This is a genomic window from Deinococcus marmoris, assembly GCF_001949125.1.
GTDB classification, from domain to species: domain Bacteria; phylum Deinococcota; class Deinococci; order Deinococcales; family Deinococcaceae; genus Deinococcus; species Deinococcus marmoris_A.
In genome coordinates, this window is the sequence record NZ_MSTI01000126.1 from 1 (window position 1) to 57,065 (window position 57,065).

Annotated in this window: 51 protein-coding genes (1 of these 51 running past the window's edge); 25 read left to right on the top strand and 26 right to left on the bottom strand. The window is 65.1% G+C overall.

The annotated features are described in order from the left end of the window. The coding region (locus tag BOO71_RS18125; protein ID WP_075834726.1) for an outer membrane protein assembly factor BamB family protein at nt 1-1,325 on the bottom strand (1,325 nt) is incomplete at its 3' end. A gap of 97 nt (nt 1,326-1,422) precedes the next feature. On the opposite strand from BOO71_RS18125, the gene BOO71_RS18130 reads away from it, so the two are divergent. The 3 genes from BOO71_RS18130 (at nt 1,423) to BOO71_RS18140 (ending at nt 4,571) form a co-directional block, all read left to right on the top strand. Next, a complete protein-coding gene (locus tag BOO71_RS18130; protein ID WP_226342573.1) occupies nt 1,423-1,929 on the top strand; it encodes a hypothetical protein in 507 nt (168 codons plus the stop codon). 97 nt (nt 1,930-2,026) lie between these two features. Then, the gene (locus BOO71_RS18135; RefSeq protein ID WP_075834730.1) at nt 2,027-2,953 is read left to right on the top strand and encodes a PEGA domain-containing protein; all 927 of its coding nucleotides are present in this window, start codon (nt 2,027-2,029) and stop codon (nt 2,951-2,953) included. A 181-nt stretch (nt 2,954-3,134) separates the two neighbouring features. Further along, a complete protein-coding gene (locus BOO71_RS18140; protein ID WP_075834733.1) occupies nt 3,135-4,571 on the top strand; it encodes a mercuric reductase in 1,437 nt (478 codons plus the stop codon). Nucleotides 4,572-4,579: 8 nt separating this feature from the next. On the opposite strand, the gene BOO71_RS18145 is transcribed toward BOO71_RS18140, so the two are convergent. From BOO71_RS18145 to deoC, 6 genes are all read right to left on the bottom strand, one after another. Then, entirely contained in the window at nt 4,580-5,944 is a 1,365-nt protein-coding gene (locus BOO71_RS18145) for an MBL fold metallo-hydrolase (protein ID WP_075834735.1), read from the bottom strand. Between the two features lie 81 nt (nt 5,945-6,025). Further along, the gene (locus BOO71_RS18150) at nt 6,026-8,116 is read right to left on the bottom strand and encodes a peptidoglycan D,D-transpeptidase FtsI family protein (RefSeq protein ID WP_075834737.1); all 2,091 of its coding nucleotides are present in this window, start codon (nt 8,114-8,116) and stop codon (nt 6,026-6,028) included. 64 nt (nt 8,117-8,180) lie between these two features. Continuing rightward, entirely contained in the window at nt 8,181-8,795 is a 615-nt protein-coding gene (locus tag BOO71_RS18155) for a Rod shape-determining protein MreD (RefSeq protein ID WP_254843210.1), read from the bottom strand. Between the two features lie 31 nt (nt 8,796-8,826). Continuing rightward, a complete protein-coding gene (gene mreC / locus BOO71_RS18160; RefSeq protein WP_075834739.1) occupies nt 8,827-9,609 on the bottom strand; it encodes a rod shape-determining protein MreC in 783 nt (260 codons plus the stop codon). Continuing rightward, complete coding sequence (locus BOO71_RS18165; protein ID WP_075834741.1) at nt 9,606-10,214, bottom strand: Maf family nucleotide pyrophosphatase; 609 nt, start codon at nt 10,212-10,214, stop codon at nt 9,606-9,608. Before BOO71_RS18165 ends, mreC begins: the two co-directional genes overlap by 4 nt. Further along, nucleotides 10,214-10,876: a deoxyribose-phosphate aldolase gene (gene deoC, locus BOO71_RS18170; protein ID WP_075834743.1), complete on the bottom strand. Its 663-nt coding sequence runs from the start codon at nt 10,874-10,876 to the stop codon at nt 10,214-10,216. Before deoC ends, BOO71_RS18165 begins: the two co-directional genes overlap by 1 nt. A gap of 175 nt (nt 10,877-11,051) precedes the next feature. On the opposite strand from deoC, the gene BOO71_RS18175 reads away from it, so the two are divergent. Genes BOO71_RS18175 through BOO71_RS18185 form a run of 3 tightly spaced genes read left to right on the top strand, consistent with a single transcriptional unit; the run spans nt 11,052 to nt 13,296 of the window. Beyond that, nucleotides 11,052-11,558 (top strand): peroxiredoxin, encoded by a 507-nt coding sequence (locus BOO71_RS18175; RefSeq protein ID WP_075834745.1) that lies wholly within the window; start codon nt 11,052-11,054, stop codon nt 11,556-11,558. After that, nucleotides 11,551-12,249: a ribose 5-phosphate isomerase A gene (gene rpiA, locus BOO71_RS18180; protein ID WP_075834747.1), complete on the top strand. Its 699-nt coding sequence runs from the start codon at nt 11,551-11,553 to the stop codon at nt 12,247-12,249. Before BOO71_RS18175 ends, rpiA begins: the two co-directional genes overlap by 8 nt. Nucleotides 12,250-12,258: 9 nt before the next feature. Continuing rightward, nucleotides 12,259-13,296, top strand: a complete 1,038-nt coding sequence (locus BOO71_RS18185) for a PIG-L deacetylase family protein (protein ID WP_075834748.1) — start codon at nt 12,259-12,261, stop codon at nt 13,294-13,296. On the opposite strand, the gene BOO71_RS18190 is transcribed toward BOO71_RS18185, so the two are convergent. After that, the gene (locus tag BOO71_RS18190; protein ID WP_075834750.1) at nt 13,293-15,353 is read right to left on the bottom strand and encodes a thioredoxin domain-containing protein; all 2,061 of its coding nucleotides are present in this window, start codon (nt 15,351-15,353) and stop codon (nt 13,293-13,295) included. The two genes, BOO71_RS18185 and BOO71_RS18190, sit on opposite strands and share 4 nt — an antisense overlap. Nucleotides 15,354-15,466: 113 nt before the next feature. Here BOO71_RS18190 and BOO71_RS18195 point away from each other — a divergent pair, with 113 nt between their 5' ends. Then, entirely contained in the window at nt 15,467-16,375 is a 909-nt protein-coding gene (locus tag BOO71_RS18195) for a transglutaminase-like domain-containing protein (RefSeq protein ID WP_075834752.1), read from the top strand. A 160-nt stretch (nt 16,376-16,535) separates the two neighbouring features. On the opposite strand, the gene BOO71_RS18200 is transcribed toward BOO71_RS18195, so the two are convergent. After that, nucleotides 16,536-16,835, bottom strand: a complete 300-nt coding sequence (locus BOO71_RS18200; protein ID WP_075834753.1) for a hypothetical protein — start codon at nt 16,833-16,835, stop codon at nt 16,536-16,538. A gap of 150 nt (nt 16,836-16,985) precedes the next feature. On the opposite strand from BOO71_RS18200, the gene BOO71_RS18205 reads away from it, so the two are divergent. Further along, on the top strand, nt 16,986-17,933 hold the full coding sequence (locus BOO71_RS18205) for a LysR family transcriptional regulator (protein WP_075834755.1): 948 nt from the start codon (nt 16,986-16,988) through the stop codon (nt 17,931-17,933). Nucleotides 17,934-17,977: 44 nt separating this feature from the next. Beyond that, nucleotides 17,978-19,582 carry a gamma-glutamyltransferase family protein gene (locus BOO71_RS18210; protein WP_075834756.1) on the top strand — a complete coding sequence of 535 codons (1,605 nt, stop codon included), beginning with the start codon at nt 17,978-17,980 and terminating at the stop codon, nt 19,580-19,582. A 63-nt stretch (nt 19,583-19,645) separates the two neighbouring features. Here the strand turns inward: BOO71_RS18210 and BOO71_RS18215 are convergent, their stop codons facing one another. The 4 genes from BOO71_RS18215 to BOO71_RS18230 all read right to left on the bottom strand — a co-directional run bounded on the left by BOO71_RS18215 (nt 19,646) and on the right by BOO71_RS18230 (nt 26,128). Beyond that, nucleotides 19,646-20,749, bottom strand: a complete 1,104-nt coding sequence (locus BOO71_RS18215; RefSeq protein WP_075834758.1) for a hypothetical protein — start codon at nt 20,747-20,749, stop codon at nt 19,646-19,648. 137 nt (nt 20,750-20,886) lie between these two features. Continuing rightward, complete coding sequence (locus tag BOO71_RS18220; protein ID WP_075834760.1) at nt 20,887-22,170, bottom strand: hypothetical protein; 1,284 nt, start codon at nt 22,168-22,170, stop codon at nt 20,887-20,889. 175 nt (nt 22,171-22,345) lie between these two features. After that, nucleotides 22,346-23,404, bottom strand: a complete 1,059-nt coding sequence (locus BOO71_RS18225) for a WD40 repeat domain-containing protein (RefSeq protein WP_075834762.1) — start codon at nt 23,402-23,404, stop codon at nt 22,346-22,348. A gap of 174 nt (nt 23,405-23,578) precedes the next feature. Further along, a complete protein-coding gene (locus BOO71_RS18230; protein ID WP_075834764.1) occupies nt 23,579-26,128 on the bottom strand; it encodes an Ig-like domain-containing protein in 2,550 nt (849 codons plus the stop codon). A gap of 438 nt (nt 26,129-26,566) precedes the next feature. Between BOO71_RS18230 and BOO71_RS18235 the strand changes: the two genes are divergently transcribed. After that, nucleotides 26,567-26,977 (top strand): 2Fe-2S iron-sulfur cluster-binding protein, encoded by a 411-nt coding sequence (locus tag BOO71_RS18235; RefSeq protein WP_075834834.1) that lies wholly within the window; start codon nt 26,567-26,569, stop codon nt 26,975-26,977. Here the strand turns inward: BOO71_RS18235 and BOO71_RS18240 are convergent. Continuing rightward, a complete protein-coding gene (locus BOO71_RS18240; protein ID WP_075834765.1) occupies nt 26,974-28,506 on the bottom strand; it encodes an FAD-dependent monooxygenase in 1,533 nt (510 codons plus the stop codon). The two genes, BOO71_RS18235 and BOO71_RS18240, sit on opposite strands and share 4 nt — an antisense overlap. A gap of 73 nt (nt 28,507-28,579) precedes the next feature. After that, entirely contained in the window at nt 28,580-29,800 is a 1,221-nt protein-coding gene (locus BOO71_RS18245; protein WP_075834767.1) for a hypothetical protein, read from the bottom strand. A gap of 861 nt (nt 29,801-30,661) precedes the next feature. On the opposite strand from BOO71_RS18245, the gene BOO71_RS18250 reads away from it, so the two are divergent. Continuing rightward, nucleotides 30,662-30,850 carry a hypothetical protein gene (locus BOO71_RS18250; RefSeq protein WP_075834768.1) on the top strand — a complete coding sequence of 63 codons (189 nt, stop codon included), beginning with the start codon at nt 30,662-30,664 and terminating at the stop codon, nt 30,848-30,850. Beyond that, on the top strand, nt 30,847-31,515 hold the full coding sequence (locus tag BOO71_RS18255; RefSeq protein WP_075834770.1) for an HD-GYP domain-containing protein: 669 nt from the start codon (nt 30,847-30,849) through the stop codon (nt 31,513-31,515). The genes BOO71_RS18250 and BOO71_RS18255 overlap by 4 nt, the downstream gene beginning before the upstream one ends. A 296-nt stretch (nt 31,516-31,811) precedes the next feature. Here BOO71_RS18255 and BOO71_RS18260 read toward each other — a convergent pair whose 3' ends face one another. The 4 genes from BOO71_RS18260 to BOO71_RS18275 form a co-directional block, all read right to left on the bottom strand. After that, entirely contained in the window at nt 31,812-36,473 is a 4,662-nt protein-coding gene (locus BOO71_RS18260; protein ID WP_075834772.1) for a DNA-directed RNA polymerase subunit beta', read from the bottom strand. 107 nt (nt 36,474-36,580) lie between these two features. Next, on the bottom strand, nt 36,581-40,033 hold the full coding sequence (gene rpoB / locus BOO71_RS18265; protein WP_075834773.1) for a DNA-directed RNA polymerase subunit beta: 3,453 nt from the start codon (nt 40,031-40,033) through the stop codon (nt 36,581-36,583). Nucleotides 40,034-40,566: 533 nt separating this feature from the next. Further along, the gene (locus BOO71_RS18270) at nt 40,567-41,085 is read right to left on the bottom strand and encodes a DUF305 domain-containing protein (protein ID WP_217694908.1); all 519 of its coding nucleotides are present in this window, start codon (nt 41,083-41,085) and stop codon (nt 40,567-40,569) included. 72 nt (nt 41,086-41,157) lie between these two features. After that, nucleotides 41,158-41,610 carry a four-helix bundle copper-binding protein gene (locus BOO71_RS18275; protein WP_254843211.1) on the bottom strand — a complete coding sequence of 151 codons (453 nt, stop codon included), beginning with the start codon at nt 41,608-41,610 and terminating at the stop codon, nt 41,158-41,160. Between the two features lie 204 nt (nt 41,611-41,814). Between BOO71_RS18275 and msrB the strand changes: the two genes are divergently transcribed. Beyond that, the gene (gene msrB, locus BOO71_RS18280; protein ID WP_075834775.1) at nt 41,815-42,279 is read left to right on the top strand and encodes a peptide-methionine (R)-S-oxide reductase MsrB; all 465 of its coding nucleotides are present in this window, start codon (nt 41,815-41,817) and stop codon (nt 42,277-42,279) included. A 108-nt stretch (nt 42,280-42,387) separates the two neighbouring features. On the opposite strand, the gene BOO71_RS18285 is transcribed toward msrB, so the two are convergent. The 6 genes from BOO71_RS18285 to BOO71_RS18315 form a co-directional block, all read right to left on the bottom strand. After that, a complete protein-coding gene (locus tag BOO71_RS18285) occupies nt 42,388-43,584 on the bottom strand; it encodes a hypothetical protein (protein ID WP_139323022.1) in 1,197 nt (398 codons plus the stop codon). A gap of 68 nt (nt 43,585-43,652) precedes the next feature. After that, nucleotides 43,653-44,426, bottom strand: coding sequence for a CAP domain-containing protein (locus tag BOO71_RS26465; protein ID WP_083653612.1), 774 nt, complete (start codon nt 44,424-44,426; stop codon nt 43,653-43,655). A 42-nt stretch (nt 44,427-44,468) separates the two neighbouring features. Continuing rightward, nucleotides 44,469-45,125 carry a hypothetical protein gene (locus BOO71_RS18300; protein ID WP_075834777.1) on the bottom strand — a complete coding sequence of 219 codons (657 nt, stop codon included), beginning with the start codon at nt 45,123-45,125 and terminating at the stop codon, nt 44,469-44,471. Nucleotides 45,126-45,132: 7 nt separating this feature from the next. Next, nucleotides 45,133-45,336: a tautomerase family protein gene (locus tag BOO71_RS18305; protein WP_075834779.1), complete on the bottom strand. Its 204-nt coding sequence runs from the start codon at nt 45,334-45,336 to the stop codon at nt 45,133-45,135. A gap of 102 nt (nt 45,337-45,438) precedes the next feature. Beyond that, entirely contained in the window at nt 45,439-46,902 is a 1,464-nt protein-coding gene (locus BOO71_RS18310; RefSeq protein WP_075834781.1) for an ATP-binding protein, read from the bottom strand. A 79-nt stretch (nt 46,903-46,981) separates the two neighbouring features. Continuing rightward, the gene (locus tag BOO71_RS18315; RefSeq protein ID WP_075834783.1) at nt 46,982-47,476 is read right to left on the bottom strand and encodes a hypothetical protein; all 495 of its coding nucleotides are present in this window, start codon (nt 47,474-47,476) and stop codon (nt 46,982-46,984) included. A 127-nt stretch (nt 47,477-47,603) separates the two neighbouring features. Between BOO71_RS18315 and BOO71_RS18320 the strand changes: the two genes are divergently transcribed. From BOO71_RS18320 to BOO71_RS18330, 3 genes are all read left to right on the top strand, one after another. Then, nucleotides 47,604-47,816, top strand: a complete 213-nt coding sequence (locus tag BOO71_RS18320) for a hypothetical protein (RefSeq protein WP_075834784.1) — start codon at nt 47,604-47,606, stop codon at nt 47,814-47,816. A 121-nt stretch (nt 47,817-47,937) separates the two neighbouring features. Beyond that, complete coding sequence (gene guaB, locus BOO71_RS18325; RefSeq protein ID WP_075834786.1) at nt 47,938-49,467, top strand: IMP dehydrogenase; 1,530 nt, start codon at nt 47,938-47,940, stop codon at nt 49,465-49,467. Further along, nucleotides 49,454-50,002 (top strand): HIT family protein, encoded by a 549-nt coding sequence (locus BOO71_RS18330; RefSeq protein WP_075834788.1) that lies wholly within the window; start codon nt 49,454-49,456, stop codon nt 50,000-50,002. The genes guaB and BOO71_RS18330 overlap by 14 nt, the downstream gene beginning before the upstream one ends. 47 nt (nt 50,003-50,049) lie before the next feature. Here BOO71_RS18330 and BOO71_RS18335 read toward each other — a convergent pair whose 3' ends face one another. Further along, nucleotides 50,050-50,481, bottom strand: a complete 432-nt coding sequence (locus BOO71_RS18335) for a hypothetical protein (RefSeq protein WP_075834791.1) — start codon at nt 50,479-50,481, stop codon at nt 50,050-50,052. Nucleotides 50,482-50,634: 153 nt separating this feature from the next. Between BOO71_RS18335 and BOO71_RS18340 the strand changes: the two genes are divergently transcribed. The 9 genes from BOO71_RS18340 to purL form a co-directional block, all read left to right on the top strand. Continuing rightward, a complete protein-coding gene (locus tag BOO71_RS18340) occupies nt 50,635-52,056 on the top strand; it encodes a DR2241 family protein (protein WP_303046740.1) in 1,422 nt (473 codons plus the stop codon). Between the two features lie 285 nt (nt 52,057-52,341). Next, nucleotides 52,342-53,091, top strand: a complete 750-nt coding sequence (gene purC / locus BOO71_RS18345; RefSeq protein ID WP_075834795.1) for a phosphoribosylaminoimidazolesuccinocarboxamide synthase — start codon at nt 52,342-52,344, stop codon at nt 53,089-53,091. Nucleotides 53,092-53,166: 75 nt separating this feature from the next. Continuing rightward, the gene (purS, locus tag BOO71_RS18350) at nt 53,167-53,433 is read left to right on the top strand and encodes a phosphoribosylformylglycinamidine synthase subunit PurS (protein WP_075834797.1); all 267 of its coding nucleotides are present in this window, start codon (nt 53,167-53,169) and stop codon (nt 53,431-53,433) included. Further along, nucleotides 53,430-53,801 carry a cupin domain-containing protein gene (locus BOO71_RS18355; RefSeq protein WP_075834799.1) on the top strand — a complete coding sequence of 124 codons (372 nt, stop codon included), beginning with the start codon at nt 53,430-53,432 and terminating at the stop codon, nt 53,799-53,801. The genes purS and BOO71_RS18355 overlap by 4 nt, the downstream gene beginning before the upstream one ends. A gap of 10 nt (nt 53,802-53,811) precedes the next feature. Then, a complete protein-coding gene (purQ, locus tag BOO71_RS18360; protein ID WP_075834800.1) occupies nt 53,812-54,480 on the top strand; it encodes a phosphoribosylformylglycinamidine synthase subunit PurQ in 669 nt (222 codons plus the stop codon). Then, a complete protein-coding gene (locus BOO71_RS18365; protein WP_075834802.1) occupies nt 54,477-54,947 on the top strand; it encodes a DinB family protein in 471 nt (156 codons plus the stop codon). Before purQ ends, BOO71_RS18365 begins: the two co-directional genes overlap by 4 nt. Before the next feature lie 41 nt (nt 54,948-54,988). Beyond that, the gene (locus BOO71_RS18370) at nt 54,989-55,369 is read left to right on the top strand and encodes a hypothetical protein (protein WP_075834804.1); all 381 of its coding nucleotides are present in this window, start codon (nt 54,989-54,991) and stop codon (nt 55,367-55,369) included. Next, nucleotides 55,366-56,112: a type II toxin-antitoxin system VapC family toxin gene (locus tag BOO71_RS18375; protein ID WP_075834805.1), complete on the top strand. Its 747-nt coding sequence runs from the start codon at nt 55,366-55,368 to the stop codon at nt 56,110-56,112. Before BOO71_RS18370 ends, BOO71_RS18375 begins: the two co-directional genes overlap by 4 nt. Before the next feature lie 20 nt (nt 56,113-56,132). Beyond that, nucleotides 56,133-57,065: the 5' portion of a phosphoribosylformylglycinamidine synthase subunit PurL gene (gene purL / locus BOO71_RS18380; protein WP_075834807.1), read on the top strand. It continues 1,308 nt past the right edge of the window; 933 of the gene's 2,241 nt are visible here — the first part of the coding sequence; the start codon lies at nt 56,133-56,135; its stop codon lies off the right edge, out of view.

Below are 57,065 nucleotides of genomic sequence, written 5' to 3' on the forward strand. Positions count from 1 at the left end.
GTGGGTGTGGGAGCGGGAGGGGCGGCGGCCACAGGTGCAAGCGGCGTCAGGGCGGTCAGGGCGGCGCTCGCAGCCCCCTTGCGGGCCTGGGCGGCGGCAGCCAGTTCCACGGCGCTGGGCGCGCGGCCCACGGCGCTGGGCAGGGCGTGGAAGGTGGTCCACGGCCCCACCGCCAGCGGACGCACGCCCCGCACGGCGTTCAGACCGCCGCCCTCGGTGACGAAGTACAGCGTGCCCGCATCGCTGACGGTCACGCCCAGATCCATCTTCTTGCCGGTCCGCAGTTGCCACAGCGCCTGCCCTCCTGCGCTGATGGCGTGAATGGTGCCGCTCAGGTCCGGGACCACCACCGTGCCGTCGCTGAGTTCGGCGGCGGGGGCGGCCACAGGCGAACCGGTGGCGTAGGTCCAGGCGTCCTGACCGTCGGTGCCCACCGCGTAGACCTTGCCGTCGTAACTGCCCACCACCACCAGCCCGGTGCTGGTCACGATGGGACTGGCGTTCACGAACAGCCCAGTCTGGCGGGTCCAGCGCAATTGGCCTGCCGGGTCCAGCGCGTACAGCTTGCGGTCACTGGAGCCGAAATAGATGTTGCCCGCCGCGTCGATGGCCGGGCTGCTGAACACCAGCGATCCGGCGCGGAAACTCCATTTCAGTTTGCCGCCAGGGGTCAGCGCCAGAAGCTGGCTGCCCTGGGTGCCCAGATAGATGGTTCCGTCGGCAGCGATGGCCGGGCTGCTGAACACGGGCGCACCGGCCTTGAAGGTCCACAGGGTCTTGCCCTCCGCACTCAGGGCGTGGACCGTGCCGCCCGCCGTGGCAGCGATCACGCTGCCGTCGGCACGCAGGGCGGGCGTGGCAAAGATGTCGCCGTCCAGCCGGACCTTCCACAGCAGTTTGCCTGCCGGGTCCAGCACATACAGGGAATCGTCGTAACTGGCCGCGATCACGTTTCCCTGCGGGGTGATGACCGGGTAGGCGCGGCCCAGATCGCCCGCCGCGTAATTCCACAGCTCTGTGCCCCCGGCGTCGGTGCGGTGGATGCGCGCGTCGCTGCCGATAAAGACCAGATCGCCGCCCCCCGCCACCGAAACCCCCGAGATCACGCGCAACTCTTTGGTCCAGTCGACTTTGGGAGGTTTGAACTGTGGCACGGACAAGCCGGGTGCGGGCGTGACCTGTGTATTTGAGGTCTGTGTATTTGAGGTCGAGCTTGAGGTCTGGGCCTGGGCAGGAGAAAGCACGGCGGCAGCGCACAGCACGGCCAGCAAACGGGCGCTCAGGACGGCGGACTTCCGGGCAGGGTGGTCAAGAAAGTTCCTCATCTAAAGGTAAGCTCCTTTACATTGCCTTTACGCAATGGTGAATAGGTGGGGAGGGGCGTGGACGCCTGCCAGGGTACGGCCTAAGATGATTGACGTTATGAAGAAAATTCTCATGCTGACCGCGTTCGCGTTGACTGGCCTGGCCGCCGCGCAGGACACCACCCCCGCCCCCGCAACCATGGAGACCATGCCGATGATGGGACCGGCTTCCATGAGCGCGTCCGAGAACTACGCCAAGGCGCAGGAATTCGCCGTGCAGGCCGACGTGGCCTACCCGGTTTCGTTCTACGACCGCACGCTGTGGAAGGCCGCCGTGGACCACTCGTACTACGCCGCCAGCATGGAAGCCACCAACCGCGACTACAACGCGTACCTCGCGCAGCTCTACACCAAGACCCAGTGGTGGATCAACGCCTACAACGCCTGGGACCGTCTGGGCGACCTGAACGACACCGAGAAGCAGTGGGCGTCCCTGAGCGCCGCCAAGCTGGCCTACCTGGCCTTGCAGCGCGGCGACACCGACATGACCCGCATGTACGTGGAAAAGGGCATGGCCTGGGCCGACAGCGCCAGCCTTCAGTCCATCATGAAGCGCCTGCCTTAATTTTAGAGGCAACGAGACTGACCCCAGGCGCACCCGGGGTCAGTTTTTTGGTGTCCTGCTGCCGAATTGTCGGGCAGCAATCTTCTATTCTGTCGCCATGAATCGCCGCGTCGTTCGTCTGTTCTCGGTGGGGGCGCTCCTGACTGGTCTGCTGAGCGCCTGCGTGCCTGCCCCCCTGCGCGCACAGCCCAATGCCCAGGTCCAGGTTCAAACCGCCCTGACCCCCGCGCCCGTACAGGCGGTGACTGGTGAGGGTGGCCTGTACCGCTCGCCCGGTCCATCGGCCCTGCAACTGCGCACGGATCGCCCCGCCTTCGTGACGGCGGTGCTGGTGCCACAGTCCGGCGGCGCGCAGGTCTTTCCGGTAGGCGCGGTTGCGGCAGACACGTCTGTCGCGGTGACGTTGCCGGGCACGCGGGGCTTCACGCAGGTCTTCACCGTGACCAGCCTGCAACCGCTGAACCTGGGTGCGGCGGCGGGCGCGCGTTCGCTGGACGAGGTGGCGCGCGTGGTGCAGCAGGCGGCGGCTCCCCTGCCCACCGGAAGTTACACGGTGGCCACCACGGTCTACCGCGTGGTCAGCTTTGGCAGCGTGGCGGTCAATGCCTCTCCGTCCGGCTCGGAGGTGCGGGTGGATGGCCGCCGGGTGGGCAATACGCCCCTGACCCTGCGTGACGTGCCCGAGGGCCGGGTGACGGTGGAAGTATCGCGCGACGGGTACGACAGCGTGTCCCAGAGCGTAACGGTCCGGCCAGACGCCACCACGCAGGTGAGCGCCAGCCTGAACCGCGAAACCGGCGGCCTGCGGGTGGACAGCGACGTCCCCGCCCGCGTGCTGATCGAGGGTCAGGGGGCAGGCGGCACGCCCCTGCGCGTCCGGGTGCGCCCCGGCGTGATCAATGTCAACGTGGTGCCGCTGGACCCCGCCGCCCGCACCGAGACCCTGCTGGTGCGCGTCAATGCCCACGAGGACACCAGTATCGTTTGCCGCGCCGCACCAGAATTCACCTGTAGCGTCCGCTGAGCGCAGGAAAATCGAACTGGCACAGAGACGCAAGTGCCCTGCGCCTTTGCCACGTCAGCCCGTGAGGGGGGAAACATTCCAGACGCACCCCTTCCCGTGCAGGTACTTTGAACGCTTTCAGGCCCGCTGACGTAAGCTCACTGGCCCGGCCTCACCTCGCAACGGCCCACAAGGAGCTTCCATGACCCACAGCAACAAGTCTTCCGATCCTTCCTCCCCAGCCACCACGGCGCTGGTCATCGGCGCGGGGCAGGCGGGCGGACCGCTGGCCGGGGCGCTGGCAAAGGCGGGCTGGCAGGTCACGCTGATCGAGCGCGAGCATGTGGGCGGCACATGCATCAACGAGGGCTGCACCCCCACCAAGGCCATGATCGCCAGCGCCCGCGCCGCGCATGTGGCCCGCACCTCCGGGGCGCTGGGCGTGAGTGCCGGGCCGGTGCAAGTGGACCTGAACGGGATTGTGGACCGCGTGCAGGGCATCGTGAAGGACTTCCGCGAGGGCAGCCGCTCCGGCGTGCTGAAAGCCGGGGTAGAACTGCTGGACGGTCAGGCGCGGTTTACGGGCGTGCGGCAGGTGGAGGTCACCCTGAACGGCGGCGGCACCCGGCAGCTCAGCGCCGACTACGTGTTCATCAACGCCGGGGCCAGTCCGCGCTGGCCGGAGTTGCCGGGCGTGCGCGACGTAGGCGCGATGACCTCGCGCGACATCCTGCTGCTGCGCGAGCTGCCCGCCCACCTGCTGATCCTGGGCGGCGGCTACATCAGCCTGGAATTCGCGCAACTGTACGCCCGCCTGGGCAGCCGCGTGACCGTGGTGGAAACTGGCGAACGCCTGCTGCCCCGCGAGGACGAGGACGTGGCCGCCGCGCTGCAAACGGTGCTGGAAGACGAGGGCGTGACCTTTTTGCTGGGCGCAGAGGCCATCCAGACCCACAAAAAGGACGGCGAGATCAAGCTGGACATTCGTCAGGGCAACGAGCCGCAAACCCTGACTGGCTCACATCTGCTGGTGGCCGTGGGCCGCACGCCCAACACGGGCGGATTGAACGTGGAGGCGACGGGCGCGAAGCTGGGCAAGCACGGCGAGATTGTGGTGGATCAGCACCTGCGGGCCGCCGAGAACGTGTACGCGCTGGGCGACATCAAGGGTGGCCCCGCCTTCACCCACATTTCCTACGACGACTTCCGCATCGTGCGCGACGCGCTGCTGCACGGCAAGGAGCGTGACTTCCACGAGCGGCCCGTGCCGTACACCCTCTTCACCGATCCGCAACTGGGGCGCGTGGGTCTGGACCGTCAGGGCGCGCGGAAGCTGGGCCGCCCCACCCGCATCTACACCCTGCCCATGTCCAGCGTGGCCCGCGCCATCGAGACCGGCGAGACGGCGGGCCTGATGCGCTGCGTGGTGGACGACGCCACCGATCTGCTGCTGGGGGCCACCGTGCTGGGTTCCGAGGGCGGCGAGGTCATGAGCGCCCTGCAACTGGCCATGATAGGCGGCCTGAGCAGCGCGGACCTCCGCAACGCCACGCTGTCTCACCCGACGCTGTGCGAGTCCATCAACAACCTGTTCATGGGCAAGCCGGAAACGCTGTCGGGTAAGGAAGAAAACGGCTAAACGCGGGGCTATCCTGCCGCCCACGCCTCGTAGCCCCCGGCCAGTTCAGACACCCTGAAGCCCTCGGCGCGTAGCAGGCTGGCGGCGGCGGCGCTGCGCGCTCCACTCTGGCAATGGACGACGATCTCGCGGTCACGCGGCAGCTCAGCCAGAGAAACGGGCAGGCGGCCCGCGTGGAGCTGGCGGCTGCCGGGAATGGCCCCCTGTGCGTGTTCATTCCTGCTGCGAACATCCAGAATCAGGGCGTCGGCGTGCTGGGGCAGTTCGGCGGCGGGGAAGGGCTGGGCCGGTTCGGCAAGCAGATCATCGGCAGACCCAGTAAATCCGATCACCCGGTCCACACCCACCATCCACAGACGGCGGCGCAGCGCCTCGGCACGCCCGGCAGGAGCCAGCAGCACGTACTCGCGCTCCGGGTCCAGCAGCCAGCCCGCCCAGGTTTCCAGGGTGTTGCTGTCTGGCAGATGAATGCTGTTCGTGGGCGCGGCCCGCTGGTACTCGGCGCGGGGGCGGGTGTCGATCAGGCGTGCGCCACCTTTCAGGCGAGAGTTAGCCTCGGCGGCGCTCAGCTCTGGCAGAGGCTCCAGCGTCCCCAGCACTGCCGGGCCTTCCCTGTTCTGCCGCTTCATGCGGGCGTAGTACGCGGGTGCGTCGGGCTGGCCGCTCAGCAGTTCATTGGTAAACGCCTGCTCGTCACCGCCCTGGACGAGAGGGGACCACCACGCCAGCGCCCGCTCGTAGCCCACCGTGGTGGCCGGAACCGCACCCAGCGCCTTGCCACACGCACTGCCGGAGCCGTGCGCGGGCCACACCTGAACGTGGTCCGGCAGGCTCAGAAACCCGTCCCGCAGCGAGGCGAACATCTGCCGCGCGCCCTCAAAACGGGTATCCACGCCGCCCGCCGCCTCGTCCAGCAGATCGGGGCGGCCCACGTCGCCCACAAACACGAAATCGCCGCTGAGCAGCAGCACGGGCAGGTCGCCTCGCGGCAGGTCCGTGACCACGAACGAGAGGCTTTCCGGGGTGTGACCGGGCGTGTGCCGGACCTCGATTTTGATGTTGCCGATCTTAAAGCTGTCGCCGTGGTGCAGGGGATGGTGGTCAAATCTATACGTCCAGTCCGCCCCGCCTTCCGCCGAGAGCAGCAACTGCGCGCCCGTCGCGGCGGCCAGTTCGCGGCTGCCGCTCAGGTAATCAGCGTGAATGTGTGTTTCGGTGACGTGGGTGATGCTCAGGCGCTGCGCCCTGGCCTCGTCCAGATAAATCTGGATGTCGCGTACCGGATCGATGACCAGACATTCGCCGGTTTTCTGGCAGCCCAGCAGATAGGACGCCTGCGCCAGATCGGTGTCGTAGAAGCGCTTGAAATACATGGCGGACCTCCCGGTGAATGGTGGTGGATTGTGTGGACGCTCAGATTAACGCCCTGGTGCGAGCAACGGATGGGCGGGCCGTTACGGCTGCTCTGCCCCGCTCGCCGCCTGCCGCTCGGCCCGCACCTTGTAGACCTCGCGCATGTGGTCCAGCTCGCCCATGCATGGCTGCTGCGTATCCAGGGGCAGGGCGCTGGCCTTATCGTCCAGATTGACGCACCAGCGTGCGGCGAACATGCGCTTGACGGCGTTGATCCCGGCGTCGTAGCCCTCGCCGCCGTTCTGGAAAAAGGACACCACGGCAAAGGTGGGATCATTCACCGGGCCGTAGCCCTCGTACCACGCGTGGGTGTAGGCGTAGCCCTTGTCGGGGCGGGCGCTGATGCCGTTCTCGGCAGTGCCGGTCTTGCCCGCCGTGACCACGGGGAAGAGGTTGGCCCCTAGTTTGGTGCTGGCCGTGCCGCCCCGGATGCCCACGGTCCAGTCCATGCCCTCCTTGACGAACTTGAACACGTCCCTGTTGCCGTTTCGGATCACGCTGTCGGGCGCGGGGCGCACGGGGGCCTTGCCGCCTTCCGCCTGAATCACCGTCAATGGGCGTTCCTGGCCCTCGTTGATGACGGTGGACAGCACCTTGATCAGTTGCGCGGGCGTGACCAGCACGTCGCCCTGGCCGATGCTCATGTTCAGGCCCGAGCCGGGATACCACGGGTGCTGGGGGGTGTTGTAATCGTCGATATCGGTCAGCGTGCCGGTCTTCTCGCCCACGATTTCCAGTCCGGTGGGGCGGTTGTAGCCCAGCTCGGTCAGGCGGGACTTGAGCTGGCGCGAGTACACCCCCGGCGTGGCGCGCACCGCCGAGTCGTAGTACCACGGGTTGCACGAGAAGGCAATCGCCTTGCGCCCGTCTACCACACCTAAATTGGTGTGGGACCAGTTGTTGAAGCGCGCCCGCCCGAAGTAATACGTTGGCGCGCAGGACAGCGAGAAATTGCCCCAGCGCTCCACGTACATCAGGGTGGTGGCAATCTTGAAGACGCTGCCGGGGTTGTACGCCTGCACGGCGCGGTTGCTGGTCACGGCGTCCAGCGCGGCGTCCTTGCGGTTGGGGTCAATCGCCCAGTTCTTGGCCGCCGGGTCCGGGCTGGGCACCCGTGAAAACCAGTTGGGATCGTAGGACGGGCTGGAGGCCATCGCCAGCACCTGATTGGTGCGCGGATCGATGGCGATCACCGCCCCGCGCGTGAAGGGTTCGGGGGGCTTGCCGTACTTCTTGCGGCCCGCGTTCACGTCGGCCAGCCCGGCGCGCAGGGCGTCCTCGGCGGCACGTTGCAGACGGGAGTCGATGGTCAGCACGACGTCCTGCCCGCGCTGGCCCGGATCGATCACGTGTTCAGTCAGGGGCCGCCCGGTGGCCGTGACCTCGCGCCGCAGCACGCCGTTCTTGCCTTCCAGCGTCTTTTGCAGGCTGTATTCCAGCCCCGAGCGGCCCACCAGATCGCCCACCGTGTAGCCGTCGTCCTTGACCTGACGGTCATTGGCCTCCTGCACGTAGCCCAGCAGGTGCGCGGCCATCTTGCCCTCGGGGTAGATGCGCTCGACGCGCTCTCGGAGTTCCAGGCTGGGGATCAGGACGGTGTATTCGTACAGGGCGGCCAGCCGGTCCTGCGACACGTTGCGGGCCAGCACGGTCTCGGTTTCCTTCCTGAAATCCGGTTCGCGGGGCCTGCCGTCCTTGAGGGCGTCGGGTTTGATTCCGGCCAGATAGACGATCTTGTCCCAGGCGGGAATGGCCTCGCCGCGCGCAGCCGCCTTGCGTCCGGTATAGACCAGATCGACGGCCAGACGGTTGGTGGCCAGCAGCAGGCCGTCGCGGGTGCGGATCTCGCCGCGCAGGGCACGGATCACCTCGTCACGCTGGAAGTTGCTGGCCGACTGCACCGCGTACTGGCTGTGCTGCGTGACCTGGAGGGTGTACAGCCGCGCGCCCAGTCCCAGCAGCCCCACGCTGAAGGCGAGGGCCACCCAGCCCACCCGTCCAGCCCCATTACCGATGGCCCCGGCCTTGCTCCTCCCAGTTTTATCGGTCTTCGGCGCGGCCCGCTTACGCTCACGCTTTAACCGTTCATGCCGCCGATCAGGACGGTGCAGGGGATTCTCGGCGCGGCTCATGGGGACGCCGCCGCTGAGCGGTCTCGCCTCAAGTTAAACGCCTTCCCCACAAGCCCCTCCCCCCTCACGCCAGTTTCTCCTGCGGGCCGGGGCGGGGGCCGATGCCCCAACTCACGGCCCACTCCCACAGCGGATACGCCAGCAGTGTACCCAGCAGCAGGGTGGGAATCGTGGTCAGCAGCAGATTCACCGTGATCAGGTCCGAGCGCAGCCAGTACGCCAGCGCCGCGAAGGTCAGCCACTCGCCCGCCACCGCGACGATCACGCTCAGCACGATCTGCACCGGGCCGGAATCGGCGACATATCGGCGAATCAGCAGCACCAGCAGCACGGCCCCGGCCAGCCCCGCCGCGTGCAGGCCCAGCACGCCACCGCCCAGCAGGTCCTGCCCCAGCCCGACGCCGTAGGCGGCCACCAAAGCCCACGCCGGAACCATGCGCCACGCCAGCGCCACGGCGGTCAGCAAGAACAGGTCCGGGGCGGCGATGCCCGCCGAGTCGGCCAGCCGTGACAGCAGGCCCTGCACGGCGATCAGCAGGGCGGCGTAGACCACGGCCCGCAGCACCCGTGCTGGTCCGCGTTGCGGCAGGCTGGCGCGCGGGCCGAGGCCGCCCCGGCCCAGGCCACCGCTGCCCAGGCGTCCGCCGCCCCGCTTGCCCAGTCCGCGCCGACTCAGCATCTCAGACCGGACATCACAGCCGCTCCAGACATCACAGTCCCTCCAGAATGGTCACGTCTTCCACCACGCCCAGGTCCACGGCAGGCTTGACGATCACCGAACGGTTCACGTCGTTCGGCCCCAGCGGCAGCACCTTTTCCACCTTGCCCACCCGCACGCCCACCGGGTAGACCCCGCCCAGACTGGAGGTCACCAGCACGTCTCCAGCCTTGATCGGCACGCCCCGCGAGAATTCGGCGCGCAGGCGGTCCGGGGGAACGCCGTGGGCCAGTCCGCGCCCGCCGCCACCGCCCTGAAGCGTGACGCCCACGGTACTTTCGGGGTCCACCAGCGAGACCACCGTGGCCTGCCGCGCGCTGACCCCGGTAATCTGCCCCACCAATCCGCCTGGCACCGTGACCGGCATGCGGACACGTACACCGTCGCGCGTGCCCCGGTTGAGGGTCAATCTTGACAGCAGCGGGCTGGGGTCCACCGCGATCACCTGCGCGATGCCCACCGCGTTGGGGGCCTGCGTGCGGGTGATGATGTCCAGTTGCTTCAGGCGGCTGGCCTCGCGGGTCAGCAGTTCGTTGCGCTGGCGCAGCACGTCGTTCTGCTGCTGCAACCGGGTCACCTCGGCGCGCAGGTCACGTTGCTGGGTCACCGTGGTCACGGCGCGGCGCAGGTTATCGGCCACCACGATGCCCACCTGCGACGCGGGCGCGGTGAACGAACGCAGCGCCGTGGGCGGCACCACCTGAAAGCGGGTCAGCACCATGCTCAGCAGCAGCAGCCCCGCAAAGACCAGCCACAACGGACGCGCGCCCGTCACGCCGGAGCAGCCTCCTGTGCCAGCGCGCCCCAGACGGGGACGCCATGACCGCGCAGCAGGCCAATGACCACCGACATGGGAAAGCCCACCACATTGGAGAACTCACCGTCAATGTGAGACACCAGCGCCTGCCCCAGCCCCTGCACGCCGTAGCCCCCGGCCTTGTCCAGCCCCTCGCCGGACTGGGCATAGAACTCCATCTCAGTTTCAGACAGGGTGCGGAAGGTCACGTCGGTGCGGGCGACTTCTGTGCGCTCGTTGCCGCCCACGAATACAGAAACCCCGGTGAAGACCTGATGCGTGCGGCCAGAAAGCTGGCGCAGGAAGTCAGCGTTCTCGGTGGAGTTGGCAGGCTTGGCAAGTAGCACGCCGTCCACCGCCACCACCGTATCGGCAGCGATCACCAGTGCGGCGGGATTCAGGGCAGCCACGCTGCGGCCCTTCAGGGCGGCCAGTTCGGCGGCCAACTTATGCGGGTCCGTCTCTAAGCTGTCCTCGTCCTCACCGCTGACCTGCACGCGGAATTCCACGCCCAGCAGGGTCAGCAGTTCGCGCCGCCGGGGGCTGCCGGAAGCGAGGACGACTTCAGGGAATTGAGCCGCCATCAATAGCCCTCGCCGCTCTGCTCGCCTGCCACCAGGGCCACGCCGCCCGAGGTGCCCAGGCGGTCTGCCCCGGCCTCGATCATGGCGTGGGCGTCCTCCGCACTGCGGACCCCACCCGCCGCCTTGATCTTCGCGCGGCCCGCGATCACGTCGCGCATCAACTTCACGTCCTCCAGTGTCGCGCCCCCGGTGCCGAAGCCGGTGCTGGTCTTGACGAAATCCGCGCCGCCCTGCACCGCCGCCTCTGTCGCGCCGCGCTTCTGCTCGTCGTTCAGGTAACAGGTCTCGATAATCACCTTCAGAACGTGGTCAGGGATGGCCTGTCGCACCGCCTTAACGTCGGCCTGCACGGTGGCCCAGTCCCCGGCCAGCGCCGCGCCGATGTGGATGACCATGTCCACCTCGTCGGCACCTTCTTCGACGCTCAGGCGGGCCTCCACGGCTTTCTGGCCGGAAGTGACGGCCCCCAGCGGAAAGCCGCAGACGGTGGCGATTTTCACGGCACTGCCTTCCAGCTCGGCGCGGGCCTGGGCCACGTACACGGGATTGACACACACGGCGTAGAAGGCGTTGTCGCGGGCCTCCTGGCACAGTTTAGTGATGTCGGCGGGTGTCGCGGTGGCTTTCAGCAGGGTGTGGTCAATGTAGGGAGCGAGCTTCACCCCCCCAGCATACGAGTGATGGGGCTGAGAAGTGCGGGAAACGGTGGAAATCTGGCGGGGCGCTGCGCCTGCGGGGAAGCGGAGAGAATCACCCATCCCCTGCAAAACACACTGAGGGAACCTTGCGTTCAGCCATCGGGCGTAGGCGGAACCGTCCCCGCGTTACCCTGGGCGCATGACAGACTCCGCCCCCGTTTCCCAGTCCGGCGTCCCCCAGTCCGGCCAGCCCTTTCCCGACTTCACCTTGAACGACGCCTCCGGCCAGTCGCACGGCCTGAACGACTATGCGGGCAAGTATCTGGTGCTGTACGTCTATCCCAAGGACGACACCCCCGGCTGCACCAAAGAGGCGTGCGATTTCCGCGACAGCGCGCCGCTCAAAGCTCTGGGCGCGGCCATCGTGGGCGTCAGTGCGGACGACGCCGACAGCCATACCCAGTTTGCCGAGAAGCACAGCCTGCCCTTTCCGCTGCTGAGCGACCCGGACGCCGCGTACCTGAAAAGCATCGGCTCCCACGGCCCCAAGAACATGTACGGCAAGGTCACCGAGGGCATCAAGCGCCAGACCTTCCTGATAGGCCCGGACGGCAAACTGGTGAAAAGCTGGCTGGCCGTGTCGGTGGACGGCCACGCGGACGCGGTGGCGGCGGCGATTGAAAAGGACCAGAGCAAGAATGCCTGACCCCCGCACGGTGGACCTGGAGCCGCTGAAGAAGGAAGCCGCCCTGCGCGCCGTCGCCCTGATCGAGAGCGGGATGCGCGTGGGCCTGGGCACGGGCAGCACTGCCAAATACGCCATCGAAGAAATCGGGCGCAGGGTGCAGAACGGGGAATTGACGGGCATCGTGGGAGTGGCCACCAGCGAGGCGAGTGACCTTCTGGCGCGCGAGGTGGGCATCACCGTGGAACCCCTGGACCCGCGCCCGCTGGATATCGCCATCGACGGCGCGGATGAAATCGCCCCCAACCTCGACCTGATCAAGGGACTGGGCGGCGCACTGCTGCGCGAGAAGCTGACCGAGGTGCAGGCGCGGCGGCTGATCATCATCGCGGACCACAGCAAGATCGTGGGGCAAATTGGCGAGAAATCTCCGCTGCCCATCGAGATCGCCCGTTTCGGCTTCCTGAGTACCGTCGAGCGGCTGCGGCAGATCGTCCCCGGCGGAAGGCTGAGGCAGCCCGGCGCGCAGCCCTACGTGACCGACAACGGCAATTACATCTACGACGCGCAACTGGCGGTGGGCGGTGATATCGCCGCGCTGGAAAGGCAGCTTAAGGGCACGCTGGGCGTGGTGGAGACCGGCCTGTTCCTGGGCATGGCCGAGCGGGCGTTCGTGGCCTCGCCGGACGGAGTCAGGGAACTGAGCCGCTAAGCTGAACCCATGCGACGGCTGATCGGACAGGGTTTGGGGGGGCGGCGCTTCGGCAGTCGGCGGCGAGACTGGGTGCTGGGCGCGCTGCTGCTGCTGGCGCTGGCGCTGGCCTACGCCATCAACGCGGGTTCGGCGCTGGTCGTGCTGTACCCGCGTGCCGTCTCCGCCGTGCGCGCCCTGCCGGAGCTGCCGCCCATCCGCGCCGGACAGACGGTGCTGATGGTCAGCCCGCACCCGGACGACGAGAGTTTGTGCTGCGGCGGCATGATCGCCGGGGCGGTGCGGGCCGGGGCGCAGGTGTACATCGTGTGGGTCACCAGCGGCGACGGCTTCGAGCTGGACGGCGCGTTGCTGGACCGCACCTTCCGCCCGCGTCTGGTGGCCACCGAGAAACTGGGCCGCCGCCGCATGGACGAGGCCGCCGCCGCCGCCGCCGCACTGGGCGTGCCCGCCAGCCACATCACCTTTCTGGGCTACCCGGACGGCGCACTGCTGAAGATGTGGAACAGTCCCGATCCGGTGCGTTCGCCGCACACGGGGGCGCTGCGCGTTCCCTACGAACGGGCGCTGTCACCCGGCGCGGTTTACAAGGCAGCCAACCTGCGCCGCGATCTGGGCAGCGTGCTGGATAAGGTCAAACCCGATGTAGTGCTGCTGCCGTCCACCAGCGACTTTCACAGGGACCACATCGCCACCAGCCTGTTCACGCAGCAACTGCTGAAACAGCGCGGCTGGACCTCCCGCGCGCGCTACTGGATCGTCCACGGCGGGCTGGAATGGCCGGTGCCCAAGGGACTGCACGAGGGATTTCCGCTGCTGATCTCGCCGCGCGGCTTTCACCTGCCCTGGCAGCGCGCCGATCTGAACCAGCAGGACGAGGACCAGAAGCTGGCGGCCCTGAACGCCCACCGCACCCAGATGATGGTCATGCGCCGCTTCATGGAAGCCTTCGTGCGCCAGAACGAGCTGATTACCCTGAAGGAAACGGGCAACCCCGCCGACGGCACCAAGAGCGAGGAGGAGGACGGCGGGTATGGGGGCTTTTAAACCGAGTTCTGGGAGGAGGTCTGGTTCGCCAGTTCCTCCAGTTGCCGCCTGAACTGCGCCGCGTCATGCGTGGGCAGATCACAGCTCCGGTTGCGGCAGACATACCCCAGCCCGCCACCCGGACGGTCCTGCAAGACGGGCAAGTCCCCACCCGCCTCCGTGAACGCCAGCGCCGTGAAAGGCAAGGAAATCCCGGCAGTCACCGCTTCCAGCTCCCGCCTTTCTTCCGGCGTGCCGATGATGGCGACTTCGGAATGCGGGGCGGCCAGAAACGCCGACGCCTGCCACAAGCCGCCGAAGCCCCCACTGGCGGCCAGCATATCGGTGCGGAAACTCTGGACGGTGCGGCGGGCCAGTTCCTCCGCGCCGGACAGGGCGAAATAGCGGTCCATCCACAGCGCCAGCAGCGCCGCCGCCGCGTTGTCGCTTAAAACCGCACTGTCGAAGCCGGGAGCCTGTCGGGTCAGCAACGTCTCGGCCCGTCCGCCAGAGGCCATGAAAACGCCCGCCTCCTCGTTCCAGAAATCGCGCTGAACGACGCCCCACAACTCGCGTGCCCATTCCAGATGGGCGATGTCGCCGCCCGCCTGAAACAGCGCGACAAGCCCCAGACCGTACAGCGCATGATCTTCCAGCAGGCCCTCCACCTTTGCCTGACCGCCGCCCCAGGTGTGGCGTAGGGTGCCGTCGGTCAGGCGCAGTTCAGCGTGGATAAAGTCGGCGTTGCGGCGCGCAATCTCTAAATAATGCGGCTCCTGCAAGATGCGCGCCGCGTCCGCGAAAGCCGCCAGCGCCAGCCCATTCCAGGAGGTCAGCACCTTGTTGTCGGTGCCGGGTTGATCGCGGGTCTGGCGGGCAGCGTGCAGACGATTTTTCAGCCCCTCCAACCGCATGCCGATGCGTTCCTCACTGTCGCCGTGCAGGGCGGCCAGATCGGCCAGCGGGGTGGCCACGAACGGCACCGAGCGCCGCCCATATTCGGGACGGTGGGGGTCCAGAAAATTGCCCTCGTCGCTGATGCCCAGATTCTGCATCGCCAGTGCTGAGTCCTCGCCGTCGCCCAGCACGGCACGCACCTCGTCAGGGGTCCAGGTGAAGGTCAGGCCCTCCACGCCGCTCGTATCGGCGTCCTGCGCGCTATAAAAGCCGCCGCCCTCGTGCAGCATCTCGCGTTCCAAGTACGCCAGGGTTTCGCGGGCCAGCCGCGCGAATTCGGCGTCACCGCTGACCCCATACGCGCGCAGCAACGTGCGGGCCAGTTGGGCGTTGTCGTAGAGCATCTTCTCGAAGTGCGGCACGCGCCACCCGGCATCCACGCTGTAGCGGTGAAAGCCTCCGCCCAGTTGATCGTAAATGCCGCCGTGGGCCATCTGACGCAGGGTGCTTAGGGCCATGCTGCGGCCATCCGCACGCGTCAGCAGGAAATCGAGGGTGGTGGGGGCGGGGAATTTGGGTGCGCCGCCAAAACCGCCCTGAACGCCGTCGTACACCCGGCGCAGGTTCGCCACACCGCGTTCCAGAAAGTCGGCGGGCAGATCTCCCTCCGCCGGGCGCGGCTGGCTGGCCTCGCGGACGTGGGCGCTGAGGGCCTGGGCATTGGCGACTATCTTCTCGCGGTCCCCGGTCCAGGCATTGACCACGCTGCCCATCACGCGCATGAAGCTGGGCATGCCCTGACCGTCGCGCGGCGGAAAATAGGTTCCGGCGTAGAACGGCTCGGCCTCGGGGGTCAGGAAGACGGTCATGGGCCAGCCGCCCTGCCCGGTCATGGCCTGGGTGGCGGCCATGTATACGGCGTCCACGTCGGGGCGTTCCTCGCGGTCCACCTTGACGTTCACGAAATGCTCATTCATAAAGGCTGCCGTCGCCGTGTCCTCGAAGCTCTCGTGGGCCATGACATGGCACCAGTGGCAGGTGGAGTAGCCCACCGACAGCAGCAGCGGCACACCCCGCTCACGCGCCTCGGCGAAGGCTTCTACGCCCCAGGGCTGCCAGTCCACCGGATTGTCGGCGTGCTGGCGCAGATAGGGGCTGGATTCGGTGGCAAGGCGGTTCATGCCACTCAGGCTAACGCGCCCCGGGCATCTGCGGGATTTGCGCCCCACTGCACAGACTTCATACATTCGGGCTTCACACATTCGACTTTCAAAAAAGCCTCAGACTACGGTGAATGACACAGGCCAACAGCACTCCCGCCGCAGAGGACACCGCCTTTGACCGTCCCGTCCGGGTGCGGGCCGGGTTCTCATTAACTTTCGAAGTGCCGTACCCCACCCCCATGCTCTTCGTGGTGCAGCCGGGTGACCGCCTGGACGCCACCGGCACCCGCCAGCGCATCATCGACTCACGGCCTCTGGGCGCTGCCGAGGGCATTCATACCTATGTGGACGGCCACGGCAACACCGTCTGGCGCACGGTGGCACAGCCCGGTACCTTCACCATCGGGCACGACCTGATCGCGGAGATCACACGCAACGCGGACCCCGTACTGCCGCACCTGAAAAAGATGATGGTGGAGAACCTGCCCGACGAGACCATCCAGTACCTGCTGCCCAGCCGTTACGTGGACAGCGATCTGATCAGCGCCGAGGCGTGGGACCGCTTCGGGCATATCGCCGGGGGCTGGGCGCAGGTGCAGGCCATCAGCGACTTTCTGTTCGACGAGTGCGCCTACGGCTACGGCTCGAACAGCTCCACCACGGCCAAGCAGGCGTTGGACAGCCGCAAGGCGGTGTGCCGGGATTTCGCGCACATGGGCGTGGCCTTCTGCCGCGCGCTGAACATTCCCGCCCGCTACGTCTGCGGCTACATGCCCGACATCGACATCGTGCCGGACCCCGTGCCGATGGACTTCCACGCGTGGTTCGAGGCGTATCTGGACGGCCAGTGGCGCACCTTCGACGCCCGCCACAACAAACCCCGTGCGGGCCGCGTGCTGATCGCGCAGGGCCGCGACGCCAGCGACGTGGCCTTTTCCACCACTTTCGGCAGCGCCACCCTGACCCACATGAAGGTCTGGGCCGACGAGACCGATTTTGACAACACGCTGGACATCGAACCGAATCCCCGGATTTTCTAGGCCAGGGACTATTCCAGGCCAGAGGTAAAACGCGGGACGCAGTGAAGGAAGCTGCGTCCCGCATTCTTTGCTGATTGGCTCACCGCCCACTGCATCAGGGATCAATGAAAAATCCCTCTCCGTGGGGAGAGGGTAAGGTAAGGAGCGAACGCTTCCAGACTCAATTTCGCTGCGTCCACACGCGCCCCAGCGGTGTCCAGCCCACGTTCTGGAGGGCGGTACGCAGGTCATCCGGGCCAAGGTCAGGGCGCAGAGGCCGGGCTTCCAGGGTCACGTCGCCCAGCCGCGCCACAGGCCACATGTGCAGTTCCCAGCCCGGCAGGACCGGCAGGGTCTGTTCTGCCACGGGCATGACCGCTTCCAGTAGCAGGACGCTGGACGGGGTGGCCGGACGCGTGGGCTGGGGGGCATGCATCTGGGACTGGCGGAAGGTGGACGCGGAATGGGTGTTGAGTGTCATGTGTGGTTCTCCTGCACGTAGCTTGCTCCTCAGGGCCACTTTTGGACATCGGTTCCGTGCCACACGGAGGGCACAGGTCATCGGTTTCCCCGATAAGGCACGCTAAGAACCAATAAGGAACTGGAACTGACCCGTGGTCTACAATGAAATATGGCCCCGTCCAAGCCCCCGTCCACCCATGCTCAGCCCACCCTGGCGCAGCTCCGGGCGCTGATTGCCGTGGTGGATGCGGGCGGCTTCGGCGAGGCGGCGGCGGAACTGAATGTCTCGCAGTCTTCGCTGAGCGAGGCGGTGGGCAAACTGGAAGACCTGACAGACCGCCCGCTGCTGCGCCGCAGCGCCAGAGGCACCGTGCCCACCCCCGCCGGACTGCGCGCCGTGACCCATGCCCGCGCCGCCGTGCAGGCCGCCGGAGACGTTCTGCTGGCCGCGCAGGACGACGGAGAACTGTCGGGCGTGTTGCGGGTCTCGTCCTTCCGCTCGGCGGCAACGCACCTGCTGCCCCCGGTGCTGGTGGCCTTCCGGCGGCAGCACCCGGCGGTCACGGTCAGGCTGCTGGACGGGGACCGGGCCGGGACCGGGGAACATCTGGTCCGCAGCGGGCAGGCCGACCTGGCCCTGATCGAGGGCGACTCAGCGGCGGACCTGCGCCTGACGCCGCTGCTCCTGGACGATTACCTGTTCATCGCGCCGCAGTCGCGCGGCACCCAGCCGGTCACGGTGCAGGAACTGGCCGATTCGCCGCTGCTGCTCTCGCCCAGGGGAGATGCGTGCTTTCAGCGCATCGAGACGTATCTGGGGCGGCTGGGCATCGAGACCTCCGGGGCCACCACCTTCGAGCAGGACAGCGTGACGCTGGGCATGGTGCGCCACGGCCTGGGCATCACGCTGATGCCCAGGCTGGCGCTGCTGCCCGTGCCGGACGGTCTGGTGACACTGCCCCTGCCCGAACCGCTGACCCGTCCCCTGGTGGTGGCCGCGCTGCCGTGGCGGGCCGGATTGCCACTGATCCGCGCGTTCACGGCGGCGCTGGTGGAGTCGCTGGGAGCAGTGCCCGCAGATCAGTTGACGAATCCCAGGTCACACGTCTGGCATTGATTAACCCGTTGCTCTGCCTCCTACCCTGCTACCCTTGAAGCCATATGTCCTATCAAAATGAATCCCCGGTGGTGCGCCGCCCGGTCTACGCCTCGCGTGGCATGGTGGCCACCGGTCAGCCGCTGGCCGCGCAGGCGGGCCTGAGCGTCTTGCAGGCAGGCGGGAACGCCGTGGACGCTGCGATTGCTACTGCCGCCGCACTGACCGTTCTGGAACCCACCGCCAACGGCATCGGCGGCGATCTGTTCGCGCTGGTGTGGGCCGGGGGCAAGCTGCACGGCCTGAACGCCAGCGGCGCAGCGCCCGCCGCGCTGACGCTGGACGCCCTGCAAGAAAGACACGGCGGCGAGATGCCCCGCCACGGCTGGACTCCGGTGACCGTGCCCGGCGGCGTGCGCGGCTGGGCCGATCTGCACAGGGCGCACGGCAAGCTGGACTTCGCGCAGGTGCTGGCCCCCGCGATCCGGTACGCGCGGGAGGGCTATCCGCTGTCGCCCATCGCGTCGGCGGGCTGGGCGCGGGCCATCCAGATCTACCGGGGGCTGAAGCTGCCGATCATGGACGAATGGTTCCGCACCTTCGCCCCGGACGGCTTTGCACCCGCACCCGGCGCGCTGTGGCGCAGCGAGAATCAGGCCCGCACGCTGGAGCAGATCGCCGACAGTTACGGCGAGTCTTTTTACACGGGTGAGCTGGCCGCGCAGATCGACGCCCACGCGCGGGCCACGGGCGGCCTGCTGCGGGCCGAGGACCTCGCCGCCCACCAGAGTGAATGGGTCACGCCCATCTCCGCGCAGTACGGCGGCCACCGCGTCCACGAGATTCCGCCCAGCGGCCAGGGCATCGCCGCACTAATCGCGCTGAACATTCTGGAAGGCCAGCCTCTGCCGGACCGCCGCGACGACCCGGACGGGCTGCACCTCCAGATCGAGGCCATGAAACGCGGTTTCCACGACGCGCACCAGTTCGTGGCGGATATGCGCCACAGCCCGGTGGACGTGGAACACCTGCTCTCGGAGGCGAACACGCACGCACACCGGGGCTTTCTCTCAGAGACCGCCCATGACCCCGCCACCTCCGCGCCCAGCAGCGGCGGCACGGTATATCTGGCAACAGCGGACGACGATGGCAACATGGTCAGCCTGATCCAGAGCAATTACATGGGCTTCGGCAGCGGCGTGGTGGTGCCGGGCACAGGCATCGGGCTGCATAACCGGGGCCACAACTTCAACCTGGAACCCAGCCACCCCAACGTTCTGGCCCCCGGCAAACGCCCCTACCACACCATCATCCCCGGCTTTCTGACCCGCAACGACGGCACACCCGTCGGTCCCTTCGGCGTGATGGGCGGCTTCATGCAGCCGCAGGGGCACCTGCAAGTGGTCCTGAACACCCTGCGCTACGGCACGAACCCGCAGCAGGCGCTGGACGCCCCGCGCTGGCAGTGGCTGGCCGGGCTGGGCGTGGAGGTCGAGGCGGGACTGGGTGCAGACCTTGCCCGCAAGCTGGCGGCGCGCGGCCACCACGTCAGCGTACAACTGGAGGGCAGTGCCTTCGGGCGCGGCCAGATCATCTGGCGCAATCCCGAAACGGGCGTGCTGGAAGGCGGCACCGAAAGCCGCACGGACGGACACATCGCGGCGTGGTGAGCGCATAAAAGAGAGGGGCCAGAGCGTTCGCCGCTGCTGGCCCCTCTTCCCTTCCCTGTTTGGCTACTGCGCGGCCACCGGACGGACATTTTCCAGCACGAACACCACATCCTGGTAATCGCCGTTCTCGGACGGCTCGAAGGCCAGCAGATAACTGTTTGGCACGACCTTTCCGGCGCGGTCCTTGAGGGGATAGGCGCGCACGGCGTGGCGGGTGGGGCCAGCGTTCAGGCGGTCCAGGGTGTAGGTGGCCTGCTTGGCGTAGTCGTTGGGGGCCAGATAGATGCCAAAGGCGGCGCTGCCCGGATCGAAGGCGGTCTGGCCGGACTGGAGCGGCGGGTTGAGGGTCTGGTTGTGCGCGCTGGAGACCATCGCCGCGCGTTCCTGGCTGCGAACCGCGCCGCCGTCCAGCACGAAGCTGCCGTAGGCCGAGGGACCGTCCGGGGAGTAGCGGGCCACCGGACGCAGGGTCACCGGACCTGCCGAGGCGCGTTCAAACATCGGTGCCGCCACCTCGTCACCGATGAGTCCAGCGCCAGTGCCCAGAATGAGGGCGCTGCTGCCCACGTTCGTCCCGTAATTCAGGGCGTCCACGATCTGCGCCAGCGGCGGCTCGTTGCTGCCTTCCAGACCGACGGCGCGCAGCCCGGAGAGGTTCACTTCCCCGACGGGCGCGTTGTCTCCCACGGCGCGTAGGGTGGAGCGCAGCACGCCTGTCGCGGCCCCCGGCAGCAACTTCACCTTCAGGTTCAGGCTGGCCCCGGCCAGCAACGTCTGCGGAAAGGCGGGCGGCGACACCAGCTCGAAGGTTCCTGCGTCCCCTAGAAAAGTCAGTCCGGTGAGCTTCACCGCCGCGCCGCTGCTGTTCTCGAAGGCGACGGTCTGCACGGCGCTGGCCCCAGCCCCGGTACCGTCCCTGGTGCCGCTGAAGACCAGCAGGCCCGGATCGGCGTTCAGCAGAATGTCGGCGGGGGGCAGGGGCTTGGTGATCGGCTGCTCCACAGGCGGCTTGACGTCACTGGGCGGCTTGATCTCACTAGGAGGCGTAACTTCTGCCTGGGGCTGCGCGCAACCTGTGGTCAGGGCCAGCAGGGCGGCCAGGGTCCAGCGGCCTGGACGCCAGCGGCGCTTGCCCCGCAGCACAGAAAAATTCGTCGGTTCATTCATTGTTCACTCCTGAGTCGATTCCGCCACATTGAGCTGGCCCCCTCTGGAGAGGTGTCCTCGCTGGCTTTCCAAACTCTGATCTGGTCACTGGTGTATTGCGTGATACCTGGAGACAGGTCCAGAACCCTGACTGGCCCTCACGGCTCGATTTCGGTGATCGGGTCCAGGCCCACCAGCAGTTTTTCCTGCGCGGTGATCCTGACCTGGGCGCTGTCGGAGACGGGCTGGAAACCCTCGTTGCCGTAAGCGCGGTCCGGGCTACCGTTCGTCCCCAGACGGGCCAGGACCGGTTTGATCTGGTTTTGTCCCGAGGCGTCGGGGGCAAACTGCGCGCAGCCGCCCAGCGCCGCCCCATTGCCGGGCAGCAGCGCCAGCGAGACCCCGGAAATTCCGGTTTTCGCACCGCCGCTGCCAGGGGCATTGCCGTCTGGCAGAACGCGCAGGGCGCTGGCGTTCTCGTAGGCCCAGGCGGGATCGATCATGCCTGTGGGCAGCAGCCGCGCCGCAGTACAGACCCCGCTGCCCAGGTATCCGGCAGCCAGCACCCGGCCCGAGGCGTCCACGGCCAGATCGCTGGGCCGGGTGGCCGCAAATCGGTCCTGCCGCACCGTCGCCACACCCTGATCCCCGAAAGCGGAGTTCAGCGTGCCGCCAGCGGCATAGCTCGCCACCACCCAGCGGCTGAAGGTACCGCCTTCAAACGACAGCGCCGTGCCGCCCACCAGCGCGCCGCCACCTGCCAGCGGCCACAGGCTGTAGGCCGAGGCCGAGTCGTCAACAGCCGTGACCACCTGTCCGCCCGTCCCGAAGCTGGAATCCGGCTGTCCGTTCGGCAGCAGGCGCGTCAGCACCAGCGTAGAGGCCGGGGCCGCCGGGGCCGCCGACAGTTCGCGGCTGCCGCCCGCCACCAGCACGCGTCCGTCGGGCAGGGTGGCCAGCGCCTGCGGAGCAGCAGGCAACCCTGCGGTGACCCGTCCGTTTTGTCCGAAGGCGGAATCGATCTGGCCGTCCGGCAACAGCCGCAGCACCTCGCTTCCGCCCAGCGCCAGCAGCTTGCCGCCTGGCTGCACAGTCAGCCGCAGAACGTCCGCACCGGTCTGAACCGTGCGGGGCAGCCGGACCTCACCCGCCACGCCGAAACCCGGATCGGGCTGGCCGTCCACGCCGTAGCGCGCAAAGACATAGTTCGCGCCGCTGACGCCAAGGACCACTATGCGCCCATCGGCCTGCGCTGCCGTGTCCCGCGCCGCGAATCCAGGGCGAACAGGCTGCTGCGCCTGTGGAGCCTGCTGAGTCGGGGCCTGCTGGGTCTGATCAGGCTTGACGGCCTGCGCCCCGCCGGGCGGCAGCGACGAGCAACCGCACAGGGCCAGCAGGGCGGAAATCAGGGTCAATTTTGCGGCGGTCTGTCGTTTCTTCACTGGTATTAACCTCGTCGGTTTGGCTTGCTGGCGCACGCTGGCCTTCTCACGCCCCGCCCTTAAGATCGGGCCTTGTGATCAGATGGTGACGCGGGGGGCGATACAGCAACGTTAACGCAAGGAGAGGCGGGGCTGACAGCCACCCCCGCAACCTTCATGCATTGGTAAGAAGCACTCAGCGAAGGCTGGCGGGCACAGACCACAGCAGCGCGCGGCGGTCACGGCCCCCGGCGGCGGCGGCGCTCGTTCCATCCGGGCTGAAGGCCAACGCCTGCACGCCGTCGCCAAATCGGCCCAGGGTGGCGATGGGTGCGCCGCTCTGAGCATTCCACAGCCTTGCCCGCCCGTCCTGAGCGCCCGTCAGCAGGCGCTGACCATCCGGTGAGAAGGCCACGGCTTCCAGCGGACCGCCGGGGGCACTCAGTTCGCGTTGCAACCTTCCATCCTGAACATTCCACAGCCGCGCCGTGCCGTCCAAGCTTCCACTGGCCAGGGCCGCGCCGTCCGGGCTGAAGGCCACCGCACTGACGTAATCCGCGTGGCCGCTCAGGGTCCACAGGGGCAATTGCCCGGCCACGTCCCATAACCGCACCGTGCGGTCCCGGCTGCCGCTGGCCAGGGTGAGGCCATCCGGGGAAAAGGCCAGCGAGGTCACCACGTCGCCGTGCCCGCGCAGGCTGCCCTGCACCCGTCCGCTGGCGAGGTCCCACAGTTTGACACTGTTGGCCGCGCTCGCCTGGGCGCTGTTGTCGCCGCCCGCCGTCGCCAGCGTCAACCCGTCGGGGCTGAAGGCCAGCGCCGTGACGTAATAGGTCTGCGGGTCCAGCGTAAGCAGCAGTGTGCGGCCCTGTACAGCCCATACCCGCACGCGCCCGTCCCCGCTGATGGCGGCCAACTTGCTGCCGTCCGGGCTGAAGGCCAGCGCCGTGACCGCCCCCGGCTGGCGCAGGCTGGGGCCGCGCCCCAACTGACCTTCCACAGATTGGCCCCCCACGGGCCACCACTGAATCAGGCCCTCGCCGCCGCCCGTGACCAGCCACTTGCCATCCGGGCTGAAGGCCAGCGCCCCGGCGTACACGGCGCTGACGGGCAGGCTGCGGCTGGGGCGCAGTTCGGGGGCCTGGGCAGCCTGATTCTGAACGGCCTGCCCCTGGGTTTGAACGGATGTGGCAGACGTGAACGACAGGCTGGAAAGACAAAGCAGGGCCAGGGTCAACAGGGCGGGACGGTTCATGCGGACCTCCGGGGCAGGTTCTGAAAAGGGACAGGGTTTGGAAAGGGACAGTGTCTGGCAAGACGGGAATAGAAAAAGGGCGCGGGAGGCCGGACTGAACCGGACCTCCACGCGCCGCCTTGAATCAGGACCGGGTGGGAAGGGAGATCTACGACGAACTGTGTCTGAAGCGGCTTACTTGGGCCTGACCAGCAGAAGGGTGCCCTGGCCGGTGTTCTCGTCGAGCTGGGCCACGTACAGGTTGCCGTTGCTGCGGTCCTCGGTCAGGTCCAGCGGGCTGGGATTGAAATTGGTCAGGCCGGAAATCCCCGGCTTCGCATCCACGATGTTGCCGTCTGCGCCCGGAGTCAACACGATGATGTCCTTGCCCGCGCTGTAGCGCACCACCAGCAGGCGGTTCTTGAGCAGCGAGTCGCCCGCCGTGGTGTATTCCTCGATCACGCCGTTGGCCGAGGCGTGCTGGCCGAAGTCGTAGGCAAAACCGCCCCAGTTGCGGTCTGGCTGGGTGCCCACGGGGTATTCCGGTACCTCGGCGGGGTCCGTGGCTGCCGTGGGATTGCCGCCGTTCAGCACCCATTCGCAGCGCTCCGGGTTGGGGTGGCCGTAATACTTGCCCTTCTGAACGCGGAACAGGTAATCGTTCTGCGTGCCGACAAAGGTCTTGCCCACCACTGCCGGGCCGGTGTAGGGACCGTCGGGGCGGTTGGCGCAACTGGCGGGCAGGGCAGCGGGCGTGCTGGGCGTGTTGCCGCTGGCCGCCGCACCGTTGGCGGGCGCGTACAGGAAGCCGTTCTTGGCCCACACCATGTCGTAGGCGTTGCGAATGCCGGTGGCGTACAGCGTGAGCGGAGCGCCCGCCGCGTAGGGGTTGTAGCTGCCGCCCTCCGCCGTCTTGACGTTCAGGGGCGGCTGGGTGATCTTGGAATAATCAATCCGCAGCATCGCCGCGTTCAGCAGTTTTTCCGGGCGGTTGCCCCACACGTCGTCGGGCGCACCCGTCGAGCTGTCGCTGCCCTGCAACACGTACAGCGCGCCGTTTTCACCGGGCTTGAAGGAAATGGAGTTGGTCTCGTGGTCGCGGATCGAGCGGGGCAGACCCACCACGTAATCCTGCACGGTTTCCAGGTTCTTGCCGCTCAGGCGTGTGATCTTGCCGCTCCACTCGGGGGCCTGCTGAGAGCCGTCCCAGAAGTAGTTGTTGCTGATCCACAAGATCAGGTTTTCTGCCGTGCTGGCCGGATCAAACTTCAGCCCGATGATGGTGCGCGGGCCATTGTTGGCTGTCTGCACGGATTTGATGATCTCCGGCTTGTCCAGCGTGCCGTCATTTTGCATCTTAAAGCGCAGGATTTCGCCGGTCAGGGTGGCGGCGTACAGCATATTGTCCGGGCCAATTTCCACAGAGGTGTACGGGTAACTGGGCACGTTGCTCTGCGGCACCTGGGTAAAGGCCACCGTGCCGCCGCTGGTGGAGGGCGAACCGGTCACGAAGGTGGAATGGGCGGGCAGGAAGCTGTTGCCCACTTGGTCCCTGAGCGCAGTGGTGATCTGGAAGGTATAGGCAGTCAACGCCTTCAGTGGCTTCAGGGGCGTGAGGGTCACTGCGTCGCCTCCACCCGAGGGAGTCACGGTGGCCGGAATCTTGACCGTGCTGCCCTGTTCGGTCAAATAAACCGAGTCCGAGTTCACCGAGTCCAGTTTGATAGCACCGCCGACAAAGTTCCCGTCAATGGTCATTGATATGCTGGGGTTCACCATCGTTTCCCCGTCTTCGGGGCTGATGTCGCGCACGCTGGGAAGATTGCCGGGCGCGATGATCACATAATTGATCTTGGTGTTGGTGCCGCCGATGGCGTCAATGGTCAGCTTGCCGTCCATGACTGGCACGCGCAGCGTCACGGCGCGGAATTTCTTGGTGTCGGCAGGCATGTACGGCGCGATGGCCACCTGTCCCTCGATGTTCAGGGTGTGCGTGCTGTCCAGCGAGTTGCTGGCGTCCCCGGTGCTGACGGTCACGGTGTAGAAACCGTCGGCAAGTTTGTACTCCCAGGCAGCATGGGTCCGCACAGCAGCAGGATCGGCGTTGGTGTTGGCGTTGTATTGCATGTGAATAAAGCTGTTCAGGCGCGCTTCCACAGTGTTCAGGTTGCGGTCACGGGCGTTGGCGCTGACATCCAGCGGCGTGTGTGCGGCGGCCTCCGTGACCCAGCCGTACCCGCGCGTGTCGTTGTAGGCCGCGCCCGTGTCGGCGGTGTAGCCCGCAGGCGCAGTCGAAGCGGCAGGCTGAAAGTTGATCTTCAGGCCGTCGGCAGGAAAGGGTGTCGGCTGATTCGGCGGGATGGTCGTCGTCGTGACCGTCACCGCCGAGGTCCCAGTCTTGCTGGTATTGGCGTTGGAAGTGGCCACAATGTTGGTCTGCCCGGCGGTCACGGCCTTCACCAGACCACTGGCGTCCACCGTCGCCACCGTGGGCGTGCTGGAGGTCCAGGTCACCTCCTTGCTGAAGGTTCCGGTCCCTGTGACGCTGGCCGTAAGCTGCTGCTGGCCGCCCACTTGCAAGGTAACGGGGGCAGGCGTGACGCTCACGCCAGTCACGGCGGCGTCTGGCGTGGGCTTGGGCGGCGTGGGATCAGGGTTACAGGCGGCCAGCAGTCCGGTCAGGACAAGCCCCAGCACGGGCAGGCGGGACGGGGACATCAGCGGACGGGCAGAAGTTTTGGACATCACAGGCAGGTTCCTTTCATCGGGGATATTCGGGTGTTCGGGGATGCTCGGGACAGATCTGTCGCTCTGGTGGGGGCTGCACTGAACTGCACCGTCACCCCACGGCAACGTTGAGACAGGCGAGATTAGTCCGCAGAACGTTAAACCTTCGCAAATGGCGTTAACGCGGAAAAGTTCGACTGCAACAACAAAAATATTCTCCATAACCCTGATTTCAGTTCACGTTTTTGCAGAGCGGACGTTGATCCGCCTATCATCTTTTCATCAGATTCGCGGGCAATTTACCCTGTAGTGATCCATTACTGGACCCTACGGCCACCATGCAGGTGTTCACAGATTGCCGCACACTGCTCTACATACGCCTCGCTAGCGCCCAGCAGAAAGCGCAACCGTCCTCTTGAGGCCATCCATCCCCCAGGCCATGCCATGCTGTTTCGCATGACACAGAACATCCCCCAAAGCAGCACGGCGCAGGCAGTCACGGTGCAGGTAGAGGGCTTCCCAGACATCACGGCGCGCTCCGGCGAACGGCTGGTGCTGGCGCTGGAGCGCGGCGGTGTGGACATCCTGCACCGCTGCGGCGGCGTGGCCCGCTGCACCACCTGCCGCGTGACTTTTCAGGAAGGCGAACCCGACGCCATGACGCTGGCCGAGTACGACAAACTGACGGAAAAAGAGTTGCTGGGGCAGGCCCGGCTGTCCTGCCAGATCGAGTGTGCGCCGGGCATGCGCCTGACCGCGCTGCAAACGGCGGCCAGTACCGGCCTGGAACCCGGCAAGGCCCCCGCCGAGGCCATCGAGCCGGACCCCCAGTGGACCACCCGCCCCGGCGCGTCCACCGAGGGCTAGACCTTCAAAGGGGGCAGCCAGCGGGCCGCGTAAGCATCGGCCTCACGCGAGTTGAAGTGGGCTGCGGCCAGACCTACATAACCGTCCGGGCGGACCAGCAAAAAGGCGTCCTGAAGAAGTCCGGCACGTTTCGCCGCTCTGCTGAAAGCGAAGGCGTGCAGCGGCACTTCCCGCGCAGCGCACCATGCCAGCAGGTCTGGCGACGGCGTGCCATACACATGCACCTGCCAGCCCAGCGACTGAAGGGCGTCGAAATTGCTGCCCCTCTCCGTCGGCACCCACGGCAGGCGGTCCCCACCCCGCACCCGGCCCGCGCGGCCCGCACTCAGCAGGCTGTGCGGGTAGTGGATCAGGAGTTGCGAGAGCCGCCCGAAGGCCCAGCGCCGCACGACTGCCGGACGGGTCAGCACGCCCAGCACCGCCGGAATCAGGCGCGTGCGAACGATGCGGGCCAGCGGTGAGGGGTCCACCACGCCGCTGAAAACGCGGTCCGTGGTATTCACCAGCGATACGGCGAAGGGACGCCGCTCCGGGCCGTAGGTGGCAAGGAGTTCGGGGGCCGCCCCCCGGAGCGTCTGCGCCAGCTTCCAGGCCAGATTCGCGGCGTCCCCCAGACCCGTGTTCATGCCCTGCCCGCCCACCGGACTGTGGACGTGCGCGGCGTCTCCCAGCAGAAAGGTCCGGCCCACCTGAAACTGATCGGCCACCCGGTGATGTACACGGTAAGTAGAGAACCATTGCACGGCGGAAACCTGAGCAATGCGCTGAGAGTCGATCTGTGGGCGCACGTCCTGAAAGGTCACGTTCTCGCCCATCCCCGCTGGCACCTGCCCCACGACGCGCCAGTGGTCTGTCCCTGGCATGGGGAAGAAGGCCAGGAACTGATCGTCGTCCAGCGAAACGTTGACCCGGTCCTCGCTCAGCGGGCCACGGGCGGTCACGTCGGCGACGTAGAAACGTTGCGGATAGGTGCCGCCGGACAGGGATACGCCCAGGCTATGGCGCACCGCGCTCCCCGCGCCGTCGCACCCAGCGAGGTAAGCGGCCCGCACGGTCTCGGTCTTCCCCGCCCGTTCCAGGGTGGCCGTGACCCCACCCATATCCTGGGTCAGAGCTGTCAATCTGGTCTGCCATTCCACCGCGCCGCCCAGCGCTGTCAGGTGCGACAGCAGCAGCGCCTCGTTCTGGTCCTGGGGCAGGATGAAGATGTCGGGATGGGGGGTCAACCCCGCCCCCGCACCTCGCAGATCGACGCCCGCCCGCGCCCGGCCCCGTGTCCACAGACGCAACCCCGTGGCGTGTCGGCCCCGTGCCAGCGCCTCCTTGCCCAGCCCGAGCTGATCGTAGAACTCCAACGTCCGCGCCTGCACCGCGATGGCGCGGCTCTCGGTGGTGGGGCCGGGTTTGGGATCGACAATCCGCACCTGCACGCCCAGCCGGGTCAGCCACAGCGCCAGCAATAGCCCGGTGGGACCAGCCCCCGCAATCAGCACTTCCGTGGGCCGCGCTTCCGTGGTCTGGGTGGTCATCGGGTTCTCCTCCCACAAATATTCGGTGTTGACCAGACGCCTGAGCTTCTCTCTGGCGCTCAGTTCACCCTGCTCAGTTCATCTTTCTGTGTCGCTCGGCCTCGAATCGGGCGACTTCCGAGGGGCTGGAGACCTGCCGCGCCACCGACAGGCGCAGGTCCTCGGTCTCGGTGTCGTTGGGATCGATGCCCAGGATGGCGGTGGCCAGCAGCACCACCCGCCGCTCCTGCCCCCGCTCGATCTGCGAGGCCCGCAGCTCTGCCCGCAGCGATCCCACCAGCGCCCGCTGAATGGTCATGCGCTGTTCCCCGGCCCACTCGCTTTCCTGAAGGCTGGGCAGGAATTCGCCCTTGTAGGCGGCCACGGCGGCAGGAAGCTGGCCACCCGCGACCAGTTGCAACACCCGCTGACTGTCCAGCGTGATGCTGGCCTTGCTGCTCAGGCGGTACTCGGGGGCCTGATGCGCGCCCTCCACTAGGATCACGTCCGCACCCATCGCCTCACGGATGTCGGTGATGCACTGCCGGAAATACGTGGCGGCCTTCCTGGGATCGCGGTCAGGCCACAATTGCGTCACCACGTCCTGGCGGGTGCTGCGTGGATGCAAAGCCAGATAAGCCAATACCGCCACGCTGCCGCGCACCCGCATGGCGCAGGGAATCCCGTCGCGCAGCACCAGTTCCTGCCCCAGCGTCATAATTTCCAGGCGCATCCCGCTGGTGAACAGGTCGTCGCGCATGGTCCCGCCCAGCAAGGAGGCGTCTTCCAGCGCGGCCTCCAGCAAGGGGGCCAGATTGGGTTGCAGGCGGGCGTAGGCCAGCATTTCCTCGATTTCCCGCAGGTCCGGCGCGATGGCCGCCTGCGACTGCGAGTGCGGCTGACCCGCCAGTTCCAGCAGCGCCTCCGAGAGCAGCCCAGTGCAGCGCGGCAGATCGTTCATGCGGTAAGCGCTGAAGGCCGCCAGCAGCAGCGCGCGCGTGGCGTCGATCTGCGCGCCGCGCCGCAGGGCGTCTTCACGCACTTCCAGATGCATCCGCAGCGCCGTGGCACTGTCGCCGCGCCGCAGGGCCATCATCGCCAGCACCACCCGCGCGTACAGCGACAGATCAGGATTTAAGGCACGCAGGCGGGCAATCGTGCGAACGGCCTCGGCATGCTCCCCAATCCGGCTGTAATGGTTGGCGAGGTGTGAGAGGGCGTAATCGGTAATATAAAACTCTCGGAGTTCCTCACCACGCTTAATTAAATCAAGGAGTTGTTCGACAAATCCACCGTAGTCACCACCGAGAAGCATGATGTTTATTTTTCGTGCAGCCAGATGAAGCGAAGTATATTCATCGTCAATTTCTGAGGCAATTCCTTGTGCCCTTTCAATCATTTCTGCTGCTATGTCTAACTGCCCTATTTCAATCTGTATATCAATAAGAGTATAAATAGCCGCCAGCAGAGGCCGCTTGTTTGAATCCTGCTCTAGGACGGGTAATGCTCCATTAAGGAGCTTAAGCGCTACGGGCAATTCACCCCTCAAAGCGTAGGTGGATGCCAGAGTATGGGATATGCGCGCGGCAATCCTCTTGTCGCCCAATAAGAGATAGCCACGCCTGGACTCTTCAATAGCTTTGATTGCACCTGGTTCACCAAGCTGTTGCAATGTCACACCGTACCAACGAAGCGCTCGAAATAACAGCTCTCCTGTCAACCGAGAAAGTAAATCGCCAAAATGAGCAGCGGCTCTTCTATTCTCACCTGTGGCGCGCAATAAATTGCCGTACTCCACAGCAGCTTCGTCGTTACCCAGCGCCATTGCCATTTCTAGCGACTGCTCGGCCTCCGCAAACTGACTGGTGCGTAGGAGTGAAATACCCAGCCAGGTCATCTGCTCGGCACTCAGGTCCTCTTGTGTCCGCAACACTGTTAAAACAGAGTTATAATCACCCGAGTCGAAGTCGGCTTGAAGCTGTGCTGTACGGCTTAAACGCTTATTCACACTTGACCGATTAAGATGACTTCATGAAAAAGACCCTGCGCTCCATGATTGGCCTCCTCCTCGCACTGGTTGTCACTTCGGCAAGTGCAGTCCAGATCGGCTGCCCCGGCCTGGAACGCGCCCCCATAGCTGCCCAGTCCAGCGTTAACGCGAACTAAGGCGACTGACATGACCATATCCTACCCCCGCAAAACGCCGCAGGTCCGTGAATCCTTCAACACCGCTGCCACCAAACAGGTGAGCCAGCAGGCCACGGAAACCTCCAACGTCCGCCCGGCCAGCACCTCGCTGCTGACCAACCGTATGGACAGCATGTCTTTTCGGATGGGTCGCCTGTCCTGTACTGGCCTGGAATGAGTCCCAGGTGGCTTTCCTGGAACAACCCAGACAGCGGAGCCTGGACATCCGACGCGAGCAGCCATGACCTGACGGTCGAGGCCAACTTCCGCGAAGCCAGCGCGTGGGTCGCCGCTATCGCGGGCCGCCCCTGCGAGGGGCATGAGCGCCGGGTGGCCGAGCTGACCCTGCACCTCGCCACCGCCGCAGACCTGATCCACAGTGAACGGGATATCCGGCAGATCGTGTGGGCTGGACTGCTTCACGACATCGGCAAGGTGGCCATCGACCCGCGCATCCTGAACAAACCCGGCCCGCTGACGCCCGCAGAATTTGAGGTCATCCAGCAGCACCCCAGCCTGGGCTACCGCCTGGCGCGCACCGCCCCACAGATCGACAGCGAGACGTTGGGGGGCATTCTCCACCACCACGAACGCTGGGACGGCGAGGGCTACCCGATGGGCTTGATCGGCGAATCTATCCCGCTGCTGGCCCGCCTCCTCAAGATCACCGATGTCTACGACGCGCTGGTCTCGGACCGTCCTTACCGCGCCGCCTGGACCGCCGACGAGGCCGCCACGTATCTGCTGCAACACTCGGGCATGGCCTTTGATCCGAGCCTGATCCAGATTTTTGCGTACCGCGTCCTGCCTGTCTACCAGCAACCCACTTTCCCGCTGGACTGAGCTTCTACCGGGGAGGGTGACGCTTCTCCTGCCAATTTATTTCACCCAATCTATTCCACCGCCGACAACTTCCGCAAAGCAGGAGTTGATTTTTTTTGGTCTGTCTCCCTGAAGTGCGGCGTCTTTCCGCGCCGGACCGGAGAAGCGGAACATGCTCCAGTACGGCGCTGTGGAGGGCGTAAGGTTGAGGAGAACGGAAGCACACAACGCGAAAGCCCCCACCCGTTCCCAGGTGGGGGCTTGCATTTCAGGTTGTTGGCTTCCGGCTTTTAACCATCAACCTTCTTCCATCAACCTCAGTTGGTATAGGTCACGTTCTCGTTGACCACGCCGGGGCGGGTGTCGTCGTAGCTGCGGTCCCCGGTGACGGAGTCGCTGCTGTTGTTGCTCTCGCCGTATTTCTCCAGCGTGCGGTCATCGGCCACCTGCATGTCGCGCACGGTCAGCAGGCCGGTGCCAGCGGGAATCAGCTTGCCCAGGATGACGTTTTCCTTGAGGCCGATCAGATCGTCGACCTGACCCTTCATGCTGGCCTCGGTCAAAACGTGGGTGGTGTGCTGGAACGACGCCGCGCTCAGCCAGCTCTTGGTGGTCAGGCTGCTCTTGGTGATGCCCAGCAAAACGGGCTTCCAGCTCGACGGCGTGGCGTCCTCGGGCAGGGCGTTGTTGGCCCCGTCCACTTCCCAGCGCTCGACGGTCTGGCCTTCGAGAAGATCGGTGCTGCCGCCGTCCACGATTTCCACGTAGCGCAACATCTGACGAATGATCACTTCGATGTGCTTGTCGTGGACCTTCACGCCCTGACTGCGGTATACGCGCTGCACTTCATCCACCAGATACTTCTGGGCGGACTCGTTGTCCTTGTACTCCAGCAGATCGTGGGGGTTGACGGCCCCGCGCGTCAGTTGCTGACCGGCCTCGACGTGCGTGCCGTCCTTGATTTCGGGCAGCAGGCGGGTGGCGCGCGTGACCTTGTGCAGCTTGCCGCTGAACTGGGCGTCGTCGGCCTCCACCTTGATCAGGTAGCGCTCGTCTTCCTCGGTGATGTGGATGACGCCCGTGGTGTCGGCGATCAGTGCCGGAACCTTGGGCTTGCGGGCCTCGAACAGCTCGATCACGCGGGGCAGACCCATGGTGATGTCGCCGCCGCCGCTGCCTGCCACGCCGCCGGTGTGGAAGGTGCGCATGGTGAGCTGCGTGCCGGGTTCGCCGATGCTTTCTGCGGCCACCACGCCCACGGCCTCGCCCATGCTGACCGGCTTGGCCTGCGAAAGATCGTAGCCGTAGCACTTCTGGCATACGCCGCTCTTGACCCGGCAGTTCAGCGGGGTGCGGACGAAGATGTCCAGCAGAATTTTGGCATCCTTGGTAATCGCCTTGACATGTTCCAGGGACAGCATCTCGCCTTCGCGGATGGTGCTGCCGTCGGACAGTTCGATGTCTGCGGTCAGGGTGCGGCCATAGATGCTGGTCTCGATCTCGCTGGCCTTGCGCGCGCGCCACTCGCCGCTGCGCTCGTCGGTGGCACCCAGGCTGATGGTGCTGTAGTCGGTGGTTCCGCAGTCCACATCGCGCACGACGACCTCGTGGGCCACGTCCACCAGCTTGCGGGTCAGGTAACCGGAGTCGGCGGTACGCAGGGCGGTATCGGCCCCGCCCTTACGCGCGCCGTGCGTGCTGATGAAGTACTCCAGCACGGTCAGGCCCTCGCGGAAGCTGGCCTTGATCGGCACCTCAATGGTGCTGCCGTCGGGGCGGGCCATCAGGCCGCGCATCCCGGCGAGCTGCGTGATCTGCTGGGCGTTACCACGCGCCCCGGACTGGCTCATGATCCACAGCGGGTTGAACGGGTAGTTCTGGCTGAAGTTGTCGAACATGGCGTTCTTGACCTCGTCCTTGGTCTCGTTCCAGAGCTGCACCACCTGCTTGTAGCGCTCCTCGTTGGTCATGAAGCCGAACTCGTAGTTCTGCTCGATTTCCGCGACCTGCTCCTCGGCGCGGGCCAGGATCTCGCCCTTGCTGGGCGGAATCACGACGTCGTCGATGCCGATGGTGATGCCGGAAGAGGTGGACAGCTTGAAGCCGCTGTCCTTGAGGGCGTCCAGCAGTCCGGCGGTGGCCTCGATCCCGAGGTGCTTGAAGCAGGCCATCACCATGTCTTTCAGGTGATCCTTCTCGTAGGCGGTGTCCAGGTTGACCAGGGTATCCACCAACGCGGCCTGGGTGCCCAGGGCTTCCTGCACCAGACGGCGGAACATCACGCGCCCGGCGCTGGTCTCGTAGATGGTGCCGTTCAGGCGGATGCGGACGTGATCCTGGTAGTCCAGGCCACCGCGCTCGACGGCCATGATGGCCTCGTCGGGGCTGGAGAAGTTGTACTTCAGGCGGCCAGGGCTGGTGGCCACACCACGCACCGTGATCGGGCTGTTGAGGCTGACCGTCTCGGCTTCCAGCGCCTGCAAAGCGGCGTTCTCGTCAGCGAAGTCCGTGCCCGCGCCCAGGTTGTCGTGGCGCAGTTGGGTCAGCGTGAAGATGCCCAGGATGATGTCGCGGCTGGGCTTGACGTTCGGCTCGCCGTTGGCCGGGGACAGCAGGTTGTGCGAGGCCAGCATCTGAATGCGGGCTTCCGCCTGCGCCTGCGCGCTGAGGGGGACGTGGATCGCCATCTGATCGCCGTCGAAATCGGCGTTGAAAGCTTCACAGACGAGGGGGTGCAACTGGATGGACTGGCCTTCCACGAGAACCGGCTCGAACGCCTGAATGCCCAGGCGGTGCAATGTGGGCGCGCGGTTGAGCAGCACCACCTTGTCCTCGATCACCTCTTCCAGGGCATCCCAGACGCTGTCGCGGGTGTCGCGGTAGCGTTCGAGCATCTTGCGGGCCTGCTTGATGTTGGTGACTTCGCCCTTCTCTTCCAGCACCTTGAACAGGAACGGCTTGAAGAGTTCCAGGGCCATGCGCTTGGGCACACCGCACTGGTGAAGCTTGAGCTGCGGGCCGACGACGATCACGCTGCGCCCGGAGTAATCCACGCGCTTGCCCAGCAGGTTCTGGCGGAAACGCCCCTGCTTGCCGCCCAGCAGATCGGTCAGTGAGCGCAGGCTGCGGTCAGAGCCGGGGTTGGTCACGGGGCTACCGCGCCGTCCGTTGTCGATCAGCGCGTCCACCGCTTCCTGCAACATGCGCTTCTCGTTGCGGATGATCATGTCGGGCGCACCCTGACCGATCAGCTTCTTGAGGCGGTTGTTGCGGTTGATCAGGCGGCGGTACAGATCGTTCAGGTCAGACGTGGCGAAGCGTCCGCCGTCCACCTGCACCATCGGGCGCAGATCGGGCGGCATCACCGGCACGGTGTTCAGGATCATCCAGGAGGGGTGGTTGCCACTGCGCTTGAAGGCGCGCGTGACTTCCAGCCGCTTGCGGGACTTGGCGCGCTTGTGGCGCGAGGAATCCTTCATCGCCTCGTTCAGTTCGGCTTCCAGCACGTCCAGATCGATATCGTCGAGCAGTTCCTTGACGGCCTCCGCGCCCATCTTGGCCTCGAAATCGTAGGACTCGATCACGCGCACCTGCTTGCGGACCAGATCGATCTCGATACGGCCCGAGATTTCGGAGCGCAGGTTGCCGCCGTCGGCCAGCTCGTCGCCGGGTTCCACGCGGTCCCCGATCACGACCAGGGGTTCGTCTTCATAGGGGTAGACCTTGGCCTTGGACACGATGACGCTGGCGGGGGCGTGCAGTGTGATGGTGCCGTTGGCCTCGGCGGTGATTTCCTCGGCGGTGTCGATGGCCCCGACGACCCGCTGCCCGGCCTCGACATCGCTGCCGTCGCCGACCAGAACGTGCATGGTGGGGTTGATCGGGTACTCGGCGCGGCGCGTCCAGTGGGCGGTGACGGTGGGGTCACCCTTCTTGGGCAGCTTGACTTCGCTCAGGCGGCTGTCGCGGCTGACGCGTAGGCGCTGGCCGGACTTGGCCGAGGCCAGTTCCGCTCCGGCGTCGATGATCTCGCCGTGGGCCACCGCGACTTCCATGCCCTGCGGCACGTAGACGCGGGCCAGCACTTCGCCCAGCGGGGTCTCGACTTCGATGTCCTCGCCGTTCTCGTCCTGCTCGGCGGGGGCGGCGTCCACACTCTCGCGGATGACCACCATCACGGAGTCCTCGCCCATCTCGCTCAGGAACGCGGTCCCGGCGACAGGGGCGGTGATGCTCACGTCAGCTTCCAGCTCGGCCAGGATTTCTCCGGCGCGGAAGGTTTCCTGATCCACCAGCACGTCACTGGGCAGAGGCAGGGTGGCCTCCACTTCCTCACGGTAGGCGATCTCGGCGCGGCGGGGGAAGCGGTACTGGGCCAGGCCGTCCATCTTGGCGACCACGTTGCCGCCCAGGGTCTGGCCGCGCGTGACGTACTCGCCGTCACCCACGACGGTTTCCTGACCGTTGGGAATGGTGTAGGTTTCCTGCCGCCCGAAGCGCAGTTCACGGTACTCGTCGTCGGTCAGCAGTTCGCCGCGCTTGAGGGGCCGCCCGTCTTTCTGGGCGTTGCGGGGATCGGTGACCAGGAAGGAGCTGAAGTACAGCACCTTTTCCAGTTGCCCGGCGCTCAGGTCCAGCAGCGTGCCGATCTTGCTGGGGCTGTCCTTGACGTACCAGATGTGCGCGGCAGGGGTGGCCAGATCGATATGGCCCATGCGGTAGCGGCGCACCTTGCTGGACGTGACTTCCACGCCGCAGCGCTCGCAGACCTTGCCCTCGTAACGCTGGCGCTTGTACTTGCCGCAGGCGCACTCGTAGTCCTTCTGTGGCCCGAAGATCCGCTCGTCGAACAGACCTTCGCGCTCGGGCTTGAGGGTGCGGTAATTGATGGTTTCGGGCTTTTCAACCTCGCCAAAGCTCCACTCACGGACTTTTTCCGGGCTGGCAATGGCGATACGGACTTTGCTGAAATCTTTCATTGAAACTCCCTCGGAGTTATGTTGATGGTTGAAGGATGATGGTTGATGGGGAGGATTCTGGTTTTCCATCAACCATCATCCGTTCACCATCAACAGCGCGTCAGCGCTCAGCGCTTGGGCATCATCCCTTCAAAAATGTCCACGGGGCGGTCCCCGGCGTCCAGCACTTCCACGTTCAGGCCCAGCGAGTGAAGTTCCTTGACCAGCACCTTGAAGGATTCGGGGATGGTGCTGCCCGAGACTTCCTCGCCCTTGACGATGCTCTGGTACGCGGCGTCGCGCCCGTCGATGTCATCGGACTTGATGGTCAGCATTTCCTGGAGGGTGTGCGCCGCGCCGTAGGCTTCGAGCGCCCACACTTCCATCTCGCCGAAGCGCTGGCCGCCGAACTGCGCCTTGCCGCCCAGCGGCTGCTGGGTGATCAGGCTGTAGGGGCCGGTGGAGCGGGCGTGCAGCTTGTCTTCCACCATGTGGTAGAGCTTCATGACGTACATGGTGCCCACCACGACGGGACCGCTGATCGGCTCGCCGCTGCGTCCGTCGAACAGGATGCTCTTGCCGGTGCGGGCCAGACTCATCTGCGCGGCCTCGTAATCGACGCTGGCCTTGTTGATCACGCCCAGTTTCCCGGCGCGGTCCAGCACTTCCTGCTCGCGCTTGTCCAGCTCGAAGCCGTCGTCCTTGCGGGCCTGCAACCTCTCGGCGGCAGCGACTTCCAGCATTTCCTTGATGGTGGCTTCCGTAACCGAGTCGAACACCGGGGTCTCGAACTTCTGACCCGTCAGACGCGCGACTTCTCCCAGGTGCGTTTCCAGAATCTGGCCCAGGTTCATGCGCGAGGGCACGCCCAGCGGGTTGAACACCAGATCGACGGGGGTGCCGTCTTCCAGGTAGGGCATGTCCTCGGGGGCCATGATCTTGGACACGACGCCCTTGTTGCCGTGGCGGTTGGCGACCTTATCGCCCACCTGCAACTGACGCTTCTGGGCCACGTACACGCGCACCATCTCGCGCACGCCGGGCTTGAGGTCCACGCCCTCGTCGCCCCGGCGGAAGCGCACGGTCTTGACCACAATGCCGCCCTGACCGGACTGCACACGCAGCGAGGTGTCCTTCACTTCGCGGGCCTTCTCACCGAAGATCGAGCGCAGCAGACGTTCTTCCGGGGTGGGTTCGGACTCGCCCTTGAACGAGGTCTTGCCCACCAGAATGTCGCCGGGCTTGACTTCGGCACCCACGCGCACGATGCCGTCCTCGTCCAGATCGCGCAGCGCGGCTTCACTCAGGCCGGGAATGTCGCGGGTGATCTTTTCCGGCCCCAGTTTGGTGTCGCGGGCGTCGACCTCGTCCTTCTCGATATGGACGGAGGTGTAGAAATCCTTGCGGATCAGGCCCTCGTTGATGCAGATGGCATCCTCGAAGTTGTAGCCGTCGAAGGGCATGATGGCGATGGTGATGTTCTGTCCCAACGCCAGGCGGCCCCGGTCACTGGCCGGGCCGTCGGCGATGACCTGTCCGGCCTTGATCTCGTCACCCAGGCTGACAATCGGGTGCTGATCGAGGTTGGTCCCCTGGTTGCTGCGGGTAAAGCGCACCAATTCAAAGGTACGGACATTGCCCGTGACCATGCCAGCGGCGGCGGAATCCTCGGCCAGGGTGATCTGGATGGCGCGGGCGTCCACATAGGTCACACGGCCCGTCACGTCGCTGACGACGCTGGTGCCGGAATCGGTGACCACGCGGCGCTCCACACCCGTGCCCACGGCGGGGCTGTCGGCCCGGACCAGTGGCACCGCCTGCGACTGCATGTTGGAACCCATGAGCGCGCGGTTGGCGTCATCGTGTTCCAGGAAGGGGATGAGGCTGGTGTTGATCGAGACGATCTGCTTGGGCGAGACGTCCATGTAATCGACTTCGTCGGGGGTGTACCACAGCGGGTCACCCTTGCGGCGGGCCAGCACGCGCTCGTCGGCAAAGGTGTTGTCGGCGTTCAGCGGGCTGTTGGCCTGCGCCACCGTGTACCTGTCCTCGATGTCGGCGGTCATGTATTCCACCGTCTCGCTGACGTTGCCGTCTTTCACGCGGCGGTACGGAGCCTCGATAAAGCCCAGCGGGTTGACCTTGGCGTACGAGGCCAGCGAGGAGATCAGGCCGATGTTCGCACCTTCGGGGGTTTCGATGGGGCAGATGCGCCCGTAGTGCGTGCGGTGGACGTCTCGCACATCAAAGCCCGCGCGTTCACGCGTCAGCCCGCCTGGCCCCAGCGCGGAGATACGGCGCTTGTGGCGCAAATCCGAGAGGGGGTTGGTCTGGTCCTTGAACTGTGACAGTTGGCTGCGCCCGAAGAACTCGCGCATGGCCGCCACGATGGGGCGGTTGTTGACCAGCTTGGTGGGGGTGGCGGCGTCGGGGTTGCCCAGCAGCATGCGCTCACGCACACCACGCGCCATGCGGCCCATGCCCACGCGCAGTTGATCGGCCAGCAGTTCGCCCACAGTACGGACGCGGCGGTTGCCCAGGTGATCGATGTCGTCCTCGCCCACGGGAACGTCGTGCTGGCCATCCGGCCCCATCATGGAAACGGTGGCGTGGCCGTAGTGCAGCGCCATCAGGTAGCGGATGGTATCCACCAGTCCGGCGTCGCTGAATTTGCCGTCCGCGAAGGTCAGCAGGGTGTACTCCTGGCGGTCCAGGCCCAGCTTGCGGTTCATCTTGAAGCGGCCCGGCTTGCCCAGATCGTAGCGGCGGGGATCGGCCAGCAGACCGTAGAGGTACTGGGTGGCCTTGTCGCGCTTGGGCGGATCGCCCGGACGCAGCACCGTGAACAGACGCAGCAGGGCCTCATCCGCGCCCATGCCTGCGCTCTTGTCCTCGGCGGGTTCGGGGTTGGTGTCGAATTCGCTGAACAGCGCCTTCAGAGAGGCGTCGTCATAGCCCAGCACGCGCAGCAACATCGCTACAGGGAACTTGCGCTTGTTGACCTTCATTTCCATCACGCCGCCGATGACTTCCAGCTCGATCCAGGGACCGCGCTTGGGCATGGGGATGATCGCGCCGGTGTACAGCTTCTTGATGCCCTTGTAGCTGGACGTGAAGTACACGCCGGGGCTGCGGTGGATCTGCGAGATCACCACGCGGTCTGCGCCGTTGATCACGAACGAACCGTCGCCGGTCATCAGGGGCAGATCGCCCAGGAACACCTGATCTTCCTTGATCAGGCCGCTGTCCTTGTGGATCAGTTGCAGCTTGGCGTACATCGGAGCCTGATAGGTCAGGTCCTTCTCGCGGCACTCTTCAGGGGTGTAGGGCGGGTCACCCAGACGGTATTCCAGGTAATCGAGAACCAGACCCGTGCTGCGGCCCTTCTCAGTCTCGTCGATGGGAAAGACTTCTTTAAAGGCGCTCTGGAGACCCACGTTGTCGCGCTTGTCCGGCGCGCGGTCTGCCTGCAAAAACGCGCGGAAGGAGTTGACCTGAATTTCGGTCAGGTTGGGAAGCGGGATGACCTCAGTGATCTCGCCGAACCGTTCAATGCGGGAATCTTTACCGATAAAACTCATGCACACCTCGCACGCACCCTGCTGTTGTTGCTCACGGCCTTCTCGGGGCAGAAAAAGACCTTTGTAACCCCTGACACTGTAGAATCAAACTGCAATCAAGCTTGAGAAAGTGGAGCTGGTGAACGTCAGAAACGGCGCAGTCAGGACTCGCAACCTCCTCGGCTGCGTTCCTGTCATTGGGCGTTAATTTTGAAAACTGGAGATTACCAATTCACTCCTGCCTAACCCATCTTGGTTGGCCACAGGTGAATATATAACGTGCCGGGCTGAACTGTCAATAGGCGATGCAAACTGCCCGAATGTCCGTTCAGGGCGCTCAAAACGAAGGGAAGGGCAGCATGGAAAACACGCCTGCGGCACTCCCCAGTAATTTGACGCGGTTGCCCTGTTTGCTGATCTGTCGGATGTACGGAGCGTCCTGAGCCACCCATTCTTGGGCGGTACGCTGCATCTGGACACGCGCCAAATGATCTGCCAAGCGCCTGGATAGCGCTGTGCGGCGGGTTTTAAAAACCTCAAAATGCTGGATTGATCTACCGTTTATTCTCCAGGTCAGCGATCAACGCCTTCATCTCGGCGATCTCGCGGCGCTGGGTTTCGATGATCCCATCGGCCAGTTTCCGCACGCGGGGGTCTTTGATCTGGGCGCGTTCGCTGGTCAGGATGGCAATGGAGTGGTGGGGGATCATGGCCTTCATCCACGCCACGTCGCCCACCGTGGCCTGTGAACGGACCAGCCACAACGATCCGGCGAACACGGCGATGCTGCCCAGAACGATGCCCAGATTCACGCGGCGGCTCCTGTGCATGTTCAGCATGAAGCCCAGCATGATCACGGCCATCGTCGCGCCCATGTACAGCGCCATCCACATGCGCGTCTGGCTGAAATACACATGGTCCAGCTCGTAGGTGTTCAGGTACATCAGGCCGTACATGATGATGGTGGAGGTGGCGATCATGGCGGCAAATCGGCCATAGCTGCCGCCCATCCTGCCCATCGGTTTCTCGCTCTGGCTTGGAGAGGCGGGCGGACGGTTCATGGATTCGTTCATGGCATGCTCCCAATAAAACATCGCCTGCCGCAAGACGGGTGCGGGCAGGCGACGAAAATCACTTGCAAAAGCTCAGGCGCTCAGGCCGTCCAGCATCTTCTGGCAAGCCTGCTCGCAGCGGCGGCAGGACTCGGCACACACGGCGCAGTGCTTCATGTCCATCTTCTCGGCATGCTGCTGACATTCGTCGCCGCAGGCTTTGCAGGCCGCCATGCACGCCTGAAGCTGCGCGCGGATCACGGCCAGTTCGGGCTGGGTCTGGCGAATCAGCACGCGCCCGGTGGTGGTGCAGATGTCGGCGCAATCGGAGTTCAGGCGAATGCAGTGCGTCAGGTGTCCGGCGTGTTCGGTCTCACCCAGGCAGGCGTCGGCGCAGGACGTGCAGACCTGCGCGCACTCGAAGCAGGCGCTGATGCATTCGGTCAAGGCCGCCAGATCGAAGGGCGACTGGCCGATCTGCGGGTGGGTCTGCAACATGCGGGTGATGGCGGAACTGGCGCTCTGGCTCATATCGTTCTGGGTCATGGGAAAACCTCCGTGGGAAGAAAGAAGCGAATGTTCACCCGGCATCGTAGGGACTGCCATGTTCAGTTTGTGTAAAGCGCCCGTGCGTTTGAGGGTTGTCTCAACGTCAGCTCAAGCCCAGCCCAGGAAGTCCCAAGATTGGCTCAAGCCCGCAGCGTTCGGCCTGCCACGGTTGTGGGCGGCCCGCACTTCTAGACTCTGCACATGACAGACACGACGACGAAGCTCAGTTACAGCAAGCCCAGTGACGCCGAACTGCGCGAACGCCTGACGCCCGAGCAGTACCGCGTGACCCAGCACGAGGGCACCGAGCGGGCCTTTTCCGGCGAATACTGGGACACCGATGGAGACGGCATTTACGTGGATGTGGTGTCCGGCGAACCGCTGTTTTCCAGCGCCGACAAATACGACGCGGGCTGTGGCTGGCCCAGCTTTACCCGCCCGATCCAGAACACCCAGTTGACCGAGAACACCGACTACAAGATCGGCTACGCCCGCACCGAGGTCCGCTCCGGCAGCGTGGATTCGCACCTGGGCCACGTCTTCCCCGACGGCCCGCAGGAGCAGGGCGGCCTGCGCTACTGCATCAACTCGGCGTCACTGCGTTTCGTTCCGGCTGAGAAGCTGGAGGCCGAGGGCTACGGCGAATACAAGCAGATGTTCAGCTAAAACGGGTTCCGAGCATGGAGTTGGCAAGCTGGCGCTTTCCCAGTTTATTGACGAAACAGAAGGAATCCGTATCACGTCTGGCCTTCTCCCCGGTGGAGGAGGCTTTTTTTATCTGGTCGCCCAGCCGTGCAATCTGCCGCTGCTGTCGCCCCCCCAAACCTGACCACCGGAAAGGAGCATGTTGCTGGTATACGTGCCGCCCAGCGCCAGTTTGCCCGTAACCCGACAGGCCGCCCGGCAGTCCAGCGCCATCAGATTGCGGTGATCCTGGCTGGGAATCACAAGCTGGCCCGGCGCGGTCAGAACGGCTGCATTCAGGTTACGGCTGCCGATGCTATGGCTGGAAATGCCCGCAAAGGGAGGAGAGATCTTCAGCGTGTCGCCCGCCTGTGTGTCCCCCGCCTGTGTGTACTGGGCCAGCAATCCTCCGATGTGCGGCGTTTTAACGGCCCACAGTTGCCCAAAGCCGACGACGGGGGCCAGCCAGCGGTGGGTCTGCCCAAAATCTGGCCCGGTGGCCCGCAGGCCGAGTTTGCCGTCTGTTTGCGAGATCAGCGCCAGAGCTGCGCCGCCGCGTGGACTGGAACGAACGACGGCCAGCGAATCTTTGCCGCCCACCAGCCGGACGGGCCGTGCCTGCAAGTCCTCGAAAACATACGGGGCGGGCAGGTTCAGGCGGGCCAGCACGCCCAGACCGTGTCGCTCAAACACGGTGATTTCAGTGGCCTCTGCCGTGTCGCCCAGGATGCCGTGATCGTAACGGGCGCTATCGGGGCGGGTCAGGGCCACCACCTCGTCGCCCGCGCCGTTCAGATCGGCCAGGGTCAGTTGGGCGTCTGGCAGGGCATTCGCCGCCGTCCGGGCCGCCTCGCGCCAGCCGCCACCTGCGGGGTCAAAGCGCACCAGATCGCCCGCACGCGACACGGCCACGATGCCGAAAGGCAGACAGACCGGATGCGCCAGCGGGGAAACGTCTTTATTTGGCGCAGTCTCGACGGCCTTCCCGTTCCAGACCTGCAATTGCCCCGCGTCGTTGACGCCCACGACACGGCCCGAACAGGCGATGATAAAAGCGCTGGAAAAGTTTTTTGCCAGTATTTTCGCCTTGCCGTCCTGAACCGTCAGCAACTCAGCTTGAGCGGTGACGGCGTAAATCTGCTGCCCTTCTGAAGCCAGCCAGACCGCCGGGGCAGGCAACTGGACCAGGGTTGCGGCTGTCGGCGCAGCCTGCGCGCACGCGATCTGCGCGGCTGGCAGGACCACGGCGAGGAGACTCAGGACATATCGGTGCAGAGGGACGGGCATATCAGAAGGTACGTCGGGCGGCGTTCGGGGGTTCAACACTTTCGGACGTAACCGCCACCCACAACCGCTCAGCGCGTGCCGAAATCCTGCACCCAGTAGAGCTTGCCGCCCGCGTTCCGGGCCAGTCCGATGCCCAGTTCGCGGTACTCGGCGTTCATCAGGTTGCGGCAGTGGCCCTCGCTGTTCAGCCAGCCGGTCACCACTTCCTGCGCGCTGGCCTGCCCGGCGGCGATGTTCTCGGCAATCGCGCGCCAGCCGTACCCGGCAGCGTCGATCCGGTTCTTCAGCGTGCGCCCGTCCTGGCTGGTGTGGCTGAAATAATTCAGGGCGGCCATATCGGCGGCGTGGGCCTGGGCCGCCGCGCCCAGCCGGGCCTCGGAATTCAGCGGGGGCACGGGCGGAAAGTTCTGTGCGCCGCATGTCTGGCCCCTGGCCCGCGCGGCGTTGGACAGTTCCAGCACCTGCCCGGTCATCGTGTCCAGGCGCTGTGGGGTGGCGGGCGGCGGGGCGGCGACCTGCACGCGGAACTCGGCCAGGGTCCGGCCTGATCCGGTCTGGGTGGCCCGCACCGACGCCTGACCCGCCGTGGCCGCCCGCGCCAGCCCACTTGCCGAGACCGACACGACGCGCGGATCGCTGCTGGTCCAGTTCAGCTCGTTCGGCGGCACGTTGCGTCCATTCAGCGTCACCTCAAGCTGGATGTCCTGTCCCACACCCAGACGCATGGGCCGCACCTCGGTCTGGACTGGCCCAGGGATCACGGTGGTTCGGGCGGTGCGGGGCGCGCAGGCGGCGAGAGTCAGGACGCTCAGGCCCAGGACGATGAAGGGAAGGAAGCGCATTTCGCCCCCATTAAAGCGGGAATAGGCACGGACGATTGGGATTTATTCGCCACCGCTCACCCCGAAGAACACCCCCGTGGTCTCCGAGAGGGATACGTCGCCGGGAAGGACCGACACGCGCAGGCCCTCTGCCAATGCCCAGGCGGCATTCAGCAGCGGGAGGCGGGCCGTTTCGTCGGTCACACCCCATAGATGCGCTGCACCTTTTCCCTTGATGCCATGCCACAGCAGTGCCCCCACCACCTCGCCCGCGCCGTCATAGGCCAGCAACAGCAGATAGTCGCGTTGCCCTTCCAGCCGCGCCGCCAGATGCTGGGCCAGTAGCGTCGCCCACTCTGGCGTGCCATATGCAGCAGTCAGGACATCAGCCCATTTCTGCATGTGCAGGCGGCTGATCTGCTCCACCACGATGCCGGACTCCTGCAACTCAACAGGCGTGAAAGTCCCCACCTCCAGCGCTGACACCTGCTGCGCTCCGGCAACAGGCGAGAGCGAGGCCAGCAGCGGCGGAAGCTCATGCACCTCATGCCACGCCAGCGCAGAACGCAGATCCGGCACCACTTCTGGCAGATACGTCGCGTTCAGGCCCAGCACGTTCACGCCAGGGGTCAGCAACGTGACCGCGCCGCCCTCCTCCCGTTGAAAGGTGGAGAGAGGCGCGAAGTAGTCGATCAGTTCGGAGAGGACAGCGGGCAACATGGGTAAATTACCCCTGCCGCTTACGGTGTTCGGAGGTCAGCTCGCCCGCGTAGCCCCAGTTTTCCGGTTCGATCTCGTCGATGACGACATGCACGCTCTCCGGCTTCTTGCCCAGCACGCTCTGCATGGTGGCGGTGATTTCGCGGACGATCTGGGCTTTCTGTTCAGTCGTGATGTCCTTGCGGGTCAACCGGACGTTGATATAGGGCATGGAGGCAATTCTAGCCGGGACAGGAAAATGGAACCACCGGAAACAATATCCAGTGGCTCCATCTCTTCCCACAACCTACAACCCACACCCCACAACCCTTCCTCAGTTCCAGCGTCCGCCGCGCTGCTGGCGGGTTTCAGGTTCAGGGGCGGCGTACAGTTCCTCGGCACGCGAGAGCTTCTTGCGGCCATACAGCCCTTCCAGCACGAACTCGGCGGCGCTGACGCGCACGGCGTCGCTATTGCTGTCCGCGACTTCCCTGGCAATGTCGCTCAGGCCGGGCACTTCCTTGGTCGCCTTCATGGCCGCGCCGGAATCGCCGGACTGCGGGAAGCGGAAGACGTTGCCGTCCTCAAACCACTTTTCCAGCGCCTGGGTGTCCATGCTGCCGCACAGGCGTCCGTAGACGGCCCCAGCAGCCTTGCGAATCACTTCCTTTGCCACGTTGTCCGCGCCCTTCAGCTCACCCTCGTATTCCAGTTCCATCTTGCCGGTAATGGCAGGCAGGCCCGCGTACACGTCGCTGACACGCACCACGGCCTCGTCGCCGCCAATCAGGCTGCGGCGCTCGGCGTTGGCAGCGGCGACTTCCAGCAGAGAAATAGGCAGGCGCTGCGACACGCCCGACATCTTGTCCACGCGGCCATCTTCACGGGCCTGGAAGGCGATTTCCTCGATCAATTCGGCCATGAAGGGGGGAACGGTCACGGCGTCGTCCTTGACGGCTTCCTGCGCGGTGATGCCCATGCCCAGCTTGACGTCGGTGGGGTAGTGGGTACGGATTTCACTGCCGATGCGGTCCTTGAGGGGCGTGACGATCTTGCCGCGCGCCGTGTAGTCCTCGGGGTTGGCGCTGAAGACCAGCATCACGTCCAGTTCCAGGCGGATGGGGTAGCCCTTGATCTGCACGTCCCCTTCCTGAAGGATATTGAACATCGCCACCTGCACCTTGGGCGCAAGATCGGCCAGCTCGTTGATGGCGAAGATGCCCCGGTTGGCGCGTGGCAGCAGCCCGAAGTGCATGGAACGGGTGTCACCCAGGCTGGTGCCCAGGCGGGCGGCCTTGATCGGGTCCACGTCGCCGATCAGGTCGGCCACGGTCACGTCGGGCGTCGCCAGCTTTTCCACGTAGCGGTCCGCGCGGGGCAACCAGCGAATGGGCAGGTCCATGCCGTGGACTTCCAGCAGATGCTTGCCTTCTGCGCCAATGGGGTTGATGGGATCGTCGGGCATGTCCACGCCTTCAATCACGGGCACCACGTCGTCCAGCAGTTCGGTGATGGCCCGCAGGATGCGGCTCTTGGCCTGGCCGCGCAGCCCCAGCAGGATAAAGTTCTGCCGCGCCAGCAGGGCGTTGACCAGTTGCGGGATCACGGTGTCGTCGTAGCCCACCACGCCGGGAAACAGTTCCTCGCCGCTCCTGAGCTTGCGGGTCAGGTTCTCGCGGACCTCGTCCTGCACCAGTCGGATTTTGCCGTCAAAGGGGGTGCGTCCGGCATAGGCGGGCGTGTCCAGCAGTTCACCCAGCGTTCTGGCCTTATTCGCGGTCATATTTGCAGCGGTCATATGCAAAAAAACGTAGCACGGGGTCTGAACGGGGAATGTGCGGCTTGCTGAAGAATGAGGTCTTGGGTAAGGCGGGGCTTCAGGACGAACTGGAACTGGCCGCCGCGTCGTTCTGCTCGTCTTCCAGCGCCTTGAACGCGCAGACGGCGGCCAGGGCAGCCAGGGCCGGGGGAATCAAACCAAATTCCAGCTCCACATCCTTGCCGTCCAGATGGCCGCCGATGCGTCCGAGTAGGGTGGGGCCGTCCCGCCGCAGGTCCACATCCTTGCCGTCAATCCGGCCCGAGAAACGGCCCGTGATGGTGTCGGCGCTGACCTTCAACTCCACGTTGTCGCCGTCAATGCGTCCGCCCAGCCGCACCTCCACCCGCTCGGCGCTAACTTTGCCATTCGCATCAAAGCCGCCGAAGACGCCGCCGATGCGCCCATCCACCTCGCCACCTTTGAGGGTCAGGTCTATGTCCTTGCCGTTAAAACGCCCCCCGACGCGCCCGCGCAGGCGTTCGCCGTCCCATTTGGCCTTGATGTCGTAGCCCGCCGTGAGGCCGCCCATGCGTCCGTCCAGATCACTCATGGGGACATGATGGCAGAGGCGCTAGGCATCCACGCCGCTTGCCGCCGCGCCCTGTTTTCAAGACTGTTCTCAAGACCGCTTGACCCTTTCCATATCCCGGCGGCCAGCAGATGACCGAGGCTGACGCATGGACGATGACAAAAAGGGCACGGGTTTAAAAGACACCTCTCCACTCGTCGGCATCCACGATGACCACGCGGAGGACACCCCGGCCAGCGCCGATGCGACAGAGAAACGCAGCTTTGCCAGCGTGCTGCTGGGGACCGCCAGCGAGGCTGAGCAGCCGGAGGAACGCCCCGATCCTGACGCCGGGGAAACGGGCGAGAACTCGCAGGGGTAAGCGGGACGCCGGATCGTTCCCCCTGACTCACGGAAATCCACCCGCAAATCGCTGCATCTTCCCCCGGTCATGTAGACCCTAACACTGCACGCCATATCCAAAGTGCTTACACTTCTAAAGCATGAGTGCGCCCACTTCTGCCCCGGATGCCCCGGCTTTTGCCGCCGCCGACCATCAGGACGAACAGCAAGACCGTTTCGCCTACAAGTTCAGCCAGGAGGGCATCACCTTCGACGACGTGCTGCTCCAGCCGCGCCATTCCACGGTGCTGCCGCACGAGGTGGACGTGTCGGCGCAATTGACCCGCCGCGTGCGCCTGAACATCCCCTTTGTCAGCGCGGCGATGGACACCGTGACCGAAATGGGCATGGCCGTGGCGATGGCCCGCGAGGGCGGCATCGGCGTGATCCACAAGAATATGGACATCGACGCGCAGGCGGAAATGGTCCGCAAGGTCAAGCGTTCCGAGAGCGGCATGATCGTCGATCCCATCACGCTGCCCCCTCACGCCACCGTGGGAGAGGCAGACCGCATGATGGGCGAGTACCGCATCAGCGGCGTGCCGATCACCGATCCGGCAGGGAAGTTGCTGGGCATCATCACCAACCGCGACATGCGCTTTATCGATGACCTGTCCACTCCCATCCAGGACGTGATGACCCGCGAGGGCCTGATTACCGTTCCCGTGGGCACCACGCTGGAGCAGGCGCAGGAGATCTTCAAACGCCACCGCATTGAAAAGCTGCTGGTGGTGGACGGCGACAACATGCTGCGCGGCCTGATCACCATCAAGGACCTGACCAAGCGCGTCAAGTACCCCAACGCCGCAAAGGACGATCTGGGCCGGTTGCGCGTCGCGGCGGCCATCGGCGTCAGCGCGGACCTGATGGACCGGAGCGCGGCGCTGGTGGCCGCCGGAGTAGACATTCTGGTGCTGGACAGCGCCCACGGCCACAGTCAGGGCATCCTGAACGCACTGTCGCGGGTGAAAGAGCAGTTTGATGTGGACGTGATCGCGGGCAATGTTGCCACGCGCTCCGGGACCAGAGACCTGATTTTAGCTGGCGCAGACGCGGTTAAGGTCGGCATAGGACCTGGGTCGATCTGCACCACCCGCATCGTCACGGGTGTCGGCGTTCCCCAGATCACCGCCATTTTCGAGGCCAGTGCCGCCGCGATGGAAGCCGGGATTCCCGTCATTGCAGACGGCGGCATCAAGCAGACCGGGGACGTGCCCAAAGCAATAGCGGCGGGCGCAAGCGTGGTCATGATGGGCAGCATGCTGGCCGGGACCGACGAGGCCCCCGGCGAGTCCATCCTGCGCGACGGGCGGCGCTACAAGAGCTACCGGGGCATGGGCAGCCTGGGCGCGATGGACCAGGGCAGCAGTGACCGCTACTTCCAAAGCGGCAGCCGCAAGTTCGTCCCCGAGGGCATTGAGGGCATCATCGCCTACCGGGGGACGGCGGGCGAGGTCATCTATCAGTTCGTGGGCGGCCTCAAGAGCAGCATGGGCTACTGCGGCGCACCGGATTTGCAGGCCCTGCGCGATCACGCCCAGTTCGTGCGGATCACCGGGGCCAGCCTGATTGAAAGCCACCCGCACGGCGTCACCATTACAAAGGAAGCACCGAACTATGGGGGGCGCTAAGCCACTGTTCCGGGCGCTGGCTGTCGCGTCTGTGGCACGGCTCAACCCCGAATGCATCACCTGTACGCCACCCCAGCATGACCCGGACATCGTCTTTTTCACGGACGGCTGGAAGGTGGTGCTGCATCCCGCGCAGTGCGGGTTGGGGAATGTCCTGCTGGCAACCCGCCGCCACGTTCCCCGCATGGCGGACCTGACTCCAGCCGAGTGGCTGGAGTTTCAGACCGTCATTGCGGCGCTGGAACCTGCGCTGGAGCGGGCGTTTGGGGCGGCCCTGATCAACATGGCCTATCAGCGCAACTGGGCTTACCGGGAAGCCGAGCCGGACCCGCCATTCAAAGATGGTCAGCCCAACCCGCACGTCCACTGGCACATCACGCCGCGTTACGCCCAGCCCGTTCACTTCGGCGGCATGGTCTTTGACGATCCAACTTTTGGGGAACCGTTTGAGTGGCGCAAAGTCACTGTACCCGCCGAGGTGCGCCGCGCCATCATTGAGCGGTTGCGGACAGAGGTTGGGGTGGTACTGGAATGAACAGCAAAAAACCCCACGCAACGGTGGGGTCTTCAATAAGCCAGAGCTTAGTTTCGGCCACGCAGCAACTTGCTGCCGATCACTCCGGCCAGACCCACCAGACCAGCCTTGACCATCGGATTGCTCAGCAGGCCACCCGCGCCGAACGCGGCTTCCAGCGGGCTTTTGCCATCCTGTGCTGGGGCCTGGGCGGTGCGCGCATAGGCGTCGGCCAGATCGTTGGGGTCCTCAGAATTGACCTTCTGGACGGGATTGGCGCTGCTCTGCACTATCGCGTCGCCCATCTGCTGGCGGTCCTGCGGCGACATGCCGCCGATGTAGTCCTTCAGGATCTGCTGACGCTCCTCCGGGGAAGCGTTCTTCATGTAGTCCTGGATGTACGCAGCGGCTTCCTGCGGGCTGACGGTGCCGTCGCCATCGGTGTCGCGGGGATCAAGTTTAGCCATTTGCTCGTGACGGTCTTTCTGGTCAAAAAACATAGAGAACCTCCTGAAGTGAGCTGACTTTGTGTCGCCTCTTACGCTAGACGCTGGGGAGTTGCCCGGCATGAGGGCCGACTTCAGGCTCACTTATCTCCGGCAGGGTCTATCCAGCAACAAGCGGGACATTTCTGCGCCCCATGCGGCGTTACAGTGCGTGCTATGCGTTCTCTGGTTCTGATCGGTCACGGCTCCCACCTCAACGGCGAATCGGCGGCGGCGGTCTACCGCTACGCCGAGATGATTCGCGCTCGCGGCCTCTACGACGAGGTGGTGGAGGGCTACTGGAAGGAAGAACCCTCCCTGCGGCAGGTGCTGAAAACCACGGCCAGCACGGATGTCACGGTGATTCCCATGTTCATCTCCGAGGGCTATTTCACCGAGACGGTCATTCCGCGTGAAATGGGCCTGGGCCACCAGGGACCGGTGCCGCCCGAAGGCGTGGCGCGCGTGCTGGGCGGACGCACCGTGCGTTACACCCTGCCCTATGGCGTGCATCCCAGCATGTCGGACGTGATCCTGGCCCGCGCCCATGAAGCCCTGCCGGATTCCAGCCCGGAAGACACCGCGCTGATCGTGCTGGGCCACGGCACCACGCGCAACGAGAACAGCAACAAGATCGTGTACCAGAACGCCGAGGTGCTGCGCCAGTCCGGTCAATTCGCGTCTGTCCACGCCCTGTTTCTGGACGAGGACCCCAAGGTGGGAACGTGGCCTGAGATGGTCAAGGCCCCCCGCGTGGTGGTGGTGCCGTTCTTCGCCTCCGAGGGCTGGCACACGCTGGAAACCATTCCCGAGGACATGGGGCTGGAGGGAGCCGTCACGACGTTTACCGACAACCCCCACGGCCAGCAGACGGTGTATTACGCCAAGCCGGTGGGCACCCACAGCGCGGTGGCCGACGTGATCCTGCATCTGGCCGAGGAAGCGGCGGGGGCCAGCACCAGCGACGGCGATACCGAACGTGTCCACGGCGCGGCCTGGAGCGCATTTATGGACCGCGCCCGCCAGGGCCTGCGCTTCGGCGAGGTACTGGTGCAGCCCGAGAGCGGCATGTTTGAACTGCGCCACGCGCTGGACGAGGGCAAACCCGGTCACGAGTTGCAGACCTTGGTCACCCCCGAGGGCGTGCGCGATTTCACCCGCCGCGACGAGGGCGGCCACCACCGCCCGGTGCATACCCTCCGCAACATGCCGCGCGGCTGGCGGGCCGTGATGGGCGAGGCTGATCTGGTCCGCGCCGTGCAGTACCTGTATCCCGCCGTGATTGAAGAAACCTACGCCCAGAGCTGCCACACCCTGCGCCCCACCCCCTGGGCCACCACCGCCCGCAGGCAGACCGGCATCTACGCCCGCGTGCAGAAGGCCACCCCCGAGCAACTGGAAGAGGTGGCGGCGGACGTGTGCGGCGGCTGCCTGCGAACCCGACTGTGGGCCGGGGAAAAGTTGCCCCAGACCTTCTTTGATGGCGTTCCAGGCGCGATTCCCTGCGCCGAAGCCTGCACCTTCCTGGTGGCCGAGGTCCGTGAGGAAGTCGCGGGCAAGCGCGGCGGCGGGGCCAGCCACAGCCACTGAATCTGACCCTCAAAACGTAATCTGGTGATCCGTCCGACTCGCCTGAACATCCCCGCGTGTGGCGCAGCCGGGGGTGTTACGCTGTGCGCTGGCCTCCAGTCTCTGGCGGCACACTCAACCCTCTAAACGCGTCCCGTGAGACGCCCCGGCCCCCAAAAGGGCCGCTGAAGTCCGTCCAGAGAGGCGGAGATGGAGCAAAGACATGCCAAGTGCCGCGACTGCCGAGCGCCCTCCCGAAATACTGCGGGGGACGCTCTTTCTACTCTTCTTTCTAGAGGCGAACAGATGACCCATGCCCATATACCCCATACCCATATACACAGAGGCGAACTGAAGTACGAGGGCAAGGCCAAGCGCGTGTACGCCTCCTCCAATCCTGCCGAGTACATCGTGGAATACAAGGACGAGGCCACCGCCTTCAACGCCCAGAAACGCGGCGAGTGGGCGGGCAAGGGGGCCACCAACAACGCCATCACCGCCCACCTGTACCCCAAACTGGAGGCGGCGGGTATTCCCACCCATTTCATTGAAAAGCTGTCCGACACCGAGCAGCGCGTGAAGGCCGTAACCATCATTCCGGTGGAAGTGATCGTGCGGAACGTCGCGGCGGGCAGTTTTGCCAAGAAACTGGGTCTGGAGGAAGGCACGGCGCTGTCCCGTCCCGTCGTGGAGTACTGCTACAAATCCGACGCGCTGGGCGATCCACTGGTCAACACCGACACGGCCATTGCGCTGGACTGGGCCACCGAAACCGAGCTGACGCGTGTGCGCGAGCTGGCCCTGAACGTGCGCGACTTTCTGACCCCGTTTTTTCTGGAACGCGGCGTGAAACTCATTGATTTCAAGCTGGAATTCGGCAAACTGCCCGACGGAACCGTGATCCTGGCCGATGAGATCAGTCCCGACACCTGCCGTTTCTGGGACGCCGAGACGGGCGAGAAGATGGACAAGGACCGCTTCCGGCGTGATCTGGGCGGCGTTGAGGACGCGTATGCGGAGATGCTGCGGCGCGTGACTGCGCCTGTTGATGGTTGAAAGTTGATGGTTAATAGAAAAAGCCGCTCCATCACCTTTTCACCATCAACCTCTAACCCCTCCGAAGGAGACTCCATGCCCCACTACCATGCCCGCGTTTACGTGACCCTCAAGCCCAGCATTCTTGATCCGCAGGGGCGCACGGTGGAACGCGCCCTGTCGCATCTGGAACACGCCAACGTCAGCGGCGTGCGCGTGGGCAAATTTATAGAACTGCGTCTCAGCGGCGAACACGCCGATGTGGAAGCCCAGTTGCGCGACATCGCCGGGAACGTCCTGAGCAACCCCGTCATGGAAGACGCCCGCTGGGAATTGGAAGAAGTGGCGCTGGAGCCAGTGTGAGCCTGCCACAGACGGTGAATTTGCAGGAGAAGTTCAGCCTCTTTACCGATCAGTGGTCCCCGAAAGTGGTGGGGGAATTGAACGGGCAACAGGTCAAAATCGCCCGCATTGCCGGTGAGTTTGAATGGCACGCCCACGAGCAGGAGGACGAACTGTTCATGGTGGTTCGTGGCCAACTGCGACTGAAATTTCGGGACGGCGAGGCGGTGGTCAACGAGGGCGAGTTGATCGTCGTGCCGCGCGGTGTTGAACACCTGCCCATCGCGGAAACGGACGAAACCTGGATCATGATGTTTGAGCCAGCCAGCACATTGAATACGGGCAACGCCGTGAGCGAGCGCACCGTGGTGCAATTGGAATACGTATGAGGTATCTGTTGTGAAGACTGCCGTCATTCAATTTCCCGGCTCCAACTGCGACGGCGACGCCCTGCACGCCGCCCGCCTGACCCTGGACCCGGACGCCCAGTTCGTGTGGCACACCGAGGCAGGCTTGCCCAGTGGCACAGAACTGGTCTTCGTTCCCGGTGGCTTTTCCTACGGCGATCACCTACGGAGCGGCGCAATTGCCGCCCGCAGCCCGATCATGGAGGCCGTCAAAGCGCATGCCGAACGCGGTGGCTTCGTGCTGGGCGTGTGCAACGGCTTTCAGGTGCTGACCGAGGCCGGACTATTGCCCGGCGCACTGGGCCGCAATCGTGACCTGCACTTCGCGTGCAAGCCGGTGCATCTGCGCGTGGAAAACACTGCGACGGCGTTTACCTCCGCCTATAGCCAGGGCCAGACCATTGAAATCCCCATCGCGCACGGCGAGGGCAACTATTACGCCGACGCCGAAACCGTGGCGCGGCTGGAGGGCGAGGGCCGCGTGGTCTTCCGTTACCTGGACAACCCCAACGGCAGCCTCAACGACATCGCCGGAATCGTTAACGAACGCGGCAACGTGCTGGGCATGATGCCCCACCCGGAGCGGGCTGTGGAGGCACTGCTGGGCGGCGAGGACGGGCGAGGAGTCTTTCAGAGTCTGCAAGGAGCGCTGGTCAAATGATGGGTCTTCAGGAGTTTCTGGCCGACAACTACCGCATTGAGCTTTCTGCTTTCCGCACTGTCCTGGACGGCATTCCAGCGGAATCGTTTGCCACCGCACGCCTGGGCCACAGCCCCGCGTGGCACGCGCTTCACATTGCTGACTGGCTGCGGCTGACGGTGCTGGGCGACAAAACGCCCAATTACCACTATCTGGGCTGGGAGGACGCCGTCTGGGTCACCGGACTGGGAACTGAGCCTGCTCCTCTGAACGAGGACGCCACCAAAACGGACATTCTGGCGCGGCTGGACACGGTGAGCGCGCAGGCGGTGGCTTACCTGCAAAACGCCAGCGATGCCGATATGGAAGGCATGACCTTCTCGCCCAGTGCCCCGAACGGCGAACGCCCGCGCCTGGCCGCCGTGGGGCTGCATCTGCGGCATGTGGCCTATCACCGGGGCCAAGTGGTGCTGGGGCAGAAGGCTTGAGCCGTGACTACCAACTTCTCGCAGTATGGTAAATTGATAGCATGACTTTACGGCTGAATCTCGGCAACTACTTGCAGCAGCACGGCATTACCGCTTACCGTCTGGTCAAGGAAGTGGAGGGGCGGGTTGCGCCAAATACAGTTTATTCGCTGGCCCGTCGCCCGGCTCAGCGGATTGATCTGAAGACTGTCGGGGTACTCATGAAAGCATTGGAGGGGTTGACTGGGGAGAAGGTAGAGTTTTCCGAGATGCTGGAAGATAAGCCCTCTACGCTCAATCATTTACAGGCATCGGCTGAAACCCCTGTCTACGATCCCAGCAAAGCTAAAAAGTTCCGATACAGCGGCAAGGCTGTGACCATTGAGGGTGGCCCGACAGTAGAGCAGATCATTGCTGAGGGCCGGGGCAGGCAGCTCCCTTGAGCGTTCTTTACGTGGACTCCAGCGCCCTTGCCAAACTGTATCTGCGCGAGGATGAAGCCAAGCGCCAGCAGGTCATGGCTCTGGCGGACAGTGCCGATGAGGTGGCGAGTTCTGCGATTGCTTTTGCCGAAGTTGCCAGTGCTTTTGCCCGTAACTTTCATCAGGGAAAACTCAGTGAGCCGCAGTTCTGGGAATACTTCAACAGTTTTGAGCAGGATTGGCAGTCCGTGACTCAAATCACCGTTGCTCCATCCGTGTCAATCCGTGCCAGCCAGCTCCTTAAGGCCCACGCAGGACTCAGAGCTATGGATGCCCTTCATCTCGCCTCAGCCCTAGTTATCCGTGAAACGCAGACCCTTCAATTTCTCAGTTTTGACGATCAGCTTAATGCGGTGGCTCAGGCCGTGATGCCTGATACTTTTGGTTGGACGCAAAAAAATGCGATCTTCAAGCTAACATTGCAGAAAACCTATTACGAAAATGGCTTTTTTAATGTTATTCGCGCGCATGACCAGTTGATCCGCAGTGACGAGGGCGAAATCAAGATCATCGCTGGAGATGCCAGTGTGACATTCACTGGCAACGTCAACAGGCGGGCCAATCTCAACGGCACGGCTCGCATTAGCGTCAAGGGCGAAGGCTTGAAAAATTGGTTCCAAAAACACTACCGAGTTATGGAAGTGGTTGAAATTGAGATCGTCAGCCCAACACTTCTCAAGCTCAAATATCCAGCCAGAAACTAATGCCCTCCCAAGGTGAACCCATGACCCAACCCACCCCCAAACCCCAATCCCTCCGCCCACAAGCCGCCACCTTTGGCCTGTCCACCGACGAATACGACTTGCTCGTCTCGCGCATAGGCCGCGAACCCAATGCGCTGGAGGCCGCCATCGTGGGCGCGATGTGGTCTGAACACTGCGGCTACAAGAACTCGCGCCCACTGTTTTCCGCCTTTCCCACCACCGGGCCGCAAGTCCTGCAAGGCCCGGGCGAGAACGCGGGCGTGGTGGACATCGGCGAGGGCTGGGGCGTGGCCTTCAAGATGGAATCGCACAACCACCCCAGCGCCGTGGAACCCGTGCAGGGCGCGGCGACGGGCGTGGGCGGCATCCTGCGCGACATCTTCGCGATGGGCGCGCGGCCCTTCGCCGTGCTGGACAGCCTGCGCTTCGGCAACCCCGACAGCCCCCGCACCCGCTTTCTGGTGAACGGCGTCGTGGAGGGCATCGCCCACTACGGCAACGCGATTGGCGTGCCCACCGTGGGCGGCGAGGTGACCTTTCACCCCAGCTATCAGGAAAACCCCCTGGTCAACGTGATGGCCTTGGGTCTGCTGAGGCACGAGGATCTGGCGACGGGCACGATGGGCGAGGTGGGCAACCAGATCATCTACGTCGGTTCCAAGACCGGGCGCGACGGGCTGGGCGGCGCGGTGTTCGCCTCTGCCGATCTCAGCAATGCCAGTCAGGCAGACCGCCCCGCCGTGCAGGTGGGCGATCCCTTCATGGAAAAGCTGCTGCTGGAGGCGACGTTGGAAGCCATTGAATCCGGCGTGGTGGCCGGGGTGCAGGACATGGGGGCGGCGGGTCTGGTGTCCAGCACCTGCGAGATGGCCTACCGCGCCGGGCTGGGCATCACGATGGATCTGGATAAAGTGCCGACGCGCGAATCGGGCATGGTGCCGATGGAACTGTGT

Coding starts and splice junctions, on each gene's coding strand:
- BOO71_RS18130 (WP_226342573.1), top strand. CDS start 1,423: ATGAAGAAAATTCTCATGCTGACCGCGTTCGCGTTGACTGGCCTGGCC.
- BOO71_RS18135 (WP_075834730.1), top strand. CDS start 2,027: ATGAATCGCCGCGTCGTTCGTCTGTTCTCGGTGGGGGCGCTCCTGACT.
- BOO71_RS18140 (WP_075834733.1), top strand. CDS start 3,135: ATGACCCACAGCAACAAGTCTTCCGATCCTTCCTCCCCAGCCACCACG.
- BOO71_RS18145 (WP_075834735.1), bottom strand. CDS start 5,944: ATGTATTTCAAGCGCTTCTACGACACCGATCTGGCGCAGGCGTCCTAT.
- BOO71_RS18150 (WP_075834737.1), bottom strand. CDS start 8,116: ATGAGCCGCGCCGAGAATCCCCTGCACCGTCCTGATCGGCGGCATGAA.
- BOO71_RS18155 (WP_254843210.1), bottom strand. CDS start 8,795: ATGCTGAGTCGGCGCGGACTGGGCAAGCGGGGCGGCGGACGCCTGGGC.
- BOO71_RS18165 (WP_075834741.1), bottom strand. CDS start 10,214: ATGGCGGCTCAATTCCCTGAAGTCGTCCTCGCTTCCGGCAGCCCCCGG.
- BOO71_RS18175 (WP_075834745.1), top strand. CDS start 11,052: ATGACAGACTCCGCCCCCGTTTCCCAGTCCGGCGTCCCCCAGTCCGGC.
- rpiA (WP_075834747.1), top strand. CDS start 11,551: ATGCCTGACCCCCGCACGGTGGACCTGGAGCCGCTGAAGAAGGAAGCC.
- BOO71_RS18185 (WP_075834748.1), top strand. CDS start 12,259: ATGCGACGGCTGATCGGACAGGGTTTGGGGGGGCGGCGCTTCGGCAGT.
- BOO71_RS18190 (WP_075834750.1), bottom strand. CDS start 15,353: ATGAACCGCCTTGCCACCGAATCCAGCCCCTATCTGCGCCAGCACGCC.
- BOO71_RS18195 (WP_075834752.1), top strand. CDS start 15,467: ATGACACAGGCCAACAGCACTCCCGCCGCAGAGGACACCGCCTTTGAC.
- BOO71_RS18200 (WP_075834753.1), bottom strand. CDS start 16,835: ATGACACTCAACACCCATTCCGCGTCCACCTTCCGCCAGTCCCAGATG.
- BOO71_RS18205 (WP_075834755.1), top strand. CDS start 16,986: ATGGCCCCGTCCAAGCCCCCGTCCACCCATGCTCAGCCCACCCTGGCG.
- BOO71_RS18210 (WP_075834756.1), top strand. CDS start 17,978: ATGTCCTATCAAAATGAATCCCCGGTGGTGCGCCGCCCGGTCTACGCC.
- BOO71_RS18215 (WP_075834758.1), bottom strand. CDS start 20,749: ATGAATGAACCGACGAATTTTTCTGTGCTGCGGGGCAAGCGCCGCTGG.
- BOO71_RS18225 (WP_075834762.1), bottom strand. CDS start 23,404: ATGAACCGTCCCGCCCTGTTGACCCTGGCCCTGCTTTGTCTTTCCAGC.
- BOO71_RS18230 (WP_075834764.1), bottom strand. CDS start 26,128: ATGTCCAAAACTTCTGCCCGTCCGCTGATGTCCCCGTCCCGCCTGCCC.
- BOO71_RS18235 (WP_075834834.1), top strand. CDS start 26,567: ATGACACAGAACATCCCCCAAAGCAGCACGGCGCAGGCAGTCACGGTG.
- BOO71_RS18240 (WP_075834765.1), bottom strand. CDS start 28,506: ATGACCACCCAGACCACGGAAGCGCGGCCCACGGAAGTGCTGATTGCG.
- BOO71_RS18245 (WP_075834767.1), bottom strand. CDS start 29,800: ATGCTTCTCGGTGGTGACTACGGTGGATTTGTCGAACAACTCCTTGAT.
- BOO71_RS18250 (WP_075834768.1), top strand. CDS start 30,662: ATGACCATATCCTACCCCCGCAAAACGCCGCAGGTCCGTGAATCCTTC.
- BOO71_RS18255 (WP_075834770.1), top strand. CDS start 30,847: ATGAGTCCCAGGTGGCTTTCCTGGAACAACCCAGACAGCGGAGCCTGG.
- BOO71_RS18260 (WP_075834772.1), bottom strand. CDS start 36,473: ATGAAAGATTTCAGCAAAGTCCGTATCGCCATTGCCAGCCCGGAAAAA.
- rpoB (WP_075834773.1), bottom strand. CDS start 40,033: ATGAGTTTTATCGGTAAAGATTCCCGCATTGAACGGTTCGGCGAGATC.
- BOO71_RS18270 (WP_217694908.1), bottom strand. CDS start 41,085: ATGAACGAATCCATGAACCGTCCGCCCGCCTCTCCAAGCCAGAGCGAG.
- BOO71_RS18275 (WP_254843211.1), bottom strand. CDS start 41,610: ATGACCCAGAACGATATGAGCCAGAGCGCCAGTTCCGCCATCACCCGC.
- msrB (WP_075834775.1), top strand. CDS start 41,815: ATGACAGACACGACGACGAAGCTCAGTTACAGCAAGCCCAGTGACGCC.
- BOO71_RS18285 (WP_139323022.1), bottom strand. CDS start 43,584: ATGCCCGTCCCTCTGCACCGATATGTCCTGAGTCTCCTCGCCGTGGTC.
- BOO71_RS26465 (WP_083653612.1), bottom strand. CDS start 44,426: ATGCGCTTCCTTCCCTTCATCGTCCTGGGCCTGAGCGTCCTGACTCTC.
- BOO71_RS18300 (WP_075834777.1), bottom strand. CDS start 45,125: ATGTTGCCCGCTGTCCTCTCCGAACTGATCGACTACTTCGCGCCTCTC.
- BOO71_RS18305 (WP_075834779.1), bottom strand. CDS start 45,336: ATGCCCTATATCAACGTCCGGTTGACCCGCAAGGACATCACGACTGAA.
- BOO71_RS18310 (WP_075834781.1), bottom strand. CDS start 46,902: ATGACCGCTGCAAATATGACCGCGAATAAGGCCAGAACGCTGGGTGAA.
- BOO71_RS18315 (WP_075834783.1), bottom strand. CDS start 47,476: ATGAGTGATCTGGACGGACGCATGGGCGGCCTCACGGCGGGCTACGAC.
- BOO71_RS18320 (WP_075834784.1), top strand. CDS start 47,604: ATGGACGATGACAAAAAGGGCACGGGTTTAAAAGACACCTCTCCACTC.
- guaB (WP_075834786.1), top strand. CDS start 47,938: ATGAGTGCGCCCACTTCTGCCCCGGATGCCCCGGCTTTTGCCGCCGCC.
- BOO71_RS18330 (WP_075834788.1), top strand. CDS start 49,454: ATGGGGGGCGCTAAGCCACTGTTCCGGGCGCTGGCTGTCGCGTCTGTG.
- BOO71_RS18335 (WP_075834791.1), bottom strand. CDS start 50,481: ATGTTTTTTGACCAGAAAGACCGTCACGAGCAAATGGCTAAACTTGAT.
- purC (WP_075834795.1), top strand. CDS start 52,342: ATGACCCATGCCCATATACCCCATACCCATATACACAGAGGCGAACTG.
- purS (WP_075834797.1), top strand. CDS start 53,167: ATGCCCCACTACCATGCCCGCGTTTACGTGACCCTCAAGCCCAGCATT.
- BOO71_RS18365 (WP_075834802.1), top strand. CDS start 54,477: ATGATGGGTCTTCAGGAGTTTCTGGCCGACAACTACCGCATTGAGCTT.
- BOO71_RS18370 (WP_075834804.1), top strand. CDS start 54,989: ATGACTTTACGGCTGAATCTCGGCAACTACTTGCAGCAGCACGGCATT.